This window comes from Cellulosimicrobium cellulans, from assembly GCF_006539945.1.
GTDB lineage: Bacteria > Actinomycetota > Actinomycetes > Actinomycetales > Cellulomonadaceae > Cellulosimicrobium > Cellulosimicrobium cellulans.
Window position 1 is genome coordinate 114,636 of record NZ_BJNZ01000009.1, and the last position, 43,102, is coordinate 157,737.

Annotated in this window: 29 protein-coding genes (1 of these 29 running past the window's edge); 18 read left to right on the plus strand and 11 right to left on the minus strand. The window is 74.0% G+C overall.

The genetic code is table 11. The annotated features are described in order from the left end of the window. From CCE02nite_RS09275 to CCE02nite_RS09295, 4 genes are all read left to right on the plus strand, one after another. A protein-coding gene (locus CCE02nite_RS09275) for an AGE family epimerase/isomerase (protein WP_141389356.1) crosses the window boundary here: on the plus strand, window positions 1–327 show its 3' portion. 954 nt of this gene lie to the left of the window's left edge; 327 of the gene's 1,281 nt are visible here — the last part of the coding sequence; its start codon lies beyond the left edge, outside the window; it ends in the stop codon at window positions 325–327. Continuing rightward, window positions 324–2,210, plus strand: a complete 1,887-nt coding sequence (locus CCE02nite_RS21220) for a PfkB family carbohydrate kinase (RefSeq protein WP_308463690.1) — start codon at window positions 324–326, stop codon at window positions 2,208–2,210. The genes CCE02nite_RS09275 and CCE02nite_RS21220 overlap by 4 nt, the downstream gene beginning before the upstream one ends. A gap of 285 nt (window positions 2,211–2,495) precedes the next feature. Continuing rightward, the gene (locus tag CCE02nite_RS09290) at window positions 2,496–3,770 is read left to right on the plus strand and encodes a cellulase family glycosylhydrolase (RefSeq protein ID WP_141389357.1); all 1,275 of its coding nucleotides are present in this window, start codon (window positions 2,496–2,498) and stop codon (window positions 3,768–3,770) included. Between the two features lie 106 nt (window positions 3,771–3,876). Next, window positions 3,877–5,229: a cellulase family glycosylhydrolase gene (locus CCE02nite_RS09295; RefSeq protein WP_255318755.1), complete on the plus strand. Its 1,353-nt coding sequence runs from the start codon at window positions 3,877–3,879 to the stop codon at window positions 5,227–5,229. Between the two features lie 99 nt (window positions 5,230–5,328). Here the strand turns inward: CCE02nite_RS09295 and CCE02nite_RS09300 are convergent, their stop codons facing one another. The 3 genes from CCE02nite_RS09300 to CCE02nite_RS09310 form a co-directional block, all read right to left on the minus strand. Further along, window positions 5,329–6,762: an aminoglycoside phosphotransferase gene (locus CCE02nite_RS09300; protein ID WP_141389358.1), complete on the minus strand. Its 1,434-nt coding sequence runs from the start codon at window positions 6,760–6,762 to the stop codon at window positions 5,329–5,331. A 123-nt stretch (window positions 6,763–6,885) separates the two neighbouring features. Next, window positions 6,886–8,682 carry a maltose alpha-D-glucosyltransferase gene (gene treS / locus CCE02nite_RS09305; protein ID WP_141389359.1) on the minus strand — a complete coding sequence of 599 codons (1,797 nt, stop codon included), beginning with the start codon at window positions 8,680–8,682 and terminating at the stop codon, window positions 6,886–6,888. Then, window positions 8,679–10,784, minus strand: a complete 2,106-nt coding sequence (locus CCE02nite_RS09310; RefSeq protein ID WP_170227265.1) for an alpha-1,4-glucan--maltose-1-phosphate maltosyltransferase — start codon at window positions 10,782–10,784, stop codon at window positions 8,679–8,681. Before CCE02nite_RS09310 ends, treS begins: the two co-directional genes overlap by 4 nt. A 171-nt stretch (window positions 10,785–10,955) precedes the next feature. Between CCE02nite_RS09310 and glgP the strand changes: the two genes are divergently transcribed. Both glgP and CCE02nite_RS09320 read left to right on the plus strand, forming a co-directional pair. Beyond that, window positions 10,956–13,559, plus strand: a complete 2,604-nt coding sequence (gene glgP, locus CCE02nite_RS09315; RefSeq protein WP_141389361.1) for an alpha-glucan family phosphorylase — start codon at window positions 10,956–10,958, stop codon at window positions 13,557–13,559. A 275-nt stretch (window positions 13,560–13,834) separates the two neighbouring features. After that, window positions 13,835–14,884, plus strand: a complete 1,050-nt coding sequence (locus CCE02nite_RS09320; protein ID WP_141389362.1) for a type IV toxin-antitoxin system AbiEi family antitoxin — start codon at window positions 13,835–13,837, stop codon at window positions 14,882–14,884. Window positions 14,885–14,990: 106 nt separating this feature from the next. Here the strand turns inward: CCE02nite_RS09320 and CCE02nite_RS09325 are convergent, their stop codons facing one another. The 3 genes from CCE02nite_RS09325 to glgX all read right to left on the minus strand — a co-directional run bounded on the left by CCE02nite_RS09325 (window position 14,991) and on the right by glgX (window position 20,685). Further along, the gene (locus CCE02nite_RS09325) at window positions 14,991–16,250 is read right to left on the minus strand and encodes a hypothetical protein (protein ID WP_141389363.1); all 1,260 of its coding nucleotides are present in this window, start codon (window positions 16,248–16,250) and stop codon (window positions 14,991–14,993) included. 210 nt (window positions 16,251–16,460) lie between these two features. After that, on the minus strand, window positions 16,461–18,215 hold the full coding sequence (locus CCE02nite_RS09330; RefSeq protein ID WP_141389364.1) for an FAD-binding dehydrogenase: 1,755 nt from the start codon (window positions 18,213–18,215) through the stop codon (window positions 16,461–16,463). A 106-nt stretch (window positions 18,216–18,321) separates the two neighbouring features. Continuing rightward, entirely contained in the window at window positions 18,322–20,685 is a 2,364-nt protein-coding gene (gene glgX / locus CCE02nite_RS09335; RefSeq protein ID WP_371861907.1) for a glycogen debranching protein GlgX, read from the minus strand. A gap of 111 nt (window positions 20,686–20,796) precedes the next feature. Here glgX and CCE02nite_RS09340 point away from each other — a divergent pair, with 111 nt between their 5' ends. The 3 genes from CCE02nite_RS09340 (at window position 20,797) to CCE02nite_RS09350 (ending at window position 25,077) form a co-directional block, all read left to right on the plus strand. After that, window positions 20,797–21,612 carry an electron transfer flavoprotein subunit beta/FixA family protein gene (locus CCE02nite_RS09340; protein ID WP_141389365.1) on the plus strand — a complete coding sequence of 272 codons (816 nt, stop codon included), beginning with the start codon at window positions 20,797–20,799 and terminating at the stop codon, window positions 21,610–21,612. A gap of 13 nt (window positions 21,613–21,625) precedes the next feature. Further along, complete coding sequence (locus CCE02nite_RS09345) at window positions 21,626–22,633, plus strand: electron transfer flavoprotein subunit alpha/FixB family protein (protein ID WP_141389366.1); 1,008 nt, start codon at window positions 21,626–21,628, stop codon at window positions 22,631–22,633. Window positions 22,634–22,941: 308 nt separating this feature from the next. After that, a complete protein-coding gene (locus tag CCE02nite_RS09350; protein ID WP_141389367.1) occupies window positions 22,942–25,077 on the plus strand; it encodes a PhoX family protein in 2,136 nt (711 codons plus the stop codon). 72 nt (window positions 25,078–25,149) lie between these two features. On the opposite strand, the gene CCE02nite_RS09355 is transcribed toward CCE02nite_RS09350, so the two are convergent. After that, entirely contained in the window at window positions 25,150–26,196 is a 1,047-nt protein-coding gene (locus CCE02nite_RS09355) for an aminoglycoside phosphotransferase family protein (RefSeq protein ID WP_141389368.1), read from the minus strand. 221 nt (window positions 26,197–26,417) lie between these two features. Here CCE02nite_RS09355 and CCE02nite_RS09360 point away from each other — a divergent pair, with 221 nt between their 5' ends. Both CCE02nite_RS09360 and mnmA read left to right on the plus strand, forming a co-directional pair. Next, window positions 26,418–27,677 carry a cysteine desulfurase family protein gene (locus CCE02nite_RS09360; RefSeq protein ID WP_174774905.1) on the plus strand — a complete coding sequence of 420 codons (1,260 nt, stop codon included), beginning with the start codon at window positions 26,418–26,420 and terminating at the stop codon, window positions 27,675–27,677. Further along, the gene (gene mnmA / locus CCE02nite_RS09365) at window positions 27,674–28,840 is read left to right on the plus strand and encodes a tRNA 2-thiouridine(34) synthase MnmA (protein WP_141389369.1); all 1,167 of its coding nucleotides are present in this window, start codon (window positions 27,674–27,676) and stop codon (window positions 28,838–28,840) included. Before CCE02nite_RS09360 ends, mnmA begins: the two co-directional genes overlap by 4 nt. On the opposite strand, the gene CCE02nite_RS09370 is transcribed toward mnmA, so the two are convergent. Further along, window positions 28,813–29,241, minus strand: coding sequence for an ester cyclase (locus CCE02nite_RS09370; protein WP_141389370.1), 429 nt, complete (start codon window positions 29,239–29,241; stop codon window positions 28,813–28,815). The two genes, mnmA and CCE02nite_RS09370, sit on opposite strands and share 28 nt — an antisense overlap. Before the next feature lie 173 nt (window positions 29,242–29,414). Here CCE02nite_RS09370 and CCE02nite_RS09375 point away from each other — a divergent pair, with 173 nt between their 5' ends. The 4 genes from CCE02nite_RS09375 to CCE02nite_RS09390 all read left to right on the plus strand — a co-directional run bounded on the left by CCE02nite_RS09375 (window position 29,415) and on the right by CCE02nite_RS09390 (window position 34,967). After that, on the plus strand, window positions 29,415–30,464 hold the full coding sequence (locus CCE02nite_RS09375; protein WP_141389371.1) for a uroporphyrinogen decarboxylase/cobalamine-independent methonine synthase family protein: 1,050 nt from the start codon (window positions 29,415–29,417) through the stop codon (window positions 30,462–30,464). Between the two features lie 170 nt (window positions 30,465–30,634). Beyond that, complete coding sequence (locus CCE02nite_RS09380) at window positions 30,635–31,408, plus strand: HAD family hydrolase (RefSeq protein ID WP_141389372.1); 774 nt, start codon at window positions 30,635–30,637, stop codon at window positions 31,406–31,408. Further along, window positions 31,405–33,882 carry a glycoside hydrolase family 65 protein gene (locus CCE02nite_RS09385; RefSeq protein WP_141389373.1) on the plus strand — a complete coding sequence of 826 codons (2,478 nt, stop codon included), beginning with the start codon at window positions 31,405–31,407 and terminating at the stop codon, window positions 33,880–33,882. The genes CCE02nite_RS09380 and CCE02nite_RS09385 overlap by 4 nt, the downstream gene beginning before the upstream one ends. Before the next feature lie 749 nt (window positions 33,883–34,631). Beyond that, window positions 34,632–34,967: a hypothetical protein gene (locus tag CCE02nite_RS09390; RefSeq protein ID WP_141389374.1), complete on the plus strand. Its 336-nt coding sequence runs from the start codon at window positions 34,632–34,634 to the stop codon at window positions 34,965–34,967. 7 nt (window positions 34,968–34,974) lie between these two features. On the opposite strand, the gene CCE02nite_RS09395 is transcribed toward CCE02nite_RS09390, so the two are convergent. Beyond that, the gene (locus CCE02nite_RS09395; RefSeq protein WP_141389375.1) at window positions 34,975–37,203 is read right to left on the minus strand and encodes a prolyl oligopeptidase family serine peptidase; all 2,229 of its coding nucleotides are present in this window, start codon (window positions 37,201–37,203) and stop codon (window positions 34,975–34,977) included. Between the two features lie 209 nt (window positions 37,204–37,412). Here CCE02nite_RS09395 and adhE point away from each other — a divergent pair, with 209 nt between their 5' ends. From adhE to CCE02nite_RS09410, 3 genes are all read left to right on the plus strand, one after another. Continuing rightward, a complete protein-coding gene (gene adhE, locus CCE02nite_RS09400) occupies window positions 37,413–40,157 on the plus strand; it encodes a bifunctional acetaldehyde-CoA/alcohol dehydrogenase (protein ID WP_141389376.1) in 2,745 nt (914 codons plus the stop codon). 195 nt (window positions 40,158–40,352) lie between these two features. After that, entirely contained in the window at window positions 40,353–40,574 is a 222-nt protein-coding gene (locus CCE02nite_RS09405; RefSeq protein WP_141389377.1) for a helix-turn-helix domain-containing protein, read from the plus strand. A 67-nt stretch (window positions 40,575–40,641) separates the two neighbouring features. Beyond that, window positions 40,642–41,031 carry a DUF6907 domain-containing protein gene (locus tag CCE02nite_RS09410; protein WP_141389378.1) on the plus strand — a complete coding sequence of 130 codons (390 nt, stop codon included), beginning with the start codon at window positions 40,642–40,644 and terminating at the stop codon, window positions 41,029–41,031. Window positions 41,032–41,042: 11 nt separating this feature from the next. On the opposite strand, the gene CCE02nite_RS09415 is transcribed toward CCE02nite_RS09410, so the two are convergent. Both CCE02nite_RS09415 and CCE02nite_RS09420 read right to left on the minus strand, forming a co-directional pair. Continuing rightward, entirely contained in the window at window positions 41,043–41,783 is a 741-nt protein-coding gene (locus CCE02nite_RS09415) for a response regulator (protein ID WP_255318756.1), read from the minus strand. After that, window positions 41,780–43,003 carry a sensor histidine kinase gene (locus tag CCE02nite_RS09420; protein WP_141389379.1) on the minus strand — a complete coding sequence of 408 codons (1,224 nt, stop codon included), beginning with the start codon at window positions 43,001–43,003 and terminating at the stop codon, window positions 41,780–41,782. The genes CCE02nite_RS09415 and CCE02nite_RS09420 overlap by 4 nt, the downstream gene beginning before the upstream one ends. Window positions 43,004–43,102 lie beyond the last annotated feature (99 nt).

A 43,102-nucleotide genomic window follows, 5' to 3' on the forward strand; every position in this document is an offset into this window, starting at 1 on the left:
GACTGGTCCGGTGCGCCCGTCGTGCGCGAGCGCATGCACTGGGTCGTCGCCGAGGCGATCGCCGCCGCGGACGCCCTGCACCGACGGACGGGAGATGTCCGGTACGCGGACCTGTACGCGACCTGGTGGGACTACGCGGTGACCTTCGTGGTCGACCACGACGGGGGATCGTGGCACCACGAGCTCGATCCGTCGAACCGCCCCGCCGGGACCACGTGGCCGGGAAAGCCCGACCTGTATCACGCGGTCCAGGCGACGCTCCTGCCGCGGCTCCCGCTCGGCCCGTCGATCGCGCGCGCCGTCCACGACGGGCAGGTGGCCTCGTGACGCGATTCCTCGTGGTCGGTGAGGCTCTCGTCGACGTCGTCCCCGACGGTCCGGGAACCACCCGGGACCTGCCCGGAGGGAGTCCCGCGAACGTCGCGCTCACGCTCGGTCGGCTCGGTCGTGAGGTGTTGCTCGCCACGGTGCTCGCCCCCGACGAGCGCGGCGCCCTGGTCCGCGACTGGCTCGCCGCGAGCGGCGTGGAGGTGGACGCGAACGTGCCCTCGACGGGCCGGACGTCGGCCGCGACGGTGTCCCTGGACGCCCAGGGGCAGGCGACGTACACCTTCGACCTCGCGTGGGAGCTCGGGCTCGTCGACCTCGGTGACGCGGGGATCGTCCACGTCGGCTCCGTCGCCGCCGTGCTCCCGCCCGGGGCCGATGCCGTCCGGGACGTCGTGCGCCGGGCGCGCGGGACCGCCGTCGTCTGCTACGACCCCAACGTGCGTCCCGCGCTCGTCGACGACCCCGCGGCGGTCCGGGCCCGCGTCGAGGAGCTCGTCGCGCTCGCGGACGTCGTCAAGGTGAGCGACGAGGACCTCGCCTGGTTCGCCCCGGGGACCGACCCGCTCGACGTCGCGCGCCGCTGGTCGGCGTGGGGCGCGGCCCTCGTCGTCGTGACGCGTGGGGGCGACGGTGCGACGCTCGTCCGACATGACGGCCGTCTGGTCGAGGTCCCGGGCCGCGCGGTCGACGTCGTCGACACCGTCGGCGCGGGCGACACGTTCACGGGGGCGCTGCTCGACGCGCTCGCGGCGCGCGGGGTGCGGGGCCCGGGAGGCGCGGACGTCCTGCGCCGACTGTCGGACGCGGCGGTGCGGACCGCGGCACGGTCCGCGGCGGTCGCCGCGTCGGTCACGGTGTCCCGTGCAGGGGCGAACCCGCCGACGCGGGCCGAGCTGCGCGCGGTCGAGGGTCCGGTGCGGCCCGCGCCGTTCCCCGGGGCGCCCGTGACCGGCATGACCTGGGGTTGGACGGGCGTGCGCGGGACCTGGACCGGTCCGGGCGCCGAACGCTCCATGGACGCGCTCCAGGGCCTCGGCGTGGACTGGGTGGCCGTGACGTTCTCCGCGAAGCAGGACACGCCGCAGTCGACCGTGGTCCGCTACGGCGACGAGCCGACGGTGAACGACGACGAGGTGCGCGCCGCGATCCGCGCGGCGAAGGCACGAGGCTGGAAGGTGTGCCTCAAGCCGGTGGTCGACTCCGCGGACGGGACGTGGCGAGCGTTCATCGGCTTCTTCGACGACGACGTCCCGGGCGAGCCCTCATGGGACGAGTGGTTCGCGTCGTACACGGAGTTCGTCGTGCGCCACGCGCGCATCGCCGCCGAGGAGGGGGCGGAGATGTTCTGCGTCGGGTGCGAGATGGTGCGGGCCGACGGGCGCGACGCGCAGTGGCGCGCCCTCGTCGCGGCCGTGCGCGAGGTCTACGACGGCCTGGTGACGTACAACTGCGACAAGTACCAGGAGGACCGCGTCACCTGGTGGGACGTGGTCGACGTGATCGGCAGCTCGGGCTACTACCCCGCCGGGACGTGGGAGCACCACCTCGACCGGATCGAGGCCGTCGTCGCGCGCGAGGACAAGCCGTTCGTCTTCCTCGAGGCCGGATGCCCGAGCCGCGAGGGCTCCCCGGAGAGACCGAACGACTGGACGCTCGCCGGGCCGCCGTCGGGTGAGGCCCAGGCGGCCTGGCTCGCGGAGATGTTCGCCGCCTGCGCCCGTCGGCCCTGGGTCGCCGGCTACTTCCTGTGGGACTGGCCGTCGCCGCTCTACGCCGAGGCCGAGGCGGCAGCGAACGACGACTACTGCGTGTACGGCAAGCCGGGCGCGGACGTCGTCCGGCGTGCCTACGAGGAGCTGCGGACGCGCTCGCGCGACTGAGCTCCCCGACTCCGGCAGGACAGCGGGGCGGGGCGTCCTTCCGACGCCCCGCCCCGCTCCGCTGCCGCCCTACCTGCGGCCGTGGCAGCGCGTCGTGGAGGGTGCCGAAGCGGACGAAAGACACCCTGGAATTCTCTTCGGGGATGCACTACCTTCGATATGAAGCGCTTAAGCGCAGACGGTGTCATCGGGCCACGACGGGCCGGATGAGGGCTTGCGGAAGGGCCCGACGACGACGTCCACCGAGCAGACCGGGCGACGACGCCCGGATCGGGAGGAAGATCGATGAGACGACTGTTGGCCATCGCCCTGAGCGTGGTGCTCGCCCTGCTCGCCGTGCCGGCGCTCGCCCAGGGGGCGAGCGCCGCGAGCGACGGGTTCTCCGTCCAGGGCGGGAAGATCTACGACGCGAACGGCAACCGGTTCGTGCCGGTCGGCGTCAACCACGCGCACGCTTGGTACCCGTCGCAGACGCAGTCCTTCGCCGACATCCGCGCCGCCGGCGCGAACACCGTGCGCGTCGTGCTCTCGGGCGGCCGGTACGGGACGAGCTCGGCGTCCGACGTGAGCGCCGTCATCGAGCGCTGCAAGCAGAACCAGCTCGTGTGCGTCCTCGAGAACCACGACACGACCGGCTACGGCGAGGACGGCAGTGCCCGGTCGCTCGCGAGCGCGGCGCAGTACTGGACCAGCATCGCGTCGGTCCTGCGCGGCCAGGAGCGGTACGTGATGATCAACATCGGGAACGAGCCCTTCGGCAACTCCGGCTTCCAGGACTGGACGACCGACACGATCGCGGCGATCCAGACCCTGCGCGGGGCGGGCCTCGCGCACACGCTCGTCGTGGACGCCCCGAACTGGGGGCAGGACTGGTCCTTCACCATGCGCGACAACGCCCCGGCGGTCGCGGCCTCGGACGGGAACGTGGTCTTCTCCGTCCACATGTACGGCGTCTTCGACACGGGGGCGGAGGTGCGCGCGTACCTCGACTCCTTCACGAGCCGAGGGCTGCCGATCATGGTCGGCGAGTTCGGTGACAACCACTCGGACGGGAACCCGGACGAGGCCACGATCATGAGCTACACGCGGTCCCAGGGGATCGGGATGCTCGGCTGGTCGTGGTCCGGCAACGGCAGCGGCGTCGAGTATCTCGACATGGTGAACGGGTTCTCCGCGAGCTCGCTCACGCCGTGGGGGGAACGGTTCGTCCGCGGCGCCGACGGGCTCCAGGTCCGCAACGCGCCCGTGGCCTCCGTGTACGGGGACGACGGTGGCGGTGGGGGCGACGACGGAGCCAGCACGGCGCCCAACGGGTACCCGTACTGCGCGAGCGCGTCGTCGGACCCGGACGGGGACGGGTGGGGCTGGGAGAGCAGCGCGTCGTGCGTCGTGCGCGGCTCCTCCGCGGACACGGGTTCCGGTGGTGGTTCCGGGGGCGGGAGCACGGCGCCGAACGGGTACCCGTACTGCGCGAGCGCGTCGTCGGACCCGGACGGGGACGGGTGGGGCTGGGAGAGCAGCGCCTCGTGCGTCGTGCGCGGCTCGTCCGCCGACCGCTGAGCCGGTCCGCCGCAGCGTGTCACGCGCATGAAGCGGTTCACTTGAGAGTCCATCCGATGGCGGATGGTGAGCGCGCTCGTGCGCGAGCGCAGAACGAAGGAGTTCGATGAGTAAGAACAGCACACGACAGCTCCAGCTCCGTACCCGTGCGATGTCGGTCCCGGCGTACGTCGCTGCGCTCGCCCTCGCCGGGTCGGGAGCGCTCGCGCTCGCCGCTCCGGCAGCCGCCGACGAGGCGACCACGGACGGTCTGCACGTCGTCGACGGTCGGCTCGTCGAGGCGGACGGGAGCGACCTCGTCCTCCGCGGGATCAACCACGCCCACACCTGGTACACCCACGAGCTCCAGTCGTTCGAGGACATCAAGGGCACAGGTGCCAACGCGGTGCGCGTCGTCCTGTCGAGCGGGGACCAGTGGACCCGCAACGACCCGGCGGACGTCGCGCGCGTCGTCCGCGAGTGCGACGTGAACCGGTTGGTGTGCGCCCTGGAGGTGCACGACACGACGGGCTACGGGGACGAGTACGCGCCCGCCGCGGTGTCGCTCGACCGCGCGGTCGACTACTGGGAGGACCTGTACCCGACCCTCGCCGGGACGGAGGACAGGATCCTCGTCAACATCGGCAACGAGCCGATCGGCAACGGTCCGATCGCGGACGAGTGGGCGGCGCAGACGTCGGCCGCGGTCCAGCGACTGCGCGACATCGGGTACGAGCACACGATCGTCGTCGACGCCCCGAACTGGGGCCAGGACTGGTCGCGGACGATGTACTCCCAGGCGCAGCAGGTGTTCGACGCCGACCCCGACGCGAACGTCGTGTTCTCCGTCCACATGTACGAGGTGTACGGCGACGGCGCGGTGGTCACGGACTACCTGGAGCACTTCGTCGACGCCGGACTGCCGCTGATCGTCGGCGAGTTCGGTCCGGCGCACCACGGCAACGACGTCGACGAGGACACCATCCTCGCCGAGTCGCGGCGCCTCGGCCTCGGGTGGTTCGGGTGGTCCTGGAGCGGCAACAGCGGTGGCGTGGAGGACCTGGACCTCGTCCAAGGTTTCGACCCGGCCTCTCCGTCCCTCTGGGGCGAGCGCCTGGTCTCCGGCCCGGACGGCATCGCCGAGACGTCGCACGAGGCATCGGTCTTCGCGAGCCGCACGGACGGATGCTCGGCCGAGCTGGAGGTTCAGTACCGGTGGCCGGGTGGCTACCAGGGCCAGGTGCGGGTGGAGTTCGACGGCGAGCCCGTCTCGACGTGGACCACCTCGTGGGGCGTGCCCGCGGGCAGCGAGCTCGTGCAGACCTGGCACGGGGCGCTCTCCGTGGACGGTGGGACCGCGACGGTCGCCGCCGAGTCCTGGAACGCGCACGTGCCGGCCGGAGGGACCATCACCTACGGCTTCTCCGGCCGCGGTGATGCTCCGGTGCTGGCACCGGTCGTCGACTGCTCGGCGAGCTAGGAAGCCGGGTCCGCCAGGTGGAGGTGTGGTCGGTCCGCGCCTCCACCTCGCCGTACCCGGCGCCGACCTCGCGGGGACCGCGCCGTCCTCGCGGACGGGTCAGGCGTTCCCCGCGAGCAGGCGGTCCACGGCGGCGAGCGGGATGGGCTCCCAGTCCGGCCGGTTGCGCGACTCGTACACGACCTCGTAGAGCGCCTTGTCGAGCGTGAGCGCCCGCACGAGCACCTCGGACGTCGCGCGGTCGACGCCGGCCGTGTCCGCCCGGCCGTAGGCGTCGAGGAACGCGGTGCGTGCCTGGACGGCCCACGCGGCGTCGCGCGCGCGCCCGACGGCGGCGGCGTAGTCGAACGACCGCACGATCCCGGCCACGTCGCGCAGCGCGAGGTCAGGGCGCGTGCGCTCCGCGACGGGCCGCAGGGGCTCGCCCTCGAAGTCGAGCACCTTCCAGCCGAACCGGCGCGCGTGCAGCACCTGACCCAGGTGCAGGTCGCCGTGGACGGTCTGGAGACGGGGGAGCGCGTCGGGGACGCGCGTGACGCTCGCGAGCCGGGCGGACGTGCGGTCCCAGAAGGCGGTGACGTCCGCCGCGCGCCGCCCGAGCGCGTTGGAGGACGCGACGGCCTCGTCCGCGCGCCGTCGCAGGTCCGCGACGAGCCAGCGCGCGTCGACGGGCGAGCCGACGCCGAACGCGCGGCGGAGCGCGCCGTGCAGGTCGGCGAGCACGCGTCCCAGGTCGGCGGCGAGGTCGGCGAACGAGGCGTCCTGCCCCGCGTAGGAGCAGGCGAGGTCGAAGCCGTCGCGCGCGCCCTCGACGAACTCGCTGAGGACCGCCAGGTGCGCGGAGCGGGGCGCCTCCGCGCCCGGGTCGACGGCGGCCGGGTCGTCCGCCGCGTCCCACCGCACCTCGAGCCACGCGAGCGGTCGGGGCACCCCGGCCCAGCCCTGGGCCGCCAGAGCGCGGGGGATGGTGACGTCGGGGTTGGGTCCGATCGCGATGGCGCGCAGGATTTTGAGCATGCTCCCGCCGGCGACCCGCGGCAGGAGCACCGAGCTGTTCGACTGCTCGACGCTCAACGCGCGTCCACCGGTGAGGTCGGTGGCGGCGTCGGGGCCTCCGCCGCGGGGACTCGCCCCGTCCGGTCCTGTGCCGCGGCTCTCCCACTCCGCCACGGCCAGGAGGGCCGCCCAGCACGCGGGGTGCGCGGCGCCGTCGTGCACGACCCATGCGGCGTCGTCGGCGCCGCCCGGGGCGAGCGTCCCGATCGGCGCCGCCCCGTCCGGGGCCGCGCCGGCCGGCGGGGTCGCCGGCTCGAGCACGAGGGGCACCTGCACGACGAGGTCCACGTCCTCCCCGACGAGCCGCAGCAGGTGGAGCTCGACCCGCGTCCCCGGCCACGCGCCGTCGGGCCGACCGGGCGCCGCCGCGGACGCCGGGACGTCGAGTGCGAAGGACAACCACGGCACGTGGCGCACGGCGACCCCCTTCACGGGGTACCACCGCCGCGCGGGCAGCCAGGCGTCCAAGAGCTCCATGAGCTCTGTCGAGGGCGGGTCCGTCCGCCGTACCGTCACACGTGCCTCCCAGGTCCAGGTCGCCTTCATGCCATCACGCGAGCGTCGAACACGCCGCACGAGGGTGGGAGGGGACGGACCCGGTCAGGCGCCGGCGTGTCCGACGACGAGCCAGTAGAAGTCGCGCGACCCCCACGTCATGACGACGCGCTCGTCGTCGCCGACGGCCGGGAAGTGCGCGCCGCCGAACACGTCGGTGAGCGTCGCCCCGGCGTGGCCGGGCAGGTGCACCGCGGCCGATCGCGCGGTCGCGGACAGGTTTGCGACGCACAGGATCGTCTCGCTCGGCGTGCGACGCAGGAACGCGAGGATCGACTCGTTGTCGCACTCGAGCGCGACGAAGTCGCCCGTGCCGAACGCCTTGTGCCGCCGCCGGACCTTGAGCATCCCGTGCACCCAGTGCAGCAGGGACGTCGACTGCTCGAGCTGCGCCTCGACGTTGACGTAGCCGTAGTGGTGCACGAGCGACTGCACGAGCGGCAGGTACACCTTGCCGGGGTCGGCGGTCGAGAACCCGGCGTTGCGGTCCGGCGTCCACTGCATGGGCGTGCGGACGGCGTCGCGATCGGGCAGCCAGATGTTGTCGCCCATCCCGATCTCGTCGCCGTAGTACAGGCACGGGCTGCCCGGCAGGGAGAGCAGGAGCGCGTGCGCGAGCTCGACCTCCTTGCGCGAGTTGTCGAGCAGCGGCGCGAGCCGACGGCGGATGCCGACGTTCGCGCGCATGCGCGGGTCGGGCGCGTACCACCCGTACATGGAGGCACGCTCCTCGGTGGAGACCATCTCGAGCGTGAGCTCGTCGTGGTTGCGCAGGAACGTGCTCCACTGGGCGCCGGCCGGGATGTCGGGCGTGTCGGCGAGGATCTCGAGGACCTGGTTGGCGCGCTGGTCCCGTATCGCGTAGTAGATGCGGGGCATCACGGGGAAGTGGAAGCACATGTGGCACTCGGGCTCGTCCTCGGTGCCGAAGTAGTCCACGACCTCGCGCGGCCACTGGTTCGCCTCGGCGAGCAGGATGCGCCCGGGGAACTCGGCGTCGACCATGCGCCGCACGCGCCGCAGGAACTCGTGCGTCTGCGGCAGGTTCTCGCAGTTGGTGCCCTCGGCCTCGTAGAGGTAGGGCACCGCGTCGAGCCGGAACCCGTCGACGCCCATCTGGAGCCAGAACCGCGCGACGTCGAGCATCGCGTCCGCGACGCGCGGGTTCTCGAAGTTGAGGTCGGGCTGGTGGGAGAAGAACCGGTGCCAGAAGAACTGGCGGCGCACGGGGTCGAACGTCCAGTTGGACGTCTCGGTGTCGACGAAGATGATGCGCGCGTCCTGGTAGCGCGTGTCGTCGTCGCTCCACACGTAGAAGTCGCCGTACGGGCCCTCGGGGTCGGCGCGCGACGCCTGGAACCACGGGTGCTGGTCGCTCGTGTGGTTCATGACGAGGTCGATGACGACGCGCATGCCTCGCGCGTGCGCCTCGCTCACGAGCTCCGCGAAGTCGGACGTCGAGCCGTACTGCGGCGCGATCGCCGTGTAGTCGGAGACGTCGTAGCCGCCGTCGCGCAGGGGGGACGGGTAGAACGGCGGCAGCCACAGCGCGTCGATCCCGAGCCACTGGAGGTAGTCGAGGCGGTCGATGAGGCCGCGCAGGTCGCCCGTCCCGCTGCCGTCGGAGTCGGAGAACGCGCGGACGATCACCTCGTAGAACACGGCCGTGCGGTACCAGTCCGGGTCGTCCGACAGGCCGGGGCGCGCGTCGACGGGCGCGGTCGGCTGGCGGCGCGGCGGGAGTGCCGCGACGGGGACCGGCGCGGTGATGGGCGGCACGGGGGCGGGGCCGGCGGCGGGACCGCGTACGGGGACCGGTGACGCGTCGCGGGGGAACGTCATGCGGGCCTCACGTGCACCACGTGCGCGACCTGGCGCATCGGCTCGAGCCGCACGTAGACGTCCTGGCCCCAGCCGTAGCTCTCGCCGGAGAGCTCGTCGTGCGCGACGAACGACGGCGCCCACGGGTCCTGGCCGTCCGCGAGCGGTGGCAGCCCGAGGGCCGCGAGGTCGAGGTGCACGTTCGACTCCTGCGGGGAGTGGGGGTCGAGGTTCACGACGACGACGACGGTGTCCGCCTCGCCCGTCGGGGAGTGCTCGGCGGGCAGGTGCCGCGAGAAGGCGAGGACCTGGTCGTTCGTCGTCGGGTGGACGGTGAGGTTGCGGAGCTGGCGCAGCGCGGGGTGGTCGCGACGGACCTCGTTGAGCCGCGTGAGCAGCGTCGAGATCCCGATCTCCTCGGCGAGCGCCCAGTCGCGCGGCTTGTACTCGTACTTCTCGTTGTCGATCTGCTCCTCGACGCCCGGGCGCGGCACGTTCTCCACGAGCTCGTAGCCGGAGTAGATCCCCCACGTGGGCGACCCGGTCGCGGCGAGCACCGCGCGCACCGCGAAACCGGCCACGCCGCCGTGCTGGAGGTACGGCGGGAGGATGTCGTGCGTCGTCGGCCAGAAGCTCGGCCGCATGTACGCGCCCGCCTCGCCCGAGACCTCCTCGAGGTACTCGGCGAGCTCGTCGCGCGTGTTGCGCCACGTGAAGTACGTGTACGACTGGTGGAACCCGATGCGTGCGAGCGTGTGCATCATCGCGGGCTTGGTGAACGCCTCCGAGAGGAACACGACCTCGGGGTTCGTCGCGCGCACCTCGGCGAGCAGCCACTCCCAGAAGTCGAGCGGCTTGGTGTGCGGGTTGTCGACGCGGAACGCCGTGACGCCCCGGTCGATCCACACGCGCACGACGCGCAGCACCTCGGCGTAGATGCCCTCGGGGTCGTTGTCGAAGTTGAGCGGGTAGATGTCCTGGTACTTCTTGGGCGGGTTCTCCGCGTACGCGATCGAGCCGTCGGCGCGCGTCGTGAACCACTCGGGGTGCTCGGCGACCCAGGGGTGGTCGGGCGAGCACTGGAGCGCGAGGTCGATCGCGACCTCCAGACCGTGGCGCCGGGCCTCCTTGACGAACGCGCGGAACGTGCGGTCGCTCCCGAGCTCGGGGTGGATCGCGTCGTGGCCGCCGTCCTTCGAGCCGATCGCGTACGGGCTGCCGGGGTCGCCCGGGAGCGCGGTGAGCGAGTTGTTGCGGCCCTTGCGGTGGGTCGTGCCGATGGGGTGCACGGGCGTGAGGTAGACGACGTCGAAGCCCATCGCGGCGATCGCCGGCAGGCGGCGGGCCGCGGCCGTGAACGTCCCGGAGCGCCAGCGCCCGTCCTTGAGCCGGCGCGCGCCCTCCGAGCGGGGGAACATCTCGTACCACGCGCCGGCGAGCGCCAGCGGGCGCTCGACGCGCAGGTCGTACGTGGCCGACGCCGTCACGTGGTCGCGCAGGGGCGCGCGGTCGAGGACGTCGCGCACCTCGGGCGACGTCGCGGCGGCGAGGCGGGCCTGCGCGGGGCGGCTCGCGTCGGCGAGCGCGGCGGCCGCGTCGGCGAGCGTGCGCGCGTCCTCGGGGGAGCGGGTGCCCGGGGTGCCGTCCGTGCCCGGGAGGGGGACGGCGTCGACGAGGACGCGGTCGAAGAGGCGTACCCCCTCGGCGAGCATGAGGTCGACGTCGACGCCCGCGGCGATCTTCACGGCTGCGTCGTGCGCCCACGTGCCGTACGGGTCGCTCCACGCCTCGACGCGCAGCGACCAGTCGCCGACCGCGTCGGGGTGCAGCGTGGCGCGGAACCGGTCGAGGCCGGGCGCGACGTCCACCATGCGCGCGGTGCGCTCGGCCCCGTCGGGGGCGACGAGGACGGCGGTCGCGGCGACGGCGTCGTGCCCCTCGCGGAAGACGGTCGCCTCGACCGGCACCATCTCGCCGACGACGGCCTTCGCGGGCCAGCGGCCGCCCTCGACGACGGGGGCCACGTCGAGCACGGGGATGCGGCCGATCGGGGTGGACGGGGCAGGACGGGGGGTGGTCGCGGGGGTGCGGTGCGGCGCGGGGGCCGGAGAGGTCGACGTCACACGCACAACGTATCGAGGCCCGTGGGGGGCGGGCACCTGGGAGCGGGGTCGGCGCGCCGCGCGTCCGTGCCCACGGGCGGCGCCGCGCGCGGGTGAAACTTCATGCAAGCGTTACGTACGGATGGCGGCGCGAGGGTGTGCAGCGGCCCGCGCCCCCGTAGTCTCGTCCCCGTGAGAGCGATCCGACGGTTCACCGTCCGCACCCTGCTGCCCGCCGAGCTGCGCGACCTGGACGAGCTGGCCCACAACCTGCGCTGGTCCTGGCACGCCCCGACCCGCGACCTGTTCGCCGGCATCGACCCCGAGGCGTGGGCGTCGGCGCACGGCGACCCCGTCGCGCTGCTGGGCGCGCTCGGCCCGGAGCGCCTCGCGGAGCTCGCGGCCGACGGCGCGTTCGTCGAGCGCGTGCGCGCGGCGGCAGCCGACCTGCGCCACTACCTCGACGACGCGCTGTGGTACCAGCAGCGGGCGGGGGCGGCCGACGAGGAGAGCGGCGCGCTCCCGGCCGCGATCGCGTACTTCTCGCCCGAGTTCGGCATCACGTCGGTGCTGCCGCAGTACTCCGGCGGCCTCGGCATCCTCGCGGGCGACCACCTCAAGAGCGCGAGCGACCTCGGCGTGCCGATCGTCGGCGTCGGGCTCCTGTACGGCGCCGGGTACTTCAAGCAGTCCCTCACGCGCGACGGCTGGCAGGTCGAGACGTACCCGCTCCTCGACCCGGACGGCCTCCCGCTGACCCTCCTGCGCGACGACGACGGCACCCCCGCGCGGGTGTCCCTCGCCCTCCCGGGCGGGCGCGCGCTGCACGCGCACGTGTGGGTGGCGGCCGTCGGGCGCGTGCCCCTGCTGCTGCTCGACTCGAACGTGCCCGGCAACGACGAGGCCGCGCGCAAGGTGACCGACCGCCTCTACGGCGGCGGCGGCGAGCACCGCCTCCAGCAGGAGCTCCTGCTCGGCGTGGGCGGCGTGCGCGCGCTGCGCCTGTGGTCGCGCCTCACGGGCGCCCCGGAGCCGGAGGTCTACCACACCAACGAGGGCCACGCCGGGTTCCTCGGCGTCGAGCGCATCCGCGAGCTCGTGGAGCAGGGCCTCACGTTCGACGAGGCGCTCGAGGCGGTGCGCGCCGCGACCGTCTTCACGACCCACACGCCCGTCCCGGCCGGCATCGACCGGTTCGGGCGCGACCTCGTCACGCAGTACTTCGGCGGCGACATGGCCGTCGACGGGCTCCCGGTCGAGCGCGTCCTCGCGCTCGGCGCGGAGGACTACGACGGCGGCGACCCGACCGTCTTCAACATGGCCGTCATGGGCCTGCGCCTGGGCGGCCGCGCCAACGGCGTCTCGCTGCTGCACGGCGAGGTCTCGCGCGGCATGTTCGAAGGGCTGTGGCCGGGCTTCGACGCGCGCGAGGTCCCCATCACGTCCGTGACGAACGGCGTGCACTCGCCCACGTGGGTGGACCCGGTGTTCGCGGCTCTCGAGGCCGACCGGCTCGGGCTCGACGAGCTCACGGCCGACGCCGCGTCGTCAGGCTGGCTGCGCGGTGCCGGGGACGGCGGCGTGAGCGACGGCGAGCTGTGGGCGGTCCGCCGCGAGATGCGCGGTCGCCTCGTCGACGAGGCACGCCGTCGCGTGCGCAAGTCGTGGCGCGAGCGCGGCGCGACCCCGGCCGAGCTCGGCTGGGTCGACGACGTCCTGTCGCCCGACGTCCTCACCATCGGGTTCGCGCGCCGCGTGCCCACCTACAAGCGGCTCACGCTCATGCTGCGCGACCCCGAGCGGCTCAAGGCGCTGCTGCTGCACCCCGAGCGTCCCGTGCAGCTCGTCGTGGCCGGCAAGTCGCACCCCGCCGACGACCAGGGCAAGCGGCTCATCCAACAGCTCGTGCGCTTCACCGACGACCCCGAGGTGCGCCACCGCATCGTCTTCCTGCCCAACTACGACATCGCCATGGCGCAGTCGCTCTACCCGGGCTGCGACGTGTGGCTCAACAACCCGCTGCGCCCGCTCGAGGCGTCCGGGACGTCGGGCATGAAGTCGGCGCTCAACGGCGGTCTCAACCTGTCGATCCTCGACGGGTGGTGGGACGAGTGGTACGACGGCGAGAACGGCTGGGCCATCCCGACCGCCGACGGTGTGGAGGACGCCGACCGTCGCGACGACCTCGAGGCCGCGGCGCTCTACGACCTCGTCGAGCAGCAGGTCGCGCCCCGCTTCTACGACCGCGACACGGACGGCGTGCCCGGCCGATGGCTCCAGATGGTGCGCCACACGCTCGCGACGCTCGGGCCCAAGGTCCAGGCGACGCGGATGGTCGGCGAGTACGTGACACGCCTGTACGCGCCGGCCGCCGCGGCCGGGCGGACGCTGGCCGCCGACGGGCTCGCTCCGGCGCGCGAGCTCGCGCACTGGAAGGAGTCCGTGCGGTCCGGGTGGTCGCGAGTACGCGTCGACCACGTCGACTCGTCCGGGATCGGCGAGGTGCCGCAGGTGGGGGACCGGCTCACCGTGCGCGCGTACGTGTCGCTCGGCGACCTGCGCCCCGAGGACGTGCAGGTGCAGGTCGTGCACGGCCGCGTGAGCGAGGCCGACGTCATCGAGGAGTTCACCGCCGAGCCGCTCGCGCTCGCCGAGACGTACGAGGCCGGCCGCTACGCGTTCGCGGGCGACGTCGTGCTCGACGCCTCCGGCCCGTTCGGGTACACGGTGCGCGTCGTCCCGACGCACACCGGCCTCCCCAGCGTCGCCGAGCTCGGCCTCGTCGCCAACGCCTGACGCGACGCCCGCCGAGGTAGAGGTCTGGTCTCGCGAGGTAGAGGCCTGGTCACGCGAGGTAGAGGTCTGGTCTCGCGAGGTAGAGGCGTGGTCCGTGAGGTAGAGGCGTCGTCGCGCGGCGGGAGGGCCCCGTCGTCGGTGGGGCCCTCCCGTGCTTCGCTGCCGAGATCATGCACGACGGCGGAACGTGGGCGTGGGGACCCGCGCGGCGCATGCTTTTCCACAGATGTCCGGGCGCGCGCCCACGACGTCTTCGATCCCGGCACGCTGGTCCGATGGACGAGACGACGCAGACCTCCCCGACGGACCTCGGCCCCGTGGCTCGACGCCGCCCGGCGAGCGCACCGGCGACCGTGCGGCCGCCCGGTCGCTACACCGCGGACACGACCGGCCCGCGGCATGTCCCCGTGGCCGTGCCGTACGCACGACGGCGGCGTGCCGAGCTGGCGGCCCGAGCACGGGACGGTGAGCTTGTCCGGGTGCGGCGTGGTGTCTACCTCCCCTCGCCGCACGTCGCGGCCTCTGCGCGGGAGGAGTGGCTGCTCGGACAGGTCCGCGGGCTCGTCGATCGGCTCAGCACCCCGTTCTGGGTGAGCCACGACACCGCGGCGCTGCTCTGGGGATGCTGGACCTGGCGGCTTCCGCCGTTCGCGCACCTGACGCAGCTCGGCCACCCGAACGTGGAGCGCGAGCGCGACGCCGTGGTGCGGCGGCACTGGACGGACCTCCCGGTCCGCGATCGCGCGGAGCTCGACGGCGTCCCCGTGACGAGCCTCGAGCGCACGCTGGTCGACTGTGCACGGTCGCTGCCGCTCGAGCGCAGCCTGGTCGTCGTCGACTCCGCCTTCCGCATGGGGGCGGACCGACGGCTCGTCGACTCGATCGTCGAGGAGTCGCGGGGAAAGCGTGGGGTCGTGCGCGCCCGCCGCGCCCTGGAGCTCGCGGACCCGAGGTCCGAGTCGCCGGGGGAGACGCTCGTGCGGCTCGCGGCCGTGCTGGGCGGTCTGCCTGCGCCGACCCCGCAGGTACCGGTCACGACGGCGCGTGGGACGTACGACGTCGACCTGGCCTGGCTCGACGCCCGGGTGGTGATCGAGTTCGACGGAGCCGTGAAGTACTCCGGCGGGGCGTACGGGGACCCGGAGGACGTCCGGCGTGCCCAGGACGTCCGCGAGGCAGCGCTCGTGGCCGCGGGCTGGACGGTCGTCCGGTTCACGTGGGAGGACCTGGGCGACCCGGTGGCGGTCGGGTGCCGGCTCGCGGAGGCCCGCCGCCTCGCTCTGCGCCGTCGTGCCTCTCGCCGACAGTCGTCCTTGCCGAGGTAGAGCCGTGGTCGGCCGAGGTAGAGCCGTGGTCGGCCGAGGTAGAGCCCTGGTCGTGACCGGGCCTCTACCTCGGCCTACCGGGCCTCTACCTCGGCGGGCGGCAGCTCTACCGCGCCGGGGACATGCTGCGCTCGGGGGCGGTGTCGAGGAGGTCGAGGTAGCGGGTGCGGGTGCGGACGACGTCGGCGAGCTGAGCCTGGATCCCGTCGACGAACTCCTCGCGGTAGACGGCGTCGACCTGGACGGATATCGCGTAGTACAGACCGGTGAACGTCGCGATCGCGACCGAGACGCGCAGGAGGGTCTGAGTGACGACGAGGTCTGCGCCGCCGACGCCACCCCCGCCCGCGAGCGAGAACGTACGCTCCCACGTGCCGCCGTCGACCTCCCAGAGCGCCATGACCTCCGGCGTCACGGTGAGCGTGCCGAGCGCCATGAAGAACAAGCCCATCCCGAGGCTCACGACGAGCACCTGGAGCAGCTGGCTCGTCGCGATCATCGCGGCGAGGTTCGCTCGTTGCCGCGGGGTGAAGCGGGCGGCGCGCTCGTGCTCCGGCATGCCGGCGACGGTCTCCGCGAGCGCCTCGCGCGCCTCCCCAGGCACGCGCAGGCCGACGAAGACCACGACGAGCAGGGCGAAGAACGCACCGAGCACGATGTCCGCGACGCCGTGGGTGCGGTCGAAGACCTGCCACACCTCAGCGTTGTAGAACAGCACGAGCGAGAAGACGAGCAGCAGTGGCAGCAGTCGCACGAGGCGCAGGAGCGACGCGCCCAGCTCGTCGACCACCCGCGCGAGGCCCCACCACAGCGACGACAGCACCCCGTACCCGACCACGACGCGTACGGCCCCGAGCAGGACCAGGTTGCCCGCCACCGTGAGCAGTGCCTCGTCCCACTGCCCGCCGAACACGAGCGGGAGCAGGGCGGGCACGAGGACGAAGAACGCGAGCTCGGGAAGCCCTACCGACTGCGGTAACGTCGACCAGCGGCGACCGCGCAACACGTTGAGTCCCGCGTACGCTGCAGCGACGATCGCCGCGCCACCCACGAGCGCGAGCGCATTCGCCCATGCCGGCCAGCCGGCCCGGACCGCACCCGTGAGCTCGGCGAGCAGCACGACGAGCAGGAACGGTGCCGACCGACCGAACACGTCGCGGTCGAGTGAGTGCCCCTCGACCAGCAGCGGCAGCCCGTTGCGGCGGAAGACGCGCTCGCACGCGGCGACGTCGGGGGGTGCGGCCGCCGGGTCCGTGCCAGGCTGCTCGACGACACCCGGACCGGCCGGATCGTCGTGCCTGACCGGTCCCGTGCCCGAGGCCGGGGCGGGTCGCCCGGTTCGGGACGCGTCGTCGTGCACGCTCATGCTCGGTGACCCTACCCGCCGCGGCACCGTGCGCGACCGACGCCGACGGACGGTCCTCTGCGACCACGGCTCTACCTCGGGTGACCACGGCTCTACCTCGGGTGACCACGGCTCTACCTCGGGTGACCACGGCTCTACCTCGCGTGACCAGGTCTCTACCTCGGTGGACCAGATCTCTCTCTCGCGTGGCCGAGCCCCGACCTCGCGGGGTCAGCCCAGCTCCGCCGCGAGCGCCCGACCCGCGACGCGGCCGGAGTAGAGGCAGCCGCCGAGGAACGTGCCCTCGAGCGCACGGTGGCCGTGGACGCCGCCGCCGCCGAACCCGGCGGCCTCGCCCGCCGCCCAGAGCCCGGGGAGCACGGAGCCGTCCTGGCGCAGCACGCGCGCGGACGTGTCGGTCCACAGCCCGCCCAGCGTCTTGCGCGTGAGCACGGACAGGCGGACGGCGAGCAGCGGCCCGTCCTTGGGGGTCGTGAGGGGGCGCGGCGGCGAGACGCGGATGAGCCGGTCGACGCGGTAGCGCCGCGCCATCGCGGTGGCGACGACCTGCGGGTCCTTGCCGAGGCCGGTGCGGACCTGCTCGTCGCGCAGGTGGATGATGCGCGCGAGGGCGTCGGCGTCGACGTGCCCGCGCGAGCCCGGCGTCGCGTCCACGAGCGCGTTCATCCCGGCCGCGAGCTCCTCGGGCGTGTCGGCCCACACGAACTCGGGCGACTGCTCGGCGAACCGTGCGACGGGGCCGACGGCGCGCGGCAGGACGCGCTGGGCGAGCAGCCTGACGTCCTTGCCGGTGAGGTCGGGGTTCTGCTCCGACCCGGACAACGCAAACTCGGACTCCATGATCGCCTTGTTGAGCACGAACCAGGAGTGGTCGTCGCCGCGCTCGGCGACGTGCTGGAGCGCGCCGAGCGCGTCGAAGCCGGGGAACAGCGGCGCGGGGAGCCGGTTGCCGTCGGCGCCGAGCCACAGCGAGCTCGGGCCGGGCAGGATGCGGATGCCGTGGTCGGTCCACACGGGGGAGTGGTTCGCGATGCCCTCGGGGTAGTGCCACATGCGGTCCTCGTGCACGAGCGCGGCGCCTGCGTCGGCGGCGACGCCGATCATGAGGCCGTCGGTCGAGTCGGGGACGCCGGAGAGCATGCGCGCGGGGAGCCGGCCCGCCGTCTGCGGCCACCGCGAGCGGACGAGCTCGTGGTTCGCGCCGATCCCTCCCGACGTCACGACGACGGCGCTCGCCGCGATCTCCACCTCGCCGACGACCTCGCGCGACGACGGCGCCCCGCGCTCGACGTCCGACGGCGCGAGGACCTCCGCGCGCACGCCCGTCACCGCGCCGTCGGTCACGACGAGCGACGTGACGCGGTGGCGGAACCGCAGGTCGAGCAGCCCGGCGGCGCGCGCGTCGAGGGCTGCGCGCACGAACGGCTCGAGGATCGCGGGACCGGTGCCCCACGTGACGTGGAAGCGCGGGACGGAGTTTCCGTGCCCGCCGGCGGCTGTCCCGTCGGCACCCGAGGTCACCGGGTACCCGCCGCGCTCGGCCCATTGAACGAGGGGGAACCACCGCACGCCCTTGTCGTGCAGCCAGCCGCGCATCTCGCCCGCCGCGAAGTCGACGAACCCTCGCGCCCAGGCGTACCCGTGGCGGTCGGGGCCTTCGCCGCGGTCGGCGCCGGGCGCGAACCGTGCGGACCCGAGCCAGTCGTCGAACGCGAGCTCGGCGGAGTCGGTGACGCCCATGCGCCGCTGCTCGGGCGAGCCGACGAGGAACAGGCCGCCGAACGACCACCACGCCTGCCCACCGAGGCTCGCGGCGGGCTCCTGGTCCAGCAGGACGACGCGACGTCCCGCCGCGGTGAGCTCGGTCGCCGCGACGAGCCCGGCGAGCCCGGCCCCCACGACGACGACCTCGGGGTTCTCGATCGTGGGGGAGCTGACGGAGGAGTCGACCGCGCTGTCACTCATGCGGGAAGAGTAGAGCACGTGTCCAGCCACCGGCAGGCCCGGGTAGTCGTGCGTGACCACGCCTCTACCTCGTGCCACCACGCCTCTACCTCGTGCGACCGAACCTCTACCTCGGCGGGGTGCAGACGTAGACGCGCAGGCTCAGGGCCTCGAGCCCGACGACGTCGCCCGCGCGGGCGGTACCGTCACCGTTCGCGCGGTCCCGGTCCTCGGGGTGCTCCCAGTCCGAGTCCCACGCGAGGTCCCAGCGCTCGGGGTCGCCGCCCGAGGTCGCGCGCACGCCCGGGAGCGTGACGTCCACGGGGTCGAGGGCGCCGGCGAGGACGACGAGCACGTCGGCGTCGCCGGGCTCGGGCGCGGTCCGCAGCATCTGCAGCGTCCGCACGGCGGGGTCGTGCCAGGCGGAGTGGTCGAGGAGCTCGCCGTCGGCGTCGAACCACACGAGGTCGGGTACGCCCACGTCACCCCCCGGGGTCCGTGCCCCGGCACCGGTCGTCGCGGCGTCGGGCCGGGGGCGGCCGGTGAAGAACGTGTCGGGGCGCAGGGCGGGGTGCTCACGGCGCAGGGCGAGCAGGTAGCGCGCCGTCGCGAGCAGGTCCTTGCGCCACGGCGAGAGGTCCCACGACACCCAGGACGTCTCGCCGTCCTGCACGTAGGCGTTGTTGTTGCCGCGCTGCGTCCGCCCCATCTCGTCGCCCGCGGTGAGCATCGGGGTGCCGGCGGCGAGGACGAGCGTCGCGAGGAGGTTGCGGATCGACCGGCGGCGCAGGGGCGCGATCTCGACCCCGAGCCCGAGCGCGTCGAGACCGGCGCCACCGCCCGCCCGTGCGTCCGGAGCGACGACCGGCCCCTCGAGCCCGTGGTTCCAGGACCGGTTGTCGTCCGTGCCGTCGCGGTTGTCCTCGCCGTTCGCGAGGTTGTGCTTGTGGTCGTAGGCGACGAGGTCGGCGAGCGTGAACCCGTCGTGCGCGGTCACGTAGCTCACCGACGCGACGGGTCCGCGCAGCAGCGGCGGGTCGGAGTGGCCGAACAGGTCGGCCGAGCCCGCGAGCCGGGTCGCGAGGTCGCGCACGCCGTGGCCGGGTCGCCCGTGCGACGCCTCACGTGCGTCGGCGAGCCAGAACTGGCGCGCCGCGTCGCGGAACCGGTCGTTCCACTCGGCGAGCGGCGGCGGGAACTGCCCGGTCCGCCAGCCGCCCGGGCCCACGTCCCACGGCTCCGCGACGAGCTTGAGCCCGCACAGCACCGGGTCGGTCTGGAGCGCGACGAGGAACGGGTGGTCCGGGTCGAACCCGGCGGTACCGCGCCCGAGCGTGACCGCGAGGTCGAACCGGAAACCGTCGACCCCCACGACCTCCGCCCAGTACCGCAGGGAGTCCAGCGCGGCCCGCACGACCGCGGGGCGCCGGAAGTCGAGCGAGTTGCCCGTCCCGGTGACGTCGGCGAGGCGCGCGGGCGAGCCGCCGTCGTGCAGGTAGTACCCGGCGTTGTCGAGGCCGCGCCACGACAGGTGGTACCCGTCGGCCCCGCCCTCGCACGTGTGGTTGTGCACGACGTCGAGCAGCACCTCGATCCCCGCCTCGTGCAGCAGGTGGACCATGCCGCGCACCTCGTCGAGGACGGCGCCCGGCCCGGCCTCCCGGGCCGCGCGCGTCGCGTACGCGGCGTGGGGCGCGAAGAACCCGAGCGTCGAGTAGCCCCAGTAGTTCGTGCGGCCGCTCGCGAGGAGGTGCGGCTCGGGCACGTTCGCGTGCACGGGGAGGAGCTCGACCGTCGTCACGCCGAGCGACCGCAGGTGCTCGATCGTCACCGGGTGCGCGACGCCCGCGTACGTGCCGCGCAGGTGCTCGGGCAGGGCCTCGAGCCGCTGCGTGAGGCCCCGCACGTGCGCCTCGTAGACCACCGTGTCACGCCACGGGACGCGCGGCCGGGGCGCCAGGGTCCCGGTCGGCTCGGCGACGACCACCGCGTGCGGCACGAACGGCAGCGAGTCGCGGGCGTCCGCCGGGCCGTACGGGTCGCTCCCGACCTGGCCGTGGATGGCCGGGTCGTCGACCAGCTGGCCCACGAGGCCGCGCGCGTACGGGTCGACGAGCAGCTTCGCGGGGTTGTGCCGCAGCCCGGCCGCGGGTTCCCACGGGCCGTGCGCGCGGAACCCGTAGCGCTGCCCGGGCCGGATACCGGGGACGTGGGCGTGCCAGACGCCGTACGCCGGCCCGGCGAGCGGGACGCGGCGCTCGCGGTAGCGGGCCGGGTCGTGGTCGGGCAGCGACGCGTCGACCACGTCCACGAGGCACAGCTCGACGGCGGTCGCGTGCGACGCGAGGACGGCGACGTCCACGCCGTCGCCCGCGACGCGGACGCCGAGCGGCGGCACGAGGGCGTGCCGGTCGACGGGCCCTGACGCGGCCGGGAGGGGAGGCTCGCCGGTGGCCGGGGGGACGGGGCTCGGGTCGGGGGGCACGTGCACCCGTCCATTGTGGCGGGTGTCACCGGCTCGTCCCGCCGCCCGCCGGTAGGCTTCCCCGAGCGGGCCGGGAACCTCTCCGGCCGACCGCCCAGCGCACAGGGAGAGCAGCCGATGCGGATCGTCGTCGCCGTGAAGTACGTCCCGGACATCCACGCCGACCGGGGCTTCGAGGGCGGGCGCGTCGTGCGCCGGGCCGACGAGGGGACGCTCAACGAGCTCGACGAGAACGCGGTCGAGGCCGCGCTGCGCCTCAAGGAGGCGCTGCCGGAGGCGGAGCGCGAGACCAGCGAGGTGATCGTCCTCACGGTGGCCGGGCCCGACGCCGACGGCGCGGTGCGCCGCTCGTACCAGCTCGGCGCGGACCGTGGCGTGCGCGTGAGCGACGACGCCGTCGCGGGCTCCGACTACTTCGGCACCGCGCGCGTGCTCGCCGCCGCGGTGCGCCGCCTCGCGGACGAGGCACCGGTGGACGTCGTCGTCACCGGCATGGCCGCGCTCGACGGGCTCGGCTCGGTCGTCCCCGCGCTCCTGTCCGCGGAGCTCGGGCTCCCGCAGCTCACGCTCGCGGGGAAGCTCGAGGTCGACGGCGAGCCGGGCGCGCGCACCGCGCGCGTCACGCGCGAGCTCGACGGCGCCCGGGAAGTCCTCGAGGCGCCGCTCCCCGCCGTGGTGTCCGTGACGGACCACGCGAACGACCCGCGCATGCCCAACTTCAAGCTCATCATGGCGGCGCGCACGCGCCCGGTGGAGGCGTGGAGCCTCGCCGACCTCGGCGTCGACCCGGCGCTCGTCGGCGACGCCGGCGCGCGCTCGCGCGTGACCGACGCGTCGCCTCGTCCGCCGCGCCCCGACGCCGAGATCGTCGTCGACAAGGGCGAGGGCGGGCGCGCCCTGGCCGAGTTCCTCATCCGCAACGACCTGGTCTGAGAGGCGTCCGCACATGAGCACCCCCGGGACCCGTACCGTCCTCGTCCTCCTCGACTCCGCCGGCACCGAGCTGCGCTCGCCCGTGCTGGAGCTCATCACCGTCGGCCGCTCGCTGGGGCGCGTCGAGGCCGTCGCCCTGGAGGCGCCGAGCGTCGACGTGCTCGCCCAGCTCGGCGCCTACGGCGTCGCGCTGGTGCGCCAGGCCGAGCCGTCGTCGGGCGGGGAGGTCGTGACCGGCGACGCGCTGCACCTGACGCCGGTCGTGGCCGAGGTCCTCGCCGCCGCGACGCGCGCGTCCGACGCGGACGCCGTCCTGCTCACGTCGTCCTTCCCGAACAAGGAGGCGGCCGCGCGTCTCGCGTTCCTCACCGACGCGGGCCTCGTCGTCGACGCGTCCGCGCTGACCGACGGCGGCACGCACCTCGTCGCGGACAAGCGCGTCTTCGCGGGGTCCTGGGACGTGCGCAGCGAGATCGTCACCGACCCCGCCGTGCTCACCCTGCGCGCGAACTCCGTCGTGCCGCAGCCTGCGGAGGCCGCCGTGGCGACCGAGGTCGGCGCGCTGCGCCTCGAGCTCTCGCCCGCCGCGACCGCGGCGCGCGTCGTGTCCCGCACGGTCGACGAGTCGGCCGGCGCGGGTCGCCCGGCGCTCGGCGAGGCCGCGATCGTCGTCGCCGGGGGCCGTGGCACCAACGGCGACTTCGGTCCCGTCACCGAGCTCGCCGACGCGCTCGGCGCGGCCGTGGGCGCGACGCGCGACGCCGTGTACGAGGGCTGGCACGACCAGTTCGTCGGGCAGACGGGCGTGACCGTCGCGCCGCGGCTGTACATCGGCGCGGGCATCTCCGGCGCCCCGCACCACCGCGGCGGCATGCAGGCCTCGCAGGTGATCGTCGCGGTGAACAACGACCCCGAGTGCCCGCTGTTCGAGATCTCCGACTTCGCGGTCGTCGGCGACCTCGCGGACGTGCTGCCCCAGGCGGCCGAGGTGCTGCGCGAGCACCGGGCGTCCCAGGGCTAGGGCCCGACGGCCTGGTGGGAGGACGAGCGGTCGAACCTCGCCGACCGGCTCGCTGACCCCAGGTGTCCCGTGCGGTCGGCGTCGCCGTCGTGACGGTCGTCGCCGGGACGCTCGCGCGCGCCTGACGGCGCCGCCCCCCGGTATGCGAGTGCCGGTCCGTCCGCATGCCCCCCGCTCGGGTGGCGGACAGCCGGTGCCGAGAATTCACCCGGCGTCCTCCGGGTGGTGGCCGGCCGGTCATCGACCGTTCCTAGCGTCGGGCCGACTCCCCGGTGACGGGGAAGCCCCCCGACCTGTGGAGACGACCGATGACGATCACGCCTGCCCCCGAGCATCGCCCGCTGCTCTCCGTCGCGCCGCACGCGCGCGGCAAGCGCAGCCCCGTCACCTGCCGGCTGAAGTGCGCTGACGCGTGCTCGCACCCGGTCCCCAACGAGAGCGCCAACGAGACGTTCCGCGACGTCGTCGCGGGCGCGATGTCGCGCCGCGCCCTGCTGGGCGGGCTCGCGGTCGGCGCCGCGGCCGTCGTGCTCGGCGCGCAGACCGTCGGCGCCCCGCCCGCCGCGGCCCAGGCGCTGCCCGCCCACGGCGGCGGCCACGGCGGAGGCCGTCCGCAGAAGGGCCTGGCCTTCGGCGCGATCTCGCCCCAGCCCGCCGCGCGCGACGCGTTCGTCGTGCCCGAGGGCTACCGGTGGCGCCCGGTGATCCGCTGGGGCGACCCGATCCTGCGCGGCGCCCGGCCGTTCGACGTCGCGCGCCAGACGCCCGAGGCCCAGGCCCGGCAGTTCGGCTACAACAACGACTACCTCGACATCCTGCCGTTCGAGCGCCAGCACGCCCTCGCCGGCGCGCAGGGTCGGGGCAAGGGCCCGGGCCGCGGCACGCGCGGCCTGCTCGTCGCGAACCACGAGTACACGAACCCGGCGATCATGTTCGACGCCTCGTACGACGCCGCGACCCGCCGCGCCATCGAGCGTGCCGCGCACGGCATGTCCGTCGTCGAGGTGCGCCGCCGTCGGACGGGCACGCCGTGGGACTACGTGGCCGACAGCCGGTACAACCGCCGCGTGCACATGACGACCGAGTTCCGCCTCACCGGACCCGCGGCCGGCTCGGACCTCGTCAAGACCGTCGCGGACCCGTCGGGGACGCGCGTGCTGGGCACGCTGAACAACTGCGCGGGCGGCACGACCCCGTGGGGCACGGTGCTCTCGGGCGAGGAGAACTACAACGGCTACTTCCGCACGTCCGGCACGGGCCACGACGCGCGCTACGGCCTGCGCGACGCCGCGACGGGTTACGGCTGGGAGCTCGACGACCCGCGCTTCGACGCCCGCAACCCCGGGTACGAGAACGAGCCCAACCGCTTCGGCTGGATCGTCGAGATCGACCCGTACGCGCCCGACGAGCCTCCGGTGAAGCACACCGCGCTCGGTCGCTTCAAGCACGAGGGCGCCAACGTGATCCTCTCGCGCCGCGGGAACGCGGTCGCGTACATGGGCGACGACGAGCGCTTCGACTACGTGTACAAGTTCGTCTCCTCGCGCACGATGCGCCCGGGGAACAGCGAGTCGGCGCGTCGTCACAACAAGACGCTGCTCACCGAGGGATCGCTGTACGTCGCGCGGTTCCGCGGCGACTCGCCCGCGTCCGAGATCGACGGGTCGGGCGCGGTGCCGTCCGACGGCGCGTTCGACGGCCGCGGCGAGTGGGTCCCGCTCGTCCTCGACGGTCGCAGCCAGGTCGCGGGCATGAGCCTGGAAGAGGTCCTCGTCTACACGCGCGTCGCGGCGGACAAGGTCGGGGCGACGAAGATGGACCGCCCTGAGGACGTCGAGCCGAACCCGGTCACGGGTCGGGTCTACGTCGCGTGCACCAACAACACCTCGCGCGGGCCGGCGGCGGCCGAGGCCGCGACCGAGCCGAACCCGCGCAACACGAACCGCGACGGCCACGTGGTGGAGATCGTCGAGGACCGCGACGACGCCGCGGCGCTGACGTTCCGCTGGAACCTCCTGCTCGTCGCGGGCGACCCCGCCACGAACACCTCCACCTACTTCTCGGGCTACCCGAAGGACAAGGTCTCCCCGATCTCCTGCCCGGACAACCTCGCGTTCGACGCCGAGGGCAACCTCTGGATCTCGACCGACGGCCAGCCGAGCACGATCCAGAAGTGCGACGGGCTGTTCAAGGTCACGCTCGACGGCCGCGAGCGCGGGCGCGTCGAGCAGTTCCTCTCGGTGCCGCGAGGCGCCGAGACGTGCGGGCCCCTCGTGGACTCCACGGACCGCATGGTCTACGTGGCGGTCCAGCACCCCGGCGAGGACGGGTCGTTCGACGCGCAGGCGTCGTACTTCCCCGACTACCTGACGCCGGGTGCCCCGGTGCCGACGGGTGCCTTCGCGGGCCCGCGCCCGTCCGTGGTCCAGGTCTGGCGCGACTGACGTCTCCCGATCGACGGAGGGGCCCGGCGCCGCGACGGCGCCGGGCCCCTCCCTCGTCCGCGGAAGGGGCTCTCAGAGACCGAGGTGCTCCAGCCAGGCGACGGCCGCGACGCCCTGGGCGCGCTGGAACGCGCGCAAGCGGGGGATCGTCGGGACGGCGGGCTTGCGGGCGGAGTGCAGGAAGTACCCCGCGATCCCGGCGACGACCGAGCGCAGGTCGGCGGGGTGCACGTCGCGACCGAGGGGGTGCGCGGCGAAGGTCGACGCCGCCCACGCGCCGCCGCGCGCGCGGCGGGCCGCGTCGGCGCTCACCGTGACCGGCTCGCACACGCCGACGACGCCCTGCATGACGACGCTGGGCAGGAACATCGCGAGGTCGAGCCAGGCCGCGCCGCGCGAGGCGTGCGGCCAGTCCACGAGGTACACCTTCTCCGGCGTGAGCAGGACGTTGTCGGCGCGCAGGTCGCCGTGCACGAACGACTCGCCCTCGCACGCCACGAGCGCCCCTCGCTCGGCCTCGGCGAGCGCGTCGAGGTGCGTGGCCGCCCAGGGCGCCACGGCAGGCAGGCGTGGGTCGGGGTCCGCACGGAGCGCGCGCCACCCGGTCGCCATGTCGGCGAAGTCGGGCCCGGTCGGCGGCAGGCGCATCGAGCGGGCTCCCGGGACGGCCGCGACGCGGGCGAGCGTGGTCAGGACCCGGTCGAGCTCGTCGGGGTCCCAGGGGGTGGCGGGCACGTGCCCGTCGACGACGTCGAACGCGAGGGCGATCCAGTCGCCGTCCCCGTGGCCCCAGGCGAAGCGCGGGGCGGGGACCGCGCGCGGCAGCCGCGTCGCGACCTTCGCCTCGGCACGGTGGAGGTTGGCCGCCACGGGCTCGTCCGCGGTCCGGGCCGCCTTGACGAAGAGGCGGGTGCCGTCGTCGAACGTGAGGACGGACGCGAGGCCGGGGCTGAACCCGGACGGGATCGAGCGCTCCTGCACGACCCGCCCGCCGGCGACGGCCTCCAGCTCGTCGCGCAGCGCGAGCGGCAGGTCTCCCCAGAGCAGGCGGCCGCCGCCCGAGGCGACCGGGACGTCCCCGGCGGCCTCGACGGCGGGCGGTGCGGCGTCGTCGGGCATCGAGATGCCACTTCCCCTGTCGGTGGCTGGGCGGTCTCGTCCTCGGCACGTTGCCCGTCCCGCGGCGACGTGTGGCGCGCGACGGCGGTCCTGCGACCGGGACGAGCGCCCGGCGACTGCCGGGCGCAGACCTCCCACAACCTAGCGCTTCTCGCCGGGAAGTCCAGCGCCGCCCACTCCTCGGACCGCGAGCGCTGCGGTGCTCCGTAGACTGGGTGATCGTGACCCACCCTTCCGGCCCCGTCCCCGCGGCGGCCGCGTACCTCGACCACGCCGCCACGACGCCGCTCTCCGCGGCGGCGCGCGAGGCGTTCGTCGACGAGCTGTCGCGCACCGGCAACCCGTCGTCGCTGCACGCGGCGGGGCGTGCCGCCCGCCGCACGGTCGAGGAGGCGCGCGAGTCGATCGCCGCGGCGCTCGGCGCGCGCCCGAGCGAGGTGGTGTTCACCGCGGGGGGCACCGAGGCGGACAACCTCGCGATCAAGGGACTGTTCTGGGGGCGGCGCACGACGGACCCGCGCCGGCTCCGGATCGTCGTGTCCGCGGTCGAGCACCACGCGGTGCTCGACCCCGCGTTCTGGATGGCCGAGCACGCCGGCGCGGAGATCGTCCTGCTGCCCGTCGACGGCGAGGGACGCGTGGACCTCGCGGCGCTGCGCGCGGAGATCGCGGAGCACGCGGACGAGATCGCGCTCATCTCCGTCATGTGGGCCAACAACGAGGTGGGCACGCTCCAGCCCGTGCAGGAGGTCGTGCAGCTCGCGCGCCCCCACGGCATCCCGGTGCACTCCGACGCGGTGCAGGCGGTCGGCCAGGTCCCCGTCGACTTCGCGGCGAGCGGCCTCGACGCGATGACGGTGTCCGGGCACAAGCTCGGCGGCCCGGTCGGTGTCGGCGCGCTCGTCGCGCGCCGCGACGCCCCGCTCACCCCGGTCCTGCACGGCGGCGGCCAGGAGCGCGGCGTGCGCTCCGGCACGCTCGACGCGCCCGCGATCCGCGCGTTCGGCGTCGCGGTCGCCGAGGCCGTCGCTCGCCGTGAGGAGCGCGCCGCCCACCTCGCGGCCCTGCGCGACGAGCTCGTCGCGGGTGTGCGCGAGCGCGTCCCGGACGCGCTCCTCAGCGGCCCCGAGCCTGCCGACCACGACGCCGCGCGCCTGCCCGGCAACGCGCACTTCACGTTCCCCGGGGCCGAGGGCGACTCGCTCCTCTACCTGCTCGACTCCTCGGGCGTCCAGGCCTCGACGGGCTCCGCGTGCCAGGCAGGCGTGCCGCAGCCGTCGCACGTGCTGCTCGCGATGGGCGTGCCCGAGCAGGACGCGCGGGGCGCGCTGCGGTTCACGCTCGGCGTCACGTCCACGCCCGACGACGTCGCGCGCCTCCTCGACGCCCTGCCCCCCGCCGTCGAGCGGGCGCGGGCCGCGGGCCTCGCGTCCGGCCCGTCGCGCACCGCGGTCCCCAGCCGTGCGGGAGGTGCCGCGTGAGGGTGCTCGCCGCCATGTCGGGCGGCGTCGACTCCGCCGTCGCCGCGGCGCTCGCGGTCGAGGCGGGGCACGAGGTCGTGGGCGTCCACATGGCGCTGTCGCGCAACCGAGACCAGTTCCGCACCGGCTCGCGCGGGTGCTGCTCGATCGAGGACGCCGGGGACGCGCGGCGCGCGGCCGACGTGCTCGGCATCCCGTACTACGTGTGGGACCTCTCGGAGCGGTTCGAGGACACGGTCGTCGCCGACTTCCTCGCGGAGTACGAGGCGGGCCGCACGCCCAACCCGTGCGTCCGGTGCAACGAGCACATCAAGTTCGAGGCGCTGCTCGACAAGGCGACCGCGCTCGGCTTCGACGCCGTCGCGACGGGCCACTACGCGCGCGTCGTGACGCGCGAGGAGGCCGACGCGTCCGTCCCGGGCGGGGTGCGCACCGTGCGGGAGCTGCACCGCTCGCCGAACACGGCGAAGGACCAGTCCTACGTCCTCGCGGTCATGGGTCCCGAGCGGCTCGCCCGTGCTCTGTTCCCCCTCGGGGACTTCGTGTCGAAGGACGAGGTGCGCGCCGAGGCCGCCCGCCGCGGGCTGTCCGTGTCCGCGAAGCCCGACTCGTACGACATCTGCTTCGTCGCCGACGGCGACACCCAGGGCTTCCTGCGCGACCGCCTCGGCGCGCGGCCGGGCGAGATCGTCGACGCCGATGGGACGGTGCTCGGCGAGCACGACGGCGCCTACGCGTACACGGTCGGCCAGCGCAAGGGCCTGGGCATCGACCGCCCCGCACCGGACGGTCGTCCGCGGTACGTGCTCGACGTGCAGCCCGCGAGCAACCGCGTGGTCGTCGGGCCGGTCGAGCTGCTGAGCGTCGACCGCATCGAGGCCGGCGCGGCCGTCTGGTTCGACGACGCCCGCCCGGCGGCGGGGGAGCAGGCCGACGTCGAGGTGCAGGTCCGCGCGCACGGCGCCCCGGTCGCGGCCCGGGTCCGGGCCGTCGGCGACGCGATGGAGGTCGAGCTCACGGGGACGCCGCTGCGGGGCGTCGCCGCCGGGCAGTCGCTCGTCGTCTACGCCGGCCCGCGCGTGCTCGGTCAGGCGACGGTGGATCGGGCCTACCGCGCCGCGGCGCGACCGGCCGTTCAGCCGACGCCGACGGGCGCGGGGTGAGCGAGCGCGCGCACGAGCGCGGACTCGTCGCGCACGCACCAGTGCTCGGCCTCCTGGCCCTCGGCGAACCGGAGCACGTGCATCTCGCGCACGCGGAACCGGCGTCCCGTCGGGGCGACGCCGCGGAAGAACCCGGTGTGCCGCGCGCTGAGCTCGACGTGCAGGGCGACGAGGTCACCCTCGGCGACCGCGTGCAGGATCTCGACGCGCTGGTCCTCGAACGCCTCGTCGTACCAGTGCATCGTCGCGAGGAGGGCGTCCGCGCCGCCGTCGCAGCCGGGCGACGTGTCGTGGTTGCGGAACCCGGGCGCCAGCAGCGTCGCGAGCGCGTCGCCGTGGTTGCCGGGGATCGCCCGCGTGTGCACGGCGACCGCCGTGGCCTTGTTCTCGTGCGTGCCCATGTCGGAGCCCTTCCGCACACCCTCGTGCTCGGCGGCCGCGCGGCCCCCGGACCCCGGCGGGGTCGCGGCACGGCTCGGTTTCCCAGTGTGCTCCTGGAGAGAGGTGGTCGGCACGTGGTTCGTGACGAGAGGGCGGTCGGCGCCCCGAGCGAGGGCTCGCACGGGGGTGCGGCATGACCGCGGTGAGCGGGCTCGGCCCGTGGCCCGGCGGCGAGGGCGCGGACGTGCTGGAGGCGCAGCTCACGGTGCTCGGTGACCTCGCCGAGGTCCCGACGGGCGTGCGCGGGGTGCCGTTCCTCGTCCAGCTCCCGGGGCGCGGTCCCGGCGCGGACGCGACCGGGCGGACGGCCGCGCTGCTGCCCGGCCTCCCCGTCGAGCTGGGACCGCACGGGTGGAAGCTCGCGGACCACGGGGGCGCGGACCTGCGCCGGGCGGACGCGTACCTGCGCGAGGACCTCGAGGCGCTCGCCATCGCGGGCACGGGGTACTCGGGGCCGCTCGCCGTGACCGTCACCGGGCCGTGGACGCTCGCCGCCGAGCTCTACCTGGCGCGCGGCGACCGCGTGCTGTCCGACCCGGGCGCGGTGCGCGAGGTCGTCCAGGCGCTCGCCGTGGCCGTGGGCGACCACGTCGCGCAGGTGCGCCGGCAGGTCCCCGGAGCGGACGTCGTCGTGCAGGTCGACGAGCCGCTGCTCGCCCAGGTCGGGACGGGCGTGCTCCCGTCGTTCTCGGGCTTCTCGCGCCTGCGCGCGGTCCCCGGCCCGGACCTCGTGGACGGGCTGCGGCCCGTGCTCGACGCCGCGCGCGCCGCGTCGGCGTCGACGGTCGTGCACCTCGGTCCGGCGTGGGTGGGCGTGGCGCCCGTCGTGCTCGCCGGCGCGGACGCCGTCGGCCTCGCGCTCGGCGCGTGGGACGAGCGCCTGTGGGAGACCGTCGCCCGTGCCGTCGAGCGGGGCGTCGGCCTCTGGGCCGCGCTGCCGCCCGCGAAGGTCTCGCAGTGCGCCGGGCCCGCGCTGGGCGAGCTCGCCGACGCGGTGAGCGTGCCGTGGCGCCGCATCGGGCTCCCGCTCGCCGCGCTCGACGACGTGACGCTCCTGGGCGCCGCGCGCACGGCCGACGGCGGGCCCGGGCGCGGCGTCGCAGGCACCCCGGACGAGCATCGTGCCCTCCTCGCGAACCTCGGCCGCGTCGCCGACGTCCTGGCGGAGCGCGCCCACGCCTGAGCGCCACCTGGGCGTCGGCTCGGCGGCTTCCCGCGCACCGCTCGTCGTGCGTACGCTTGACCTCGCGCGGCGGTCACGACGGCGACGTGCGGACGGCCGCGCCCCGGCTCTCCGGACGGCCCGGTCGTGTCCCCGCGCCGACCCCGTTCCCCTCACCGCGAAGGACCCCCATGCCCTTGCTGCGAGCCGTGCTGTTCGACCTCGACGGCGTCCTCACGCCCACCGCCGAGCTCCACATGCGCGCCTGGGAACGGCTGTTCGCGCCCTACAGCGCCGCGCACGGCCTCGCCCCGTACACCGCCGCGGACTACTTCGCGTCGATCGACGGCAAGCCTCGGTACGACGGCGTCGCGACGTTCCTCGCGTCGCGCGGCGTCGAGCTGCCGCGCGGCGAGGTCACGGACGCGCCCGGCGAGGGCACGGTGTGCGCGCTCGGCAACCGCAAGGACGAGATCGTCAACCGCATGTTCGCCGACGAGGGCATCACGCCCTACCCGGGCTCCGTGCGCTTCCTCGACGCCGTGACCGGGGCGGGCGCCGCCGTCGCGGTCGTGTCGTCGTCGCGCAACACGCCCGCGGTCCTCGCGGCGGCGGGCCTGGCCGACCGGTTCGCGGTCGTCGTCGACGGGAACGTCGCGGCCCGCGAGCACATCGCCGGCAAGCCGGCCCCCGACACGTACCTCTACGCGGCGCAGCTCCTCGGCGTCCCGGCCGCGGAGGCGATCGTCGTGGAGGACGCGCTCTCGGGCGTCCAGGCGGGCGCCGCCGGGGACTTCGGGCTCGTGCTCGGCGTCGACCGCGGCGTGGGCGCCGACGCGCTGCGAGCCCACGGGGCCGACGTCGTCGTCACCGACCTGGGTGAGCTGGACGCGACGGTCCTCGACCGCCCGCGCATCGCTGCGGCGTCGACCACGACCGCACGACCCGACGAGGAGAGCGCGTGATCCGCAAGACCGCCGACGAGCAGAGCACCGTGGACCGCCTGCGCTTCCCGGCCGAGCCGTGGCGGCTCGTCGAGTCGCAGTTCTCCGCAGAGGACCTCGGCGTGACCGAGACGCTCTTCGCCGTCGCGAACGGCTACCTCGGCATGCGCGGCAACGTCGAGGAGGGGCGCGAGTCCCACTCGCACGGCACGTTCGTCAACGGGTTCCACGAGACGTGGTCGATCCGCCACGCCGAGGAGGCGTACGGGTTCGCGCGCGTCGGCCAGACCATCGTCAACGTCCCCGACGCGAAGGTCATCCGGCTGTACGTCGACGACGAGCCGCTCCTGCTGCCCGTCGCCGACCTCGTGGACTACGAGCGGTCGCTCGACCTGCGCGACGGCGTCCTGCGCCGCGAGCTGATGTGGCGCACGCCGTCGGGCAAGCGCGTGCAGATCCGCTCCGAGCGCATGGTGTCGTTCGTCGAGCGCCACCTGGCGATCATGACGTTCGAGGTCACGCTGCTCGACGCCGCGGCACCCGTCGCGATCTCGTCGCAGGTCCTCAACCGGCAGGACGGCCAGGACGAGTACCACGTGCGCTCCGCGTCGCTCGGCGAGGGGTTCGACCCGCGCAAGACCGACCAGTTCTCCGGTCGGGTGCTCCAGCCGCAGTCCCAGTGGGGCGACGACGAGCGGCTCGTGCTCTCCTACCGCGCCACGAACTCGGGCATGACGCTCGCCGTCGCGGCGGACGACCTGCTCGAGACCGAGAACGAGTGGGACGTCCGGACGCAGGTGGACGAGGACCTCGCCAAGCACGTGTTCCGCGTCCACGCGGAGCCCGGCCGGCCGATCCGGCTCACCAAGCTCGTCGCGTACCACACCTCGCGTGGCGTGCCGTCGCGCGAGCTGGTCGACCGCTGCCGCCGCACGCTCGACCGCGCGCGCGAGACCGGCGTCGAGGGCCAGGTCGCGCTCCAGCGCGAGTGGCTCGACGACTTCTGGGCGCGCTCCGACGTCGAGGTCCCCGGCCAGCCCGGCATCCAGCAGGCCGTGCGCTGGAACCTGTTCCAGCTCGCCCAGGCGACCGCGCGCGCCGAGGGCAACGGTGTCCCCGCCAAGGGGCTCACCGGCTCCGGGTACAGCGGGCACTACTTCTGGGACACCGAGATCTACGTCCTGCCGTTCCTCACGTACACGAGCCCCCGGTACGCGCGCAACGCGCTGCGGTTCCGCTACCAGATGCTCGACGCCGCCCGGCGGCGCGCGGCCGAGCTCTCGCAGAAGGGCGCGCTCTTCCCCTGGCGCACGATCAACGGCGAGGAGGCGTCCGCCTACTACGCGGCGGGCACCGCGCAGTACCACATCGACGCCGACGTCAGCTATGCGCTCGTGCAGTACGTGCGCGCGACGGGCGACGTGGACTTCCTGCGCCGCGAGGGCGTGGACATCTTGGTCGAGACCGCGCGCATGTGGGAGGACCTGGGGTTCTGGCGCGCGAACGGCGACGACAACTTCCACATCCACGGCGTGACCGGCCCCGACGAGTACACGACCGTCGTCAACGACAACCTCTTCACCAACGTCATGGCGCGGTTCAACCTTCGCGCGGCAGCGATCGTCGTCGAGCGCATGAAGGCCGAGCACCCCGAGGACTACGCGCTGCTCGTGGACCGGCTCGGGCTCGGCGCGTACGAGGCGGCGGAGTGGGTCCGTGCGGCCGACCACATGTCGATCCCGTACGCCGAGAGCATCGGCATCCACCCGCAGGACTCGCACTTCCTCGAGCGCGAGATCTGGGACCTCGCGCACACCCCCGCGAACAAGCGCCCCCTCCTGCTGCACTACCACCCGCTCGTCATCTACCGCTACCAGGTGCTCAAGCAGGCCGACGTGGTGCTCGCGCTGTTCCTCCAGGGCCAGCACTTCACCGCGGAGGAGAAGCTCGCCGACTTCGAGTACTACGACCCGTTGACCACGGGCGACTCGACGCTCTCGGGCGTCGTCCAGTCGATCGTCGCGGCCGAGGTCGGGTACCACGAGCTCGCGCTCGAGTACTTCGTGTCGTCGCTGTTCGTCGACCTCGCGAACCTCCACGCGAACGCGGCCGACGGCGTGCACGTCGCCTCCGCGGGCGGCACGTGGTCCGCGCTCGCGTGCGGGTTCGGCGGCATGCGCGACTCCGACGGCGAGCTGAGCTTCGACCCGCGCCTTCCCCAGGACTGGGAGTCGCTGACGTTCCGGGTCCAGTGGAACGGATCGCGCCTGCGCGTCACCGTGCTCCCCGACGCGATCGAGCTGGACGCCGAGACCGGCGACGGCGCACAGGTCACCGTGCGCGGCGAGAAGGTCAAGGTCGTCCCGGGCGAGGTCGCGCGCATCACGCTCGACGGTCAGGGCCCGGTGAAGCCCGGTCGCCCGAGCCTGCGCGCGCTCTCCGGCAACCGCCGCGACGACGGCACCCTCATCACCGCGACGGTCCCGCACTCCTGACCTCACGCCTGCCGAGGGAAGACCCGGGCCTGCCGAAGTAGAGCCGTGGTCCGCCGAGGTAGAGCCGAGGTCCGCCCAGGTAGAGCCGTGGTCCGCCGAGGTAGAGCCGTGGTCCGCCGAGGTAGAGCCGTGGTGGCGCGAGGTAGAGCCGTGGTTCTTGTGCCCGACGGCGTGTGGTTGGCCTGGGTGGTCGGGGTGGGTGGTGGTGCCGCGTCTTCCATCCGCCGCTCGTTCCTCGCGGCTCCCGCCAGGCCCGCCACGACGCGGCACCACCACCCACCCCGACCGGCTTCGTCGCGCCCTGATCGGTGCTCGCCTCGGGCGACTGCCCGCTGTGTCGGTCAGCTTCGGGAGCCTCGCCGCTGCGGGCCTCGCCGAGGGACCAGGTCGCCATCCGCGACTCCGTCACCTCTGGGTGGCGACGCCGACGACGGCGGGTGTCCGGCCGTCGTCGGGCACGAGCACGCCGGGTGGTGACGGCGGGACGAGCGACGGATCGCCGTCAGGCACGGTGGCCACGGTTCTGTCTCGGCCGACCAGACTCCTACCTCGGCGAACCATGGCTCTGCTTCGGCGAACCACGGCTCTACTTCGGCGAACCAGGGCTCTACTTCGGCAGACCACGGGTCTACCTCGGCGTGCGGGGCGGGCGCAGGAACTTCCCGGAACATCCTCGCGTCGGCCCGGATCGCGGTGCTCGGACGGCGGTAGGTTGCCGACGAGACGTCGGTCGAGCGCGGGGGGAAGAGATGAGCGGTCGTCGGTACGGGCGTGCGTGGACCGTTGCGGTCGCGGTCGTCTGCGCGGGGGCGGTGCTGTCGGCGTGCGACGGCGGCGGGGACCTGGAGGTCGCCAACGACAGCGGTGAGGACGTGACCGTCCGGACCGGGGACGAGGAGTCAGAGGTCGACGGGGGCGGTGGGGTCGTGTTCCTCGACTACGGCTGCACGCCGGGTGACGTGACCGTCGTGCGGGCGTCGGGCGCCGAGGAGGTCGTCGACGGGCCGGTGTGCCCGGACGAGAAGATCGTGATCCACGCCGACGAGGTGGTGCTGGTCCCCGTCGGCGCGGACGACGACTCCTGAGCCGGCGTCAGCCGAGGCGCTCGGCGAGGAAGCGGTAGTGCACCGCGGCCATGTGCGCGGCCTGGGCGTTGTTCGCCGCGCCGCCGTGGCCGCCCTCGATGTTCTCGTAGTACGTGACGTCCTTGCCCTCGCCGAGCATCTTCGCGGCGAGCTTGCGCGCGTGGCCGGGGTGGACGCGGTCGTCCTTGGTCGACGTCGTGAACAGCACGGGCGGGTACTCGCGCTCGGCGTCGAACAGGTGGTACGGCGAGAACGTGCGGAGGAACTCCCACTGCTCCGGGTCGTCCGGGTCGCCGTACTCCGCGGCCCACGACGCCCCGGCGAGGAGCTTGGTGTACCGGCGCATGTCGAGCAGCGGGACGCCGACGATCACGGCGCCGAAGAGCTCGGGGTACTGCGTGAGCATGTTGCCCGCGAGCAGGCCGCCGTTGGAGCGACCCTCCATGCCGAGGTGCTCGTGGTTCGTGATCCCGCGGGCCACGAGGTCGCGCGCGACGGCGGCGAAGTCCTCGTACGCGCGGTGCCGGTTCGCCTTGAGCGCGGCCTGGTGCCAGGCCGGGCCGTACTCGCCGCCGCCGCGGATGTTCGCGACGACGTAGACGCCGCCGCGCGAGAGCCAGGCACGGCCGAGCGCGCCGGAGTAGGCGGGGGTCAGCGAGATCTCGAAGCCGCCGTACCCGTACAGCAGCGTCGGCGCGGTCCCCGCGCCACCGTCGCCCGCGCCCTCGACGAGGTCCGCGCGACCCACGACGAAGTACGGCACGCGCGTGCCGTCGTCGGACGTGGCGAAGTGCTGCGCGACGGTCATGCCGTCGGCGTCGAAGAACGCGGGGTTGGACTTGACGACCTCCGGTGCACCCGCGGTGCCCGGCCGCTCGCCGAGCGACAGGAGCGAGAGCGTCGTGGGCGTGAGGTAGTCGGTCGTGACGAGCCACAGGTCGTCGGTGTCGACGGGGTCGACGGCCCCGACGGCCACCGTGCCAAGCTCCGGCAGGCCGGGGATCTCGGAGCGCACCCACGGCGCGTCGGCGGTCTCCTGCCCGACGGCGGTCCCGTCACCTCCGGGCGCGGCGGCGTCCGGCGGCGTGAGCACGTGCAGGCGGTTCTTCACGTCGTCGAGCACGTTGACCACGAGGTGGTGGCGCGTCCACGTCGCGCCGGCGAGCGACGTCGTCGCCGTCGGCTCGAAGAGCACGGTGAAGCCGCGGTCGCCCGCGAGGAAGTCGTCGAACCGCGCGACGAGCAGCGAGCCCGCGCGGTACGTCGCGCCGCCGACGGTCCAGTCGTCGCGCAGCTCGACGAGCAGCCACTCGCGCCGCACCCCGACCTCGGCCGAGTCGGGCACGTCGATCTTCGTCAGGCGCTGCTCGGGCGTGCCGGTGTGCTGGGCGAGGTAGAGCTCGTCCGAGTAGAACGCCTTGGAGCGGTGGACGAAGTCCCGCTCGAACCCGGGCGTGTGCGAGCGCCAGGCGGAGATGTACATGTCCTCGTCGGTGCCCTCGTAGACGGTCGCGGCGTCGTCGAGCGGGGTGCCGCGCGTCCAGCGCTTGACCACTCGTGGGTACCCGGACGGCGTGAGCGTGCCCTCGCCGAAGTCGGTGAAGACGTAGACGGTGTCGGTGTCGATCCACCCGAGCGAGCCCTTGGCCTCCGCGCGGAAGAACCCGCCGTCCGCGGGGGCGACGAACCGCTTCTCGACGAGGTCGAACTCGCGCGTGACGTCGGCGTCCGACCCGCCGGGGGAGAGCTCGACGAGCGCGTGCCGCCACGGCTCGCCCGCGGCGAGCTGCTCGGGGGTCGGGCGCAGGACGCTCGCGCCGTGCCAGACCCACGACTCGCCCTCGGCCGCGGCCAGCGCGTCGAGGTCGAGCACGGTCTCCCACTCGGGGTCGTCCGTGCGGTAGGACTCGAGCGTCGTACGGCGCCAGAGGCCGCGCTCGTGCTGGGCGTCGCGCCAGAAGTTGTAGTACCGGTCCCCGATCTTGGAGACCTCGGGGATCTTGGCGTCGGAGTCGAGCACCTCGCGGATCGCGCGCTCCGTCGTGGTGAACTCCTCGGCGACCTCGAGCGTGTCGGCGACCTCGGCGTTGCGCGCACGGACCCAGGCGAGCGCCTCGTCGCCCTCGACGGCCTCGAGCCAGAGGTACGGGTCGTGGGGCGCGCCGTCGTCAGGGAGCGCGGTCTCGGCGGGGTTCTGGGGCGCGGGCGCAGGGCTCGTCGTCTGCTCGGCGGTCATGGTCCCCCACCCTACGGCGGTGCGGGCGGTGGTGCGGAGGTCACCGGGTGACCGGGACCTTGGGCCCCGAACGGCCGTCCGGCCTTGTCGGGCAGCGTGCCTTGTGAAAACATTCACAAGTAGAGAGACCGCTGAAGGAGCCGGGGCAATCCGGCCCCGGCAGCACCCGCGGCCCGACGCCCGGCCCGCCCGGGCACCGGAGGGGACGCATGAGCGCGAAGAGCGCCGGCACGAAGGTCGAGAACCGCACCGAGGACACCCGCACGACGCAGGAGATCGACGTCCTCGTCGAGCGAGCCCGCAAGGCGCTCGACCAGTACATGAGCCTCACGCAGGAGGACGTCGACCGGATCGTCCTCAAGGCGTCCGTCGCGGGCCTGCACCAGCACGGCCACCTCGCGCAGCTGGCCGTCGCCGAGACCGGGCGCGGCGTGTTCGAGGACAAGGCGACCAAGAACATCTTCGCGTGCGAGCACGTGCCCAACTCGATGGCGAACCTCAAGACGGTCGGCATCATCGGCCGTGACGAGCTCACGGGCGTCGTCGAGATCGCCGAGCCCGTCGGCGTGGTGTGCGCCGTGACGCCGGTGACCAACCCGACCTCGACGACGATCTTCAAGTCCCTCATCGCGCTCAAGACGCGCAACCCCGTCGTGTTCGCGTTCCACCCGAGCGCGCAGCGCTCGTCCGTCGAGGCGGCCCGTATCGTGCGCGACGCCGCGGTGGCGGCCGGCGCACCCGACGACTGCATCCAGTGGGTCGAGCACCCGTCGATCGAGGCGACCAACACGCTCATGCACCACCCGGGCGTCGCGCTCATCCTCGCGACGGGCGGCAACGGCATGGTTCGCGCGGCCTACTCGGCCGGCAAGCCGGCGCTCGGCGTCGGCGCGGGCAACGTCCCGGCCTACGTGGAGAAGAGCGCCGACCTCGGTCGTGCGATCAACGACGTCGTCATGTCGAAGGCGTTCGACAACGGCATGGTGTGCGCGTCGGAGCAGGCGCTCATCCTCGACGACGTGATCTACGACGACGCGATGCGCGAGCTGGCCCGCCTGCACGCCTACCGCGCGACACCCGCCGAGAAGGCGATGCTCGAGCGCCTCATCTTCGGGGTGGAGGCGAACGGGACGAACTGCGCGGGCGCGAAGCTCAACCCGAAGGTGGTGGGCAAGTCGCCCGTCTGGATCGCGCGCGAGGCCGGCTTCGAGGTCCCCGACGACACGTCGATCATCCTCGCGGAGATCGACGACGTCGGCCCCGCCGAGCCGCTGAGCCGCGAGAAGCTCACGCCCGTCCTCGCCGTCCTGCGGGCGCGCGACACCGAGCACGGCGTCCGCCTCGCGGAGCGCATGGTCGAGCTCGACGGCCTGGGCCACTCGGCCGCCATCCACACGGCCGACCAGGACCTCGTCGAGCGGTACGGCTCGCGGGTCAAGGCCGTGCGCGTGCTGTGGAACAGCCCGACCTCGCTCGGCGGGATCGGCGACATCTACAACGCGCTGCTCCCGTCGCTCACGCTCGGGTGCGGCAGCTACGGCGCGAACTCGGTGTCGAACAACGTGTCGGCGGTCAACCTCATCAACGTCAAGCGGATCGGGCGGCGCAACAACAACATGCAGTGGTTCAAGGTGCCCGCCAAGACGTACTTCGAGCCGAACTCGATCCAGTACCTCGCGCAGATGCGCGACGTGCACCGCGTCACGATCGTCACCGACAAGGTCATGAGCCGCATCGGCGTCGTCGACCGCGTGCTCGACGTCCTCGCCCGCCGTGAGGAGAAGGTCGCGATCCAGATCATCGACGCGGTCGAGCCGGAGCCGAGCGTCGGCACCGTGAACCGCGGTGCGGAGTCGATGCGGGACTTCGAGCCCGACACGATCATCGCGATCGGCGGCGGCTCGCCCATGGACGCGGCCAAGGTCATGTGGCTGCGGTACGAGCACCCGGAGATCGAGTTCTCCGACATGCGCGAGAAGTTCTTCGACGTCCGCAAGCGCGCGTACAAGTTCCCGGAGCTCGGCGGCAAGGCCAAGCTCGTGTGCATCCCGACGTCGTCGGGCACCGGTGCGGAGGTGACGCCGTTCGCGGTCATCACCGACCCGGAGACGGGCTTCAAGTACCCGCTCGCGGACTACGCGCTCACCCCGACCGTCGCGATCGTCGACCCCGTCCTGACGGACACCATGCCGGCCAAGCTCGCGGCCGACTCGGGCTTCGACGCCCTGACGCACGCGACCGAGGCGTTCGTCTCCGTCTACGCGAACGACTTCACCGACGGGCTGTGCCTCCAGGCGATCAAGATGGTCTTCGAGCACATCGAGGACTCGGTCACGCAGGGTGCGGCGGCCCCGAAGGCGCGCGAGAAGATGCACAACGCGGCGACCATCGCGGGCATGGCGTTCGGCTCGGCGATGCTCGGCATCGTGCACGCCATGGCGCACACCGTGGGCTCGACGTTCCACCTCGTGCACGGGCGCACCAACGCGGTGCTCCTGCCGCACGTGATCCGCTACAACGGCCAGGTGCCCACCAAGCTCACGAGCTGGCCCAAGTACGAGCGCTACGTGGCCCCCGAGCGGTTCCAGGAGATCGCCAAGCACCTCGGCCTGCCGGCCTCCACCCCGGAGGAGGGCGTCGAGTCGTACGCGAAGGCGGTCGAGGAGCTGCGCGCCAAGGTGGGCATCGAGCCCACGTTCGCCGCGCAGGGCGTCGACGAGACGGCGTTCCTGAGCCGCCTGGACGACCTCGCGCTCCGGTCGTTCGAGGACCAGTGCGCACCTGCGAACCCGCGGATGCCGGTCCTGGAGGACATGCGCGACATCCTCGTCGCGGCCTACCGCGGCAGCAGCCGCGAGGTCGTGCGCGCGGAGCGTCTCGCGGCCCACGAGGTCGCGCGCGCCGAGGACGGGCAGGCGGCGACCCCGCCTGCCGAGACCGTGGCGGCCGGCTGACGCGACCAGCGACAGGGTCCGACCCCACGAGAACCCGGAGCCCGACGGCGCGAGTCCCCTTCCGCCGTCGGGCTCCGGCGCGCTCGCGGCCGCTCGACGTGTGCTATCTATAGGTAGCATGGGAAGCTGTTCAGGGACGGGTTGATACCCATAAGTCTGTAGACCGACGAGTAGCGCTGGGCGACGGTTGCACGCGTGCAAGGAGATCTTCAACGTGCGTTGGGTGAGAACCTGCGGGCCCTCCGGGTCCGCAGGGGGATGAGCCAGGAGGACTTCGCCGAGTTCCTGGGGGTGCACCGCACCTATATGGGCGGGATCGAGCGCGGCGAGCGCAACCTGACCCTTCGTTCGGTCGAGAAGCTCGCCGAACGTCTGGAGACGGACCCCGTGTCGCTGCTCCGTCCACCGGCTCCCTGACCGCACGGTCGGCCGTGTCGGACGCGCCGGGCATCATGGTCGGCGTCGCCCGGGGGAGGTGAACGGCATGACCGACGTGCTCGACGGCACGACAGGGGGATCAGCAGTGGGGGTTTCGCCGCTCCGCAGGCCGTCCTGGCAGGTGGACGACTGCCCGCCGTGGTGCGCCGTGGTGCACGAGGAGAGCGACCATCCGCACGACCGCAAGCACGTCAGCGCCGAGATCGCGGTCCCTGTCGCGGCGCTGGCCGAGCACGCACCCCCGGGCGGCGACCGGAGGGACGAGTGGCGGGCGACCGAGCTCGTGCTCTCCCTCCACCGCCGCGACGCCTCCCACGAGACGTGGGTCTACGCGGGCGACGGCTTCGAGCAGCGGATCGAGGTCCTGCTCGGTGACATGTGGCGGATCGTCGCGGCGTTCGAGCACCTCATGGAGGGTCTGCCACCGGAGGCGTGACGGCTCCCGGGTCAGCTGCCACCAGGGCGCACGAGACCGGCCTCGTAGGCGAGGATGACGAGCTGCACGCGGTTGGTCAGCCCCACCTTGGTGAGCAGCGACCGCACGTGGCTCTTCACGGTCGCCTCGGTGAGGTGCAGCTCCGCGCCGATCTCGCGGTTCGACAGCCCGCGCGCGACGGCGAGCAGCACCTCGCGCTCGCGGGGCGTCGCGGCGTCCAGCCCGGTCACGGGCGCGCGGGTCGCGGCAGCGTCCGGCCCGAGCGGCGCCGTCCGTGCGAGCTCGACGTACGTCGTGATGATGCGCCCGGTGACGGCCGGGTCGAGCAGCGAGTCGCCCGCGCGGACGCGGTGCACGGCGTCGACGAGCGTCTGCGGGTCCGCGTCCTTGAGGAGGAACCCGGCCGCCCCGGCGCGCAGCGCGCCGTACACGTACTCGTCGTCGTCGAAGGTCGTCAGGACGAGCGTGCGCACGTCGGCGAGCTCGGGGTCCGCGACGATGCGCGCGGTCGCCTCGATGCCGTCGAGGCGCGGCATGCGCACGTCCATGAGCACGACGTCGGGGCGCAGGGCGCGCGCCATGGTCACCGCGGTCTCGCCGTCCCCGGCCTCGCCCACGACCGTCACGTCCGGCTCGTTGTCGAGGATCATCCGCAGGCCGAGCCGGATCGTCGACTGGTCGTCCACGACGACGACGCGGACCGGGGGGAGCGCGGCGCCGGTCCCGTCGGCGCCCGGGGCGAGGGCGGTCACGCGGCCTCCCGGGGGATGCGTGCCTCGACGGTCCAGCCGCCGCGCCCGTCCGGTCCGGCGGACAGCTCGCCCCCAGCGGCGAGCGCGCGCTCGCGCATGGAGGTCAGCCCATGGCCCTGGCGCCCCTCGGCTCTCGGGAGGGGAGGGCCGGGGTCGTGGACGCGCAGGCGCAGGTCGGGGGCGTCGTCGGTCAGCGTCACGGTGACGCCGCGGGCGAGCGAGTGGAGCAGCACGTTGGTCAGGGCCTCCTGGGCGATGCGGACGACGGCGAGGCCGGTCTCGGCGCTCGTCGTCGGCCACGGGCGGGGGAGCGTGAGGTCGACGGCGCGGCCCGCGTCGCGCAGTCGGCGCGCGGCCGCGCGGAGCTCGTCGGGCGCGCGGGTGCCGTCCGGCGTCGGCGCGAGCGCCGCCGTCCCGCCGTCGGCCTCGGTGCCGCGGCGCAGCACCTGCACGACCGAGCGCATCGCGGTCAGCGCCTGCTTGCCCTCGTCGCTGATCCAGCGCACGGCCTCGGCCGGGGCGTCGGGCTGGTTCGCCGCGACGCGGTCCGCGGCCTGCGCCCTCACGACGATCGCGGACATGTGGTGCGCGACGACGTCGTGCAGCTCGCGCGCGATCCGCGTGCGCTCGGCGAGCACCGCGCGCTCGGCCAGCTCCGCCTGGAGCGCCTGGAGCTCCGCGTTGCGCTCGCGCAGCCGGTCGGACGTCAGCGCGAGGCGACGGAAGAAGAACCCCGCCGCGACCGCGCCCAGGACGAGGGCGAGGGCGAGGAGCACGTCCGACGGCGACTGGGCGAGCCCGAACCATCGCGGGAAGAACGGAGTCGGGGGGAACGTCAGGTGCGGGCGCTCCCACAGCTGCGTCGCGAAGGCCGAGAGACCGCCCGCGAGGCCGGCGAGCGCCCACGGGACGGCGCCCGAGCGGGTCGCCGCGAACCCCGCGACCAGGAGGGGGAGGAGCTCGAACGGCGTCTGCGTGGGCCACGGCAGGGCGAGGGGATAGAGCATCGCCGTCGCCCAGAAGAGCGGCCCCGGCACGACGCGGCGCAGGGCGAGGGTCAGGACGATCCACAGCCCCGCCACGCGGTACGACTCGGGGTGGCGGGGATACCAGTAGTCGCCGCTCTCCATCACGGTGATGACCCCGAACCACACGAGGCCCGCGGCGAGCGCGGTCACGAGGTCCTGCGCCCACACGGGCAGACGGGTGAGCCGGTGCACCCGACCACGGTAGCCGGGGCCCGACCCGCGCGGCACCGCCCGGGGTGGGAGGGCCCGCCGCGGGCCCTCCGCCCTGGGGCGGAACGGCGTCGGGCCGGG

What these genes read in the sequence shown, in the direction of transcription:
- CCE02nite_RS09300 (WP_141389358.1), bottom strand. Translation starts at nt 6,762, where the DNA reads ATGGAGCTCTTGGACGCCTGGCTGCCCGCGCGGCGGTGGTACCCCGTG.
- CCE02nite_RS09375 (WP_141389371.1), top strand. Translation starts at nt 29,415, where the DNA reads ATGACCGCGGTGAGCGGGCTCGGCCCGTGGCCCGGCGGCGAGGGCGCG.
- treS (WP_141389359.1), bottom strand. Translation starts at nt 8,682, where the DNA reads ATGACGTTCCCCCGCGACGCGTCACCGGTCCCCGTACGCGGTCCCGCC.
- adhE (WP_141389376.1), top strand. Translation starts at nt 37,413, where the DNA reads ATGAGCGCGAAGAGCGCCGGCACGAAGGTCGAGAACCGCACCGAGGAC.
- CCE02nite_RS09345 (WP_141389366.1), top strand. Translation starts at nt 21,626, where the DNA reads ATGAGCACCCCCGGGACCCGTACCGTCCTCGTCCTCCTCGACTCCGCC.
- CCE02nite_RS09330 (WP_141389364.1), bottom strand. Translation starts at nt 18,215, where the DNA reads ATGAGTGACAGCGCGGTCGACTCCTCCGTCAGCTCCCCCACGATCGAG.
- CCE02nite_RS09325 (WP_141389363.1), bottom strand. Translation starts at nt 16,250, where the DNA reads ATGAGCGTGCACGACGACGCGTCCCGAACCGGGCGACCCGCCCCGGCC.
- CCE02nite_RS09395 (WP_141389375.1), bottom strand. Translation starts at nt 37,203, where the DNA reads ATGACCGCCGAGCAGACGACGAGCCCTGCGCCCGCGCCCCAGAACCCC.
- CCE02nite_RS09290 (WP_141389357.1), top strand. Translation starts at nt 2,496, where the DNA reads ATGAGACGACTGTTGGCCATCGCCCTGAGCGTGGTGCTCGCCCTGCTC.
- CCE02nite_RS09340 (WP_141389365.1), top strand. Translation starts at nt 20,797, where the DNA reads ATGCGGATCGTCGTCGCCGTGAAGTACGTCCCGGACATCCACGCCGAC.
- CCE02nite_RS09370 (WP_141389370.1), bottom strand. Translation starts at nt 29,241, where the DNA reads ATGGGCACGCACGAGAACAAGGCCACGGCGGTCGCCGTGCACACGCGG.
- CCE02nite_RS09350 (WP_141389367.1), top strand. Translation starts at nt 22,942, where the DNA reads ATGACGATCACGCCTGCCCCCGAGCATCGCCCGCTGCTCTCCGTCGCG.
- CCE02nite_RS09390 (WP_141389374.1), top strand. Translation starts at nt 34,632, where the DNA reads ATGAGCGGTCGTCGGTACGGGCGTGCGTGGACCGTTGCGGTCGCGGTC.
- CCE02nite_RS09410 (WP_141389378.1), top strand. Translation starts at nt 40,642, where the DNA reads ATGACCGACGTGCTCGACGGCACGACAGGGGGATCAGCAGTGGGGGTT.
- CCE02nite_RS09320 (WP_141389362.1), top strand. Translation starts at nt 13,835, where the DNA reads ATGGACGAGACGACGCAGACCTCCCCGACGGACCTCGGCCCCGTGGCT.
- CCE02nite_RS09355 (WP_141389368.1), bottom strand. Translation starts at nt 26,196, where the DNA reads ATGCCCGACGACGCCGCACCGCCCGCCGTCGAGGCCGCCGGGGACGTC.
- CCE02nite_RS09380 (WP_141389372.1), top strand. Translation starts at nt 30,635, where the DNA reads ATGCCCTTGCTGCGAGCCGTGCTGTTCGACCTCGACGGCGTCCTCACG.
- CCE02nite_RS09295 (WP_255318755.1), top strand. Translation starts at nt 3,877, where the DNA reads ATGAGTAAGAACAGCACACGACAGCTCCAGCTCCGTACCCGTGCGATG.